This is a genomic window from Roseomonas elaeocarpi, from assembly GCF_042433915.1.
GTDB classification, from domain to species: Bacteria; Pseudomonadota; Alphaproteobacteria; order Acetobacterales; family Acetobacteraceae; genus Roseomonas; species Roseomonas elaeocarpi.
Window position 1 is genome coordinate 113,961 of sequence record NZ_JBHLUN010000013.1, and the last position, 53,313, is coordinate 167,273.

General features: G+C 71.7%; 53 protein-coding genes and 1 pseudogene (1 of these 54 cut by a window edge). 31 read left to right on the forward strand and 23 right to left on the reverse strand.

The window, feature by feature from the left end; all coding sequences use genetic code 11:
- The 6 genes in view from ACFFGY_RS18060 to ACFFGY_RS18085 are tightly spaced (at most 14 nt apart) and all read left to right on the forward strand, a layout consistent with a single transcriptional unit that may run on beyond the window.
- Window positions 1–880, forward strand: the 3' portion of a protein-coding gene (locus tag ACFFGY_RS18060; RefSeq protein WP_377045917.1) for an ABC transporter permease. The gene continues 74 nt to the left of window position 1, outside the view; 880 of the gene's 954 nt are visible here — the last part of the coding sequence; its start codon lies off the left edge, out of view; the stop codon is at window positions 878–880.
- Window positions 881–893: 13 nt separating this feature from the next.
- Window positions 894–1,808, forward strand: coding sequence for an ABC transporter permease (locus ACFFGY_RS18065; protein ID WP_377045918.1), 915 nt, complete (start codon window positions 894–896; stop codon window positions 1,806–1,808).
- A gap of 5 nt (window positions 1,809–1,813) precedes the next feature.
- Window positions 1,814–2,914 (forward strand): ABC transporter ATP-binding protein, encoded by a 1,101-nt coding sequence (locus ACFFGY_RS18070; RefSeq protein WP_377045919.1) that lies wholly within the window; start codon window positions 1,814–1,816, stop codon window positions 2,912–2,914.
- Window positions 2,915–2,928: 14 nt separating this feature from the next.
- Entirely contained in the window at window positions 2,929–3,960 is a 1,032-nt protein-coding gene (locus ACFFGY_RS18075) for an ABC transporter ATP-binding protein (RefSeq protein ID WP_377045920.1), read from the forward strand.
- Window positions 3,960–4,709 carry an isochorismatase family protein gene (locus ACFFGY_RS18080; RefSeq protein WP_377045921.1) on the forward strand — a complete coding sequence of 250 codons (750 nt, stop codon included), beginning with the start codon at window positions 3,960–3,962 and terminating at the stop codon, window positions 4,707–4,709. Before ACFFGY_RS18075 ends, ACFFGY_RS18080 begins: the two co-directional genes overlap by 1 nt.
- The gene (locus tag ACFFGY_RS18085; protein ID WP_377045922.1) at window positions 4,706–5,704 is read left to right on the forward strand and encodes an asparaginase; all 999 of its coding nucleotides are present in this window, start codon (window positions 4,706–4,708) and stop codon (window positions 5,702–5,704) included. Before ACFFGY_RS18080 ends, ACFFGY_RS18085 begins: the two co-directional genes overlap by 4 nt.
- Before the next feature lie 146 nt (window positions 5,705–5,850).
- On the opposite strand, the gene ACFFGY_RS18090 is transcribed toward ACFFGY_RS18085, so the two are convergent.
- Both ACFFGY_RS18090 and ACFFGY_RS18095 read right to left on the reverse strand, forming a co-directional pair.
- Window positions 5,851–6,396 carry a DUF1003 domain-containing protein gene (locus tag ACFFGY_RS18090; protein WP_377045923.1) on the reverse strand — a complete coding sequence of 182 codons (546 nt, stop codon included), beginning with the start codon at window positions 6,394–6,396 and terminating at the stop codon, window positions 5,851–5,853.
- Between the two features lie 99 nt (window positions 6,397–6,495).
- Entirely contained in the window at window positions 6,496–6,975 is a 480-nt protein-coding gene (locus tag ACFFGY_RS18095; RefSeq protein WP_377045924.1) for a YbaK/EbsC family protein, read from the reverse strand.
- A gap of 366 nt (window positions 6,976–7,341) precedes the next feature.
- Between ACFFGY_RS18095 and ACFFGY_RS18100 the strand changes: the two genes are divergently transcribed.
- Window positions 7,342–8,766 carry an MFS transporter gene (locus tag ACFFGY_RS18100; protein ID WP_377045925.1) on the forward strand — a complete coding sequence of 475 codons (1,425 nt, stop codon included), beginning with the start codon at window positions 7,342–7,344 and terminating at the stop codon, window positions 8,764–8,766.
- Window positions 8,767–9,384: 618 nt separating this feature from the next.
- Here ACFFGY_RS18100 and ACFFGY_RS18105 read toward each other — a convergent pair.
- A complete protein-coding gene (locus tag ACFFGY_RS18105) occupies window positions 9,385–10,701 on the reverse strand; it encodes an MFS transporter (RefSeq protein ID WP_377045926.1) in 1,317 nt (438 codons plus the stop codon).
- Between the two features lie 443 nt (window positions 10,702–11,144).
- Complete coding sequence (gene thrC / locus ACFFGY_RS18110; RefSeq protein ID WP_377045927.1) at window positions 11,145–12,551, reverse strand: threonine synthase; 1,407 nt, start codon at window positions 12,549–12,551, stop codon at window positions 11,145–11,147.
- A 420-nt stretch (window positions 12,552–12,971) separates the two neighbouring features.
- On the opposite strand from thrC, the gene ACFFGY_RS18115 reads away from it, so the two are divergent.
- The 6 genes from ACFFGY_RS18115 (at window position 12,972) to ACFFGY_RS18140 (ending at window position 20,401) form a co-directional block, all read left to right on the forward strand.
- Window positions 12,972–13,241, forward strand: coding sequence for a hypothetical protein (locus ACFFGY_RS18115; RefSeq protein ID WP_377045928.1), 270 nt, complete (start codon window positions 12,972–12,974; stop codon window positions 13,239–13,241).
- Between the two features lie 264 nt (window positions 13,242–13,505).
- On the forward strand, window positions 13,506–14,573 hold the full coding sequence (locus tag ACFFGY_RS18120) for an ABC transporter substrate-binding protein (protein ID WP_377045929.1): 1,068 nt from the start codon (window positions 13,506–13,508) through the stop codon (window positions 14,571–14,573).
- Window positions 14,574–14,913: 340 nt separating this feature from the next.
- Window positions 14,914–16,149 carry a D-amino acid dehydrogenase gene (locus ACFFGY_RS18125; protein ID WP_377045930.1) on the forward strand — a complete coding sequence of 412 codons (1,236 nt, stop codon included), beginning with the start codon at window positions 14,914–14,916 and terminating at the stop codon, window positions 16,147–16,149.
- Window positions 16,150–16,246: 97 nt separating this feature from the next.
- Complete coding sequence (locus ACFFGY_RS18130; protein WP_377045931.1) at window positions 16,247–16,855, forward strand: glutathione S-transferase; 609 nt, start codon at window positions 16,247–16,249, stop codon at window positions 16,853–16,855.
- Window positions 16,856–17,033: 178 nt separating this feature from the next.
- Window positions 17,034–19,403, forward strand: coding sequence for a penicillin acylase family protein (locus tag ACFFGY_RS18135; protein WP_377045932.1), 2,370 nt, complete (start codon window positions 17,034–17,036; stop codon window positions 19,401–19,403).
- A 47-nt stretch (window positions 19,404–19,450) separates the two neighbouring features.
- Complete coding sequence (locus tag ACFFGY_RS18140; RefSeq protein ID WP_377045933.1) at window positions 19,451–20,401, forward strand: NAD-dependent protein deacetylase; 951 nt, start codon at window positions 19,451–19,453, stop codon at window positions 20,399–20,401.
- A 126-nt stretch (window positions 20,402–20,527) separates the two neighbouring features.
- On the opposite strand, the gene ACFFGY_RS18145 is transcribed toward ACFFGY_RS18140, so the two are convergent.
- Complete coding sequence (locus ACFFGY_RS18145; RefSeq protein ID WP_377045934.1) at window positions 20,528–21,106, reverse strand: PEP-CTERM sorting domain-containing protein; 579 nt, start codon at window positions 21,104–21,106, stop codon at window positions 20,528–20,530.
- Between the two features lie 631 nt (window positions 21,107–21,737).
- Here ACFFGY_RS18145 and ACFFGY_RS18150 point away from each other — a divergent pair.
- Together ACFFGY_RS18150 and ACFFGY_RS18155 are read left to right on the forward strand one after the other, a co-directional pair.
- Window positions 21,738–22,760: a Bug family tripartite tricarboxylate transporter substrate binding protein gene (locus ACFFGY_RS18150; protein ID WP_377045935.1), complete on the forward strand. Its 1,023-nt coding sequence runs from the start codon at window positions 21,738–21,740 to the stop codon at window positions 22,758–22,760.
- Window positions 22,761–23,209: 449 nt separating this feature from the next.
- Window positions 23,210–24,034, forward strand: coding sequence for an alpha/beta fold hydrolase (locus ACFFGY_RS18155; RefSeq protein WP_377045967.1), 825 nt, complete (start codon window positions 23,210–23,212; stop codon window positions 24,032–24,034).
- A gap of 310 nt (window positions 24,035–24,344) precedes the next feature.
- On the opposite strand, the gene ACFFGY_RS18160 is transcribed toward ACFFGY_RS18155, so the two are convergent.
- Window positions 24,345–25,247 carry a LysR family transcriptional regulator gene (locus tag ACFFGY_RS18160; RefSeq protein WP_377045936.1) on the reverse strand — a complete coding sequence of 301 codons (903 nt, stop codon included), beginning with the start codon at window positions 25,245–25,247 and terminating at the stop codon, window positions 24,345–24,347.
- A 94-nt stretch (window positions 25,248–25,341) separates the two neighbouring features.
- Here ACFFGY_RS18160 and ACFFGY_RS18165 point away from each other — a divergent pair, with 94 nt between their 5' ends.
- Window positions 25,342–26,256 (forward strand): aldo/keto reductase family oxidoreductase, encoded by a 915-nt coding sequence (locus ACFFGY_RS18165; RefSeq protein ID WP_377045937.1) that lies wholly within the window; start codon window positions 25,342–25,344, stop codon window positions 26,254–26,256.
- Between the two features lie 144 nt (window positions 26,257–26,400).
- On the opposite strand, the gene ACFFGY_RS18170 is transcribed toward ACFFGY_RS18165, so the two are convergent.
- From ACFFGY_RS18170 to ACFFGY_RS18180, 3 genes are all read right to left on the reverse strand, one after another.
- Window positions 26,401–27,837: an MFS transporter gene (locus ACFFGY_RS18170; protein WP_377045938.1), complete on the reverse strand. Its 1,437-nt coding sequence runs from the start codon at window positions 27,835–27,837 to the stop codon at window positions 26,401–26,403.
- A gap of 90 nt (window positions 27,838–27,927) precedes the next feature.
- Entirely contained in the window at window positions 27,928–28,881 is a 954-nt protein-coding gene (locus tag ACFFGY_RS18175; RefSeq protein ID WP_377045939.1) for an amidohydrolase family protein, read from the reverse strand.
- A 187-nt stretch (window positions 28,882–29,068) separates the two neighbouring features.
- The gene (locus ACFFGY_RS18180; protein WP_377045940.1) at window positions 29,069–29,494 is read right to left on the reverse strand and encodes a PACE efflux transporter; all 426 of its coding nucleotides are present in this window, start codon (window positions 29,492–29,494) and stop codon (window positions 29,069–29,071) included.
- Window positions 29,495–29,603: 109 nt separating this feature from the next.
- Between ACFFGY_RS18180 and ACFFGY_RS22740 the strand changes: the two genes are divergently transcribed.
- Both ACFFGY_RS22740 and ACFFGY_RS22745 read left to right on the forward strand, forming a co-directional pair.
- Window positions 29,604–30,191: a LysR family transcriptional regulator gene (locus tag ACFFGY_RS22740; protein WP_408905990.1), complete on the forward strand. Its 588-nt coding sequence runs from the start codon at window positions 29,604–29,606 to the stop codon at window positions 30,189–30,191.
- Window positions 30,173–30,532: a LysR substrate-binding domain-containing protein gene (locus tag ACFFGY_RS22745; RefSeq protein WP_408905991.1), complete on the forward strand. Its 360-nt coding sequence runs from the start codon at window positions 30,173–30,175 to the stop codon at window positions 30,530–30,532. The genes ACFFGY_RS22740 and ACFFGY_RS22745 overlap by 19 nt, the downstream gene beginning before the upstream one ends.
- Window positions 30,533–30,749: 217 nt before the next feature.
- Here ACFFGY_RS22745 and ACFFGY_RS18190 read toward each other — a convergent pair whose 3' ends face one another.
- On the reverse strand, window positions 30,750–31,142 hold the full coding sequence (locus ACFFGY_RS18190) for a winged helix-turn-helix transcriptional regulator (protein WP_377045941.1): 393 nt from the start codon (window positions 31,140–31,142) through the stop codon (window positions 30,750–30,752).
- Between the two features lie 83 nt (window positions 31,143–31,225).
- Here ACFFGY_RS18190 and ACFFGY_RS18195 point away from each other — a divergent pair, with 83 nt between their 5' ends.
- On the forward strand, window positions 31,226–31,957 hold the full coding sequence (locus ACFFGY_RS18195) for an SDR family NAD(P)-dependent oxidoreductase (RefSeq protein WP_377045942.1): 732 nt from the start codon (window positions 31,226–31,228) through the stop codon (window positions 31,955–31,957).
- A gap of 345 nt (window positions 31,958–32,302) precedes the next feature.
- Here ACFFGY_RS18195 and ACFFGY_RS18200 read toward each other — a convergent pair whose 3' ends face one another.
- Window positions 32,303–32,749 (reverse strand): hypothetical protein, encoded by a 447-nt coding sequence (locus ACFFGY_RS18200; protein ID WP_377045943.1) that lies wholly within the window; start codon window positions 32,747–32,749, stop codon window positions 32,303–32,305.
- Between the two features lie 15 nt (window positions 32,750–32,764).
- Window positions 32,765–33,463, reverse strand: a complete 699-nt coding sequence (locus tag ACFFGY_RS18205) for a hypothetical protein (RefSeq protein WP_377045944.1) — start codon at window positions 33,461–33,463, stop codon at window positions 32,765–32,767.
- 444 nt (window positions 33,464–33,907) lie between these two features.
- Between ACFFGY_RS18205 and fbaA the strand changes: the two genes are divergently transcribed.
- From fbaA to ACFFGY_RS18225, 4 genes are all read left to right on the forward strand, one after another.
- Entirely contained in the window at window positions 33,908–35,011 is a 1,104-nt protein-coding gene (fbaA, locus tag ACFFGY_RS18210; protein WP_377045945.1) for a class II fructose-bisphosphate aldolase, read from the forward strand.
- Between the two features lie 191 nt (window positions 35,012–35,202).
- A complete protein-coding gene (locus tag ACFFGY_RS18215) occupies window positions 35,203–35,454 on the forward strand; it encodes a hypothetical protein (RefSeq protein ID WP_377045946.1) in 252 nt (83 codons plus the stop codon).
- A gap of 80 nt (window positions 35,455–35,534) precedes the next feature.
- Window positions 35,535–35,732 carry a hypothetical protein gene (locus ACFFGY_RS18220; RefSeq protein ID WP_377045947.1) on the forward strand — a complete coding sequence of 66 codons (198 nt, stop codon included), beginning with the start codon at window positions 35,535–35,537 and terminating at the stop codon, window positions 35,730–35,732.
- 41 nt (window positions 35,733–35,773) lie between these two features.
- A complete protein-coding gene (locus ACFFGY_RS18225) occupies window positions 35,774–35,962 on the forward strand; it encodes a hypothetical protein (protein ID WP_377045948.1) in 189 nt (62 codons plus the stop codon).
- A 104-nt stretch (window positions 35,963–36,066) separates the two neighbouring features.
- Here the strand turns inward: ACFFGY_RS18225 and ACFFGY_RS18230 are convergent, their stop codons facing one another.
- Together ACFFGY_RS18230 and ACFFGY_RS18235 are read right to left on the reverse strand one after the other, a co-directional pair.
- Window positions 36,067–36,678 carry a cytochrome b gene (locus ACFFGY_RS18230; protein ID WP_377045949.1) on the reverse strand — a complete coding sequence of 204 codons (612 nt, stop codon included), beginning with the start codon at window positions 36,676–36,678 and terminating at the stop codon, window positions 36,067–36,069.
- The gene (locus ACFFGY_RS18235) at window positions 36,675–37,736 is read right to left on the reverse strand and encodes a catalase family peroxidase (RefSeq protein ID WP_377045950.1); all 1,062 of its coding nucleotides are present in this window, start codon (window positions 37,734–37,736) and stop codon (window positions 36,675–36,677) included. The genes ACFFGY_RS18230 and ACFFGY_RS18235 overlap by 4 nt, the downstream gene beginning before the upstream one ends.
- Before the next feature lie 479 nt (window positions 37,737–38,215).
- Here ACFFGY_RS18235 and ACFFGY_RS18240 point away from each other — a divergent pair, with 479 nt between their 5' ends.
- Window positions 38,216–38,716 carry a cupin domain-containing protein gene (locus ACFFGY_RS18240; protein ID WP_377045951.1) on the forward strand — a complete coding sequence of 167 codons (501 nt, stop codon included), beginning with the start codon at window positions 38,216–38,218 and terminating at the stop codon, window positions 38,714–38,716.
- Between the two features lie 172 nt (window positions 38,717–38,888).
- Here ACFFGY_RS18240 and ACFFGY_RS18245 read toward each other — a convergent pair whose 3' ends face one another.
- Window positions 38,889–39,890, reverse strand: a complete 1,002-nt coding sequence (locus tag ACFFGY_RS18245) for an EthD domain-containing protein (RefSeq protein WP_377045952.1) — start codon at window positions 39,888–39,890, stop codon at window positions 38,889–38,891.
- Between the two features lie 213 nt (window positions 39,891–40,103).
- A complete protein-coding gene (locus tag ACFFGY_RS18250) occupies window positions 40,104–41,165 on the reverse strand; it encodes an SDR family oxidoreductase (protein ID WP_377045953.1) in 1,062 nt (353 codons plus the stop codon).
- A gap of 103 nt (window positions 41,166–41,268) precedes the next feature.
- Between ACFFGY_RS18250 and ACFFGY_RS18255 the strand changes: the two genes are divergently transcribed.
- Window positions 41,269–41,646 carry a winged helix-turn-helix transcriptional regulator gene (locus tag ACFFGY_RS18255; protein ID WP_377045954.1) on the forward strand — a complete coding sequence of 126 codons (378 nt, stop codon included), beginning with the start codon at window positions 41,269–41,271 and terminating at the stop codon, window positions 41,644–41,646.
- 89 nt (window positions 41,647–41,735) lie between these two features.
- Here ACFFGY_RS18255 and ACFFGY_RS18260 read toward each other — a convergent pair whose 3' ends face one another.
- The gene (locus ACFFGY_RS18260; RefSeq protein ID WP_377045955.1) at window positions 41,736–42,122 is read right to left on the reverse strand and encodes a nuclear transport factor 2 family protein; all 387 of its coding nucleotides are present in this window, start codon (window positions 42,120–42,122) and stop codon (window positions 41,736–41,738) included.
- 198 nt (window positions 42,123–42,320) lie between these two features.
- On the opposite strand from ACFFGY_RS18260, the gene ACFFGY_RS18265 reads away from it, so the two are divergent.
- Together ACFFGY_RS18265 and ACFFGY_RS18270 are read left to right on the forward strand one after the other, a co-directional pair.
- Complete coding sequence (locus tag ACFFGY_RS18265; protein WP_377045956.1) at window positions 42,321–42,893, forward strand: TetR/AcrR family transcriptional regulator; 573 nt, start codon at window positions 42,321–42,323, stop codon at window positions 42,891–42,893.
- An 80-nt stretch (window positions 42,894–42,973) separates the two neighbouring features.
- Window positions 42,974–43,183 carry a hypothetical protein gene (locus ACFFGY_RS18270; protein ID WP_377045957.1) on the forward strand — a complete coding sequence of 70 codons (210 nt, stop codon included), beginning with the start codon at window positions 42,974–42,976 and terminating at the stop codon, window positions 43,181–43,183.
- Between the two features lie 205 nt (window positions 43,184–43,388).
- Here the strand turns inward: ACFFGY_RS18270 and ACFFGY_RS18275 are convergent, their stop codons facing one another.
- Window positions 43,389–44,300 (reverse strand): LysR family transcriptional regulator, encoded by a 912-nt coding sequence (locus tag ACFFGY_RS18275; protein ID WP_377045958.1) that lies wholly within the window; start codon window positions 44,298–44,300, stop codon window positions 43,389–43,391.
- 116 nt (window positions 44,301–44,416) lie between these two features.
- Here ACFFGY_RS18275 and ACFFGY_RS18280 point away from each other — a divergent pair, with 116 nt between their 5' ends.
- The 3 genes from ACFFGY_RS18280 (at window position 44,417) to ACFFGY_RS18290 (ending at window position 49,803) form a co-directional block, all read left to right on the forward strand.
- Entirely contained in the window at window positions 44,417–45,217 is an 801-nt protein-coding gene (locus tag ACFFGY_RS18280; RefSeq protein ID WP_377045959.1) for a type 1 glutamine amidotransferase domain-containing protein, read from the forward strand.
- Between the two features lie 295 nt (window positions 45,218–45,512).
- Window positions 45,513–46,844 carry an aspartate aminotransferase family protein gene (locus ACFFGY_RS18285; protein WP_377045960.1) on the forward strand — a complete coding sequence of 444 codons (1,332 nt, stop codon included), beginning with the start codon at window positions 45,513–45,515 and terminating at the stop codon, window positions 46,842–46,844.
- Window positions 46,845–47,265: 421 nt separating this feature from the next.
- Window positions 47,266–49,803, forward strand: a complete 2,538-nt coding sequence (locus ACFFGY_RS18290; protein WP_377045961.1) for a bifunctional diguanylate cyclase/phosphodiesterase — start codon at window positions 47,266–47,268, stop codon at window positions 49,801–49,803.
- Between the two features lie 55 nt (window positions 49,804–49,858).
- Here ACFFGY_RS18290 and ACFFGY_RS18295 read toward each other — a convergent pair.
- Window positions 49,859–50,041, reverse strand: a pseudogene (locus ACFFGY_RS18295) (plasmid stabilization protein); the annotation flags it as partial.
- Window positions 50,042–50,202: 161 nt separating this feature from the next.
- Here ACFFGY_RS18295 and ACFFGY_RS18300 point away from each other — a divergent pair.
- Window positions 50,203–51,468 (forward strand): tyrosine-type recombinase/integrase, encoded by a 1,266-nt coding sequence (locus ACFFGY_RS18300; RefSeq protein ID WP_377045962.1) that lies wholly within the window; start codon window positions 50,203–50,205, stop codon window positions 51,466–51,468.
- A gap of 547 nt (window positions 51,469–52,015) precedes the next feature.
- Here the strand turns inward: ACFFGY_RS18300 and ACFFGY_RS18305 are convergent.
- The 4 genes from ACFFGY_RS18305 to ACFFGY_RS18320 are packed head-to-tail and all read right to left on the reverse strand — an operon-like array spanning window position 52,016 to window position 53,208.
- Window positions 52,016–52,309, reverse strand: a complete 294-nt coding sequence (locus ACFFGY_RS18305) for a helix-turn-helix transcriptional regulator (RefSeq protein ID WP_377045963.1) — start codon at window positions 52,307–52,309, stop codon at window positions 52,016–52,018.
- Window positions 52,309–52,659: a hypothetical protein gene (locus tag ACFFGY_RS18310; RefSeq protein ID WP_377045964.1), complete on the reverse strand. Its 351-nt coding sequence runs from the start codon at window positions 52,657–52,659 to the stop codon at window positions 52,309–52,311. Before ACFFGY_RS18310 ends, ACFFGY_RS18305 begins: the two co-directional genes overlap by 1 nt.
- Entirely contained in the window at window positions 52,656–52,931 is a 276-nt protein-coding gene (locus tag ACFFGY_RS18315; RefSeq protein ID WP_377045965.1) for a hypothetical protein, read from the reverse strand. Before ACFFGY_RS18315 ends, ACFFGY_RS18310 begins: the two co-directional genes overlap by 4 nt.
- Window positions 52,924–53,208, reverse strand: coding sequence for a hypothetical protein (locus ACFFGY_RS18320; RefSeq protein ID WP_377045966.1), 285 nt, complete (start codon window positions 53,206–53,208; stop codon window positions 52,924–52,926). The genes ACFFGY_RS18315 and ACFFGY_RS18320 overlap by 8 nt, the downstream gene beginning before the upstream one ends.
- Window positions 53,209–53,313: the final 105 nt, after the last annotated feature.

Genomic DNA, 53,313 nt, shown 5'->3' on the forward strand with positions numbered 1-53,313 from the left:
CCTGGTCTACCTGGCCCCGGGCGACCCGATCCAGTCCATCCTGCCGCCTGACGCCGATGCGGAAACGGTGGACCGGCTGAAGCACCTCTACGGCCTGGATCAGCCGCTGCCCTTCCAGTACCTGAACTGGCTCGGGCGCGTGCTGGTCGGCAACTTCGGCAACTCCATCGCCACCGGCCGTCCCGTCCTGGATGAGATCGGGCGCTCGCTCGGCAACACCGTGCTGCTGTCGCTGCTCTCGATCCTCACCGCCTTTCCGCTGGCGATCCTGCTGGGCACGATCGCCGGCTACCGCGCCGGCGGCTGGCTCGACCGCGTGGTGACCGGCACTGCCATCCTGGGCGTGTCGGTGCCGAACTACTGGCTCGGCATCGTGCTGGTGATCATCTTCGCGGTGGAATACCAGCTGCTGCCGGCCTCCGGGATGGGGCCGGGCACGGGGCCGTTTAACCCGCTCGACTGGAACCAGCTCCGCTTCGTGATCCTGCCGGTGATCACGCTGTCGATGATCCCGGTGGGCATCATCGCCCGCACCGCCCGCGCCTCGATCGCCGAGGTCATGGCGCAGGACTTCGTGGTCACGCTGCGCGCCAACGGCTTGCCCGAGCGCATGGCGATCCGACACGTGCTGAAGAACGCGCTGCCCTCGGTTCTCGCGGTGATGGGGCTGCAGTTCGGCACGCTGATGGGCGGCTCGATCCTGGTGGAAACCGTGTTCGCCTGGCCCGGCACCGGCTTCCTGCTCAGCAAGGCCATCCTGGCCCGCGACATCCCGGTTCTCCAGGGCACGATCCTGGTGCTGGCCATGATCTTCGTGGTGACCAACCTCCTGGTCGACCTCGTGCAGACCTCGATCGACCCGCGGATCAAGCGCGTTTGAAGGAGCTCCCGCCATGAGCACCCCCGCCCTGAGCACGCCCGTCAGCCACCATGCCACCTCAACCGCCGCGGCACCCGCCCCGCACAAGGTGCGCGGCTACTGGGGCACGGTCGGCTACCGGCTGCGCCACGACTACGTCACGCTGTTCTTCGGCCTCGTGCTGCTGATCATCGTCCTGTGCGCCATCCTCTCGCCCTGGCTCGCACCCTTCGATCCCTACAAGGAAAGCATCGTCCGCCGGCTCAAGATGCCGGGATACATGGGCCACACGCTGGGCACCGACGAGCTCGGGCGCGACATGCTGTCCCGCCTGCTCTACGGCGGCCGGCTGACGCTGCTGATGGGCTTCGTGCCGGTGGCCGTCGCCACCGTGGTGGGCGGCGGGCTGGGCGTGATCGCCGGGCTGCTGGGCGGCTGGGTCAACACGCTGATCATGCGCGTGATGGACGTGTTCTACGCCTTTCCGTCCGTGCTGCTGGCCGTCGCCATATCGGGCGCCATGGGCGGCGGCGTGGGCAACGCCTTCATCGCCCTGTCGCTGGTGTTCATCCCGCCGCTCTGCCGCGTGGCCGAGACCGCCACGACCCAGGTCCGCGCGCTCGACTTCGTGGACGCGGCCAAGGCCACCGGCGCGCCGGTGCTGACGGTGCTGTGGCACCACGTGCTGGGCAACGTGCTGGGCCCGATCCTGGTCTACGCCTCGGGCATGATCAGCGTCGGCATCCTGCTGGGCTCGGGCCTCAGCTTCCTCGGCATGGGCGTGAAGCCGCCCGAGCCCGACTGGGGCCTGATGCTGAACACGCTGCGCCAGGCGATCTACGTCAACCCGCTGGTGGCCGCCATGCCGGGCATCGCGATCTTCGTCACCTCGGTAAGCATCAACATGGTGAGCGACGGCCTGCGCTCGGCCATGGATGTGCGGATCTGACGCGTATGAGCACCAGCCTCCAAGCCCCCGCCCAGCCGGCGCGCTGGCACGAACCCGACCCGCGCGACGTCGGCGGCCCGGCGCAGCCGCTGCTCGACGTCCGCGACCTGCGCAAGCACTTTCCCTTGCGCGGCGGCGCGCTGCAGCGCGTCACCGGCCATGTCCGCGCCGTGGACGGCGTCAGCTTCCAGGTGATGAAGGGCGAAACGCTGGGCGTCGTGGGCGAGAGCGGCTGCGGCAAGTCCACGCTGGCGCGCCTGCTGATCCGCCTCATCAACCCCGACGCCGGCGAGCAGATCTTCGACGGCGAGGAAGTCGCCGCCCCGCGCGGCATCACCGTCGCCGCGATGCGCCGGCAGGTGCAGATGGTGTTTCAGGACAGCGCTTCCTCGCTCAACCCGCGCATGCCGGTGCAGGGCTCCGTCGCCTTCGGCCCCATCGCGCACGGCGTGGCACGCCCCGACGCCCTGGCGCTGGCGCGGGAACTTCTGCTCAAGGTCGGCCTCAATCCCGCGCTGTTCGGCCCCCGCTACCCGCACGAGCTTTCGGGCGGGCAGAAGCAGCGCGTGAACATCGCCCGCGCGCTGGCGCTGCGCCCGCGCATGGTCATTCTTGATGAGGCCGTCTCGGCCCTCGACAAGAGCGTGGAGGCGCAGGTGCTCAACCTCCTTCGCGCCCTCAAGCAGGAGCTGAACCTCACCTACATCTTCATCTCCCACGACCTCAGCGTGGTGCGCTGGATCAGCGACCGGGTGATGGTGATGTACCTGGGCGAGGTGGTGGAGATCGGCCCCTCGGAAGCGCTCTACAACGCCCCGCGCCATCCCTATACCCAGGCGCTGCTGCGCTCCCACCCCTCGATGGACCCGGATCACCGGATGGAGGAGCCGCCGATCACCGGCGACCCGCCCAACCCGGTGAACCCGCCGTCGGGCTGCCGCTTCCGCACCCGCTGCCCTTATGCGGAGGCCGTCTGCGCCGCGGTGGCACCGCGCCTGGGCGACAGCAGCACCCCGGGCGCCCATTGCGCCGCCTGCCACATCCAGGACCCGGCCTCCGGCCACAGCCTGGCGGGCCGCGCCGACGTGCCGGCCGCCTTCCATTGACGGGGAACAGCACGATGGAAGGTCTCGCGGCGAACCCGCTTCCCACGTCCCCGGCGGCACCGCCCCTGGTGGAGGTCGAGGACCTCAACGTCCGCTTCGTCACGCGCGAAAGCACGGTGCGCGCGGTGAACGGCGTCAGCTTCACCATGGCCCCCGGCGAGGTGCTCTGCATGCTGGGCGAGAGCGGCTCGGGCAAGAGCGTCACCATGCGCGCGCTGATGCGCCTGCTGCCGCCGAAGCGCGCCCGCATCGACGGCCGCGTGCGCGTGGCGGGCCAGGACGTGCTGGCGATGGATGACGGGGCGCTGCGCCGCTTCCGTGGCGGCACCGTGTCGATGATCTTTCAGGAACCGATGACCGCCTTCGACCCCGTGGCGCGGGTGGGCGACCAGATCGCCGAGGTCGTGGCGCTGCACCGTGGCACCAGCCGCAAGGCCGGCCGCGCGCGGGCGCTGGAACTCTTCGACCTGGTGAAGATCCCCTCCGCCCAGCGCCGCCTCGACGCCTACCCGCACGAGCTCTCGGGGGGCCTGCGCCAGCGCGCGATGATCGCGATGGCGCTGAGCTGCGAACCGAAGCTGTTGCTGGCGGATGAGCCCACCACCGCGCTCGACGCCACGGTGCAGATCCAGGTGCTGATCCTGCTGCGCCGCCTCCAGCGCGAGATGGGCATGTCGGTGATCTTCGTGACCCACGACCTCGGCGTCGCGGCCGAGATCGCGGACCGCGTGGCGGTGATGTATGCCGGGCGCGTGGTGGAAAGCGGCACGGTGCGGCAGGTGCTGCGCGACCCGCTGCACCCCTATACCGGCGGGCTGCTCGCTTCCACCGTGCATGACCAGCCGCGCGACCGCGACCTGGAAACCATCGCCGGCGCGCCGCCCGATCTTCGCAACCTGCCGCCCGGCTGCAAGTTCGCGCCGCGCTGCCCGCAGGTGGGCGGCGAATGCCTCGGCGCCGAGCCCGACGCCCGCCACCCCGTCGCCGGCCGCATGGCCCGCTGCGTCCGCGTTCCCCACCACCAGCACGAAAGGGAGTTCGCCTGATGTCCGCCCAACCCGCCGTCGAGCCGATCACCGAGACCACCGGCCCGCACCGCACCCACATCCCGGCCGAGATCGTGGCCCGCGTGCTTGCCCGCCGCGGCACGATCCACCCCTTCGCCGACCTCGACCCCGCGCGCACCGCGCTGGTGGTGGTGGACCTGCAGAACGGCTTCATGCGCCCCGACCTGGGCTTCGCCGCCGTGGCCACGGCGCCCGCCATCGTGCCGGCGGTGAACCGCTTGGCCCGCGCGCTGCGCACCGCCGGCGGCAAGGTGTTCTGGATCAAGAACACCTCCGACGAGCGCTCCCGCCGCGAATGGTCGATCATGGAAACCTTCAACCTTCCCGAGCGCGTGGCGGCGCGCAACCGCACCATGTCGGAAGGTTCGGAGGGCCATGACCTGTGGCCGACGCTGGAAGTCCTGCCCGAGGACGCGGTGGTGCTGAAGTACCGCTACAGCGCCTTCCTCCAGGGCGCCTCGGACCTGCCGGAGATGCTGCGCGCCGAAGGCTTCGACACGGTGCTGATCACCGGCACCGTCACCAGCGTGTGCTGCGAAAGCTCGGCACGCGACGCCGCGATGCTGAACTTCCGCACCGTCATGGTGTCGGACGGCAATGCCGGCTTCACCGACGCCGAGCACAACGCCGCGCTGACCGCCTTCTACAGCACCTTCGGTGACGTGCTCAGCGTGGCGGAGATCGAGGCGATCCTGAGCGACGCCACCGCGACCCGGGCCGCGGCGTGACCCGTCCGCGCGTCGCCTTTATCGGCACCGGCGGCACCATCGCGTCGATCGGCAAGGGGCCGCTCGACACGGTGGACTACGGCTCCACCGGCAACGTCATGGTGGCCGGCGCCATCCTGGACCGCTTTCCCGAGGTCCAGGCGGTGGCCGAGGTCTTCGCCGTTCCCTTCAGCAACATTCCCAGCCCCAATATCCACTTCCCGCAGTGGAAGGCGCTGGTGGAGTGCTGCGACCGCCTCGTGCGGGAGGAACCCGACCTCGCCGGCATCGTGGTCGGCCACGGCACCGCCTCGCTGGAAGAAACCGCCTACGCCCTGCACCTTTGCGCCAAGGTCGCCGTGCCGATCGTGGTCACCGGCTCGCAGCGCCCTTCCTCGGCCCTGTCCACCGACGCGGGGCTGAACCTGGTGAACGCCGTGCGCGTCGCGGCCGACCCGCGCTCGCGCGGCCTGGGCGTGCTGGTGCTCCTGAACGACGAGATCCAGTCGGCGCGCGAGGTCACCAAGACCTCAACCGGCCGGATGCAGACCTTCCGCTCGCCCGATTTCGGCGTGCTGGGGCAGGCCGACGGCGACAGCGTGAACTACTACCGCCGCCCCGTCCGCGCAGGTGCCCCGGACACTGTGTTCGACATCCGCGCGCTCGACGCCCTGCCGCGCGTGGACATCTCCTACAGCTACGCGGGTTCGGACGGCACGGCGGTGCGCGCCTTCCTGGCCGCCGGGGCACGCGGCATCGTGTCGGCGGGTTTCGCCCCCGGCTTCTGCGGCCCGGGCGACCTGGAGCCGCTGCGCCAGGCCGTGCGCGACGGGGTGATCGTGGTGCAGTCCACCCGCGCGGGCTCCGGCCGGGTGTTCCCTTCCACCAAGCTGCGGGAATACGGCTTCCTCACGGCCGACAACCTGTCGCCGCAGAAGGCCCGCATCCTCCTGTCGCTGGCGCTCACCCGCACCACCGACCCGGCCGAGGTGGCGCGGCTCTTCGCCACCTACTGAGCCGCGCCGGGGCGAGGCGCGGAACGCCGGTCCGGGGGGAACGGCGTTCCGAGCACCGTTCCGCGAAGCCGGCGAAGCGAGCCGGTGGAGCGGGCCAGTGGAACGGGCCGCCTGGGACGATGCGCCCCGGGCCGCCCGTGCCGGGCTCAGCGATATTCCCCCTGCCGCGCGCTGATCTCGTCGAGCACCACTTCCGGCGCGATGTCGCGCTCCACCTCTCGCAGCTCGGGGTCCTTCTGCGCTTCCACGCCCAGGCGATCGGCCATGGCCACCACCAGCTGCGTCAGCTTGGTCAGCTCGTGCTCCGTCAGCAGGCTGATCTGCAGGTCGAGGTCGGCGCGCTTGTCCGAGGCCGCGCCCATGCGGTTCTGGCTGATCAGCACGAAGGTGGACAGGAAGATCGCCTCCACCGAGGCCACCATCGCCAGCACCACGAAAGAGGGGTCGAAGCGCGGCACGCGCGGGATCAGGCCCAGATTCACCACGATCCAGCCGCCGTAGAGCGCGAGGTGCAGGTACACGAAGCGCATGGAGCCGGTGAAGCGGGTGATCGCCTCCGCCACCCGCTCCTGCCGCGTCATGGCCTGCGCTTCCGCGCGCCGGCGCTCCTCCAGGGCCTCGATGTTGCGGCGCAGCGACCTGTTGAGGTTTTCGGGCGAAGGCGGAGGCACGGTGGGGGAGGTCGGCGCCATCCTGTGGAAACTCCTGATCGGCGAGGTCGCCCGCTTCGGCTCTCGGGCATAAGCTGCCGGCCCCGCCCGCGGTTGCCGCGCGGCGATGCCGGTCGCCCCTCAGGCGCCGCCCTCGCTGGAGTCGCGGCACACCTCCACCCATTCCGCCCCCGCGAGCGCCGCCAGGCGCTCCGGCGCGATCCGCAGGGCGCTGTTGCGCGACCCCGCCGCCGGCAGCACCTCGGCGAAGCGGCGCAGCGAGACGTCGCAGTACACGGGCAGGGGCGTGCGCAGCCCGAAAGGGCAGACCCCGCCCACCGGATGCCCCGTCAGCGCCGCGACCTCGTCGGCCGGCAGCATCCGCACCTTGCCGCCGAAACGCGCGCGCGCCAGGCGGTTGTCCAGCCGCGCCTCGCCGCCCGCCACCACCAGCATCGCCTGGCCGTTCACGCTGATCGCCAGGGTCTTGGCGATCTGCGCCGGCGCGACGCCGTGCCCGGCCGCCGCCTCGGCCACGGTGGCCGTGCTGTCCGCCAGTTCCAGCACGGTGATGTCGGGCGCGTGCTGCCGCAGGAAGTCCCGCACCGAATCCAGGCTCATCCACCACGCTCCGTTCCCTGACGGCGGGCGTTAAACCGCGCCGCCGGCCCCCTGTCAGCCCGTGGCCCGGCTTGGCGCCCAGCCTGGCTCCGGCCCATCGCCAGGCCTGATGCCGGGCTTGGCGCTCACCCCGGCCGGCCGACACCCGTGCGGGCCGCGTCTCCGCCCGCCGGCGCCGCCTCCCCCGGTCAGGGCCGGCAGCGTCGTCCCATCCCCCCCGCGCGCCGGCCTGGAACAAGGTCCGGAAACGGAACGAACATCGCCACGCCGCAACCATTCCCCGCCCCGGCGCCTGAGGCAGACGAGGGGTGCCGCGCCAGGCCGACCCGCACGGGCAGGAAAGGGGGGCACCGGCCGATGGCGGGCATGCCGCAGCAGATCGAGACCGACATCCCGGCCCGCATGGACCGGCTGCCCTTCAGCCGCTTCCACATGCTGGTGATCGCGGCGTTGGGCATCACCTGGGTGCTGGACGGGCTGGAGGTCACGGTGGTGGGCTCGCTGGGTCCCACGCTCCGCCACCCCGACACGCTGGCGCTGAGCGAGGCCGAGGTCGGCATCGTCGCCTCCGCCTACCTCGCCGGCGCGGTGTTCGGCTCGATCTTCTTCGGCTGGCTGACCGACCGCTTCGGCAGGCGCGCGATCTTCAACGTCACGCTGGGCATCTACATCGCGGGCGTGATCCTGACCGCCTTTTCCTGGAACGTCTGGAGCCTGGCCTTCTTCCGCGCCATGACCGGCGTGGGCATCGGCGGCGAATACGCCTCGATCAACTCCGCCATCGACGAGCTGATGCCCGCCCGCCTGCGCGGCCGCATCGACATGGTGGTCAACGGCTCCTTCTGGGGCGGCGCCGCGGTGGGGGCGGCGGGCTCGCTGCTGCTGCTCAGCGGCACGCTGGTCAGCCTCGACCTCGGCTGGCGCCTGGGCTTCGGCATCGGCGGCGTGCTGGGCATCTTCATCCTGCTGTTGCGCCGCTTCGTGCCGGAAAGCCCGCGCTGGCTCATCACCCACGGACGCCAGGAGGAAGCGGAGCGGGTCCTGCGCGAGATCGAGGGCCGGGTGCGGGAGCACGAGGCGGGCGACCTTCCGCCGCCCGAAGGCAAGAAGCTCACCATCCACCCGAAGCCGCATTTCGGCATGCTGCCGATCCTGCGCGCCATGCTGGGCAAGTTCCGCGCCCGCTCCGCCCTGGCGCTGACCCTGATGATCGCCCAGGCCTTCCTGTTCAACGCGGTGTTCTTCACCTACGGGCTGGTGCTCGCCAGCTACTACAACATCCCCGAGGCGCGCACCGGCCTCTACATCCTGCCGCTGGCGGCCGGAAACCTGCTGGGACCGATCCTGCTGGGCTCGCTCTTCGACACGGTGGGGCGGCGGCGCATGATCACGCTGACCTACGGTCTGTCGGGCCTGCTGCTGCTGGCGGTGGCGGTGCTGTTCGGCATGGGCGTGTTCACCGCCTGGACGCAGACGATTGCCTGGATGGTGGTGTTCTTCGTGGCCTCGGCCGCCGCGAGCTCGGCCTACATGACGGCCAGCGAGATCTTTCCGCTGGAATCCCGCTCGCTTGCCATCGCGCTGTTCTACGCCATCGGCACCGGCGTCGGCGGCACCTTCGCGCCCTGGATCTTCGGCGCGCTGATCGCGACCAAGCAGCCCTGGATGCTGGCCGCCGGCTACATGGCCTCGGCGGCGCTGATGCTGGCGGCGGCGGCCACGGAATGGGCGCTGGGCGTGGACGCGGAAGGGCAGTCGCTCGAAAGCGTGGCCGACCCGCTCTCGAGCTGAGTGGGTGGCGGAAGCCGGCCGGGCAGGGCGTGACACCCGCCCGCCGCGCCGCCGTCCCGATGCGTCGCGCGGCGATCCCCGCCGCGGCACGGCGCCACGGACACGGCGTGGACCGCCGGCGGCGTGCCTGACGCGCGGGCGGCCATCGCGAGGGGGCGCTTCCTGTCACGGGCCGGGGAAAACCCGGGGCGGCAGCGGCGTTTAGGATACGGACGCCTGCACCGAGGACCCCTGGCTATGCGCCTTCCGCTTTCGGGTAGCGGCACGCCTCAGCCGCCTTCACCCAGTCCCACACCTCCCGTGCCGGGACCGGATTTCCCCCCGATCCCGCCCGGCCCCGACATCCCGTCGGAGCCCGGACCCCCGTCGCCCGACCCCCTGCCGGAGCCCGGCCCCCTCATCCTCTGAGGCCGGACATCCTGCGGGATCGGGCAGCCCCTCTGACCCGGGTAGTCCCCCGGCCCGGGTCGCCACTGAACCGGGCAGTCCCTGAAACGGGTAATCCCTGAAGCCGGACATCCCGTGAGGCCGGGCATCCTCCGGAGCCGGTCTGTCCGGCTCCGGCCGCGGCACCACGGTACCGCCGTCCGGAGGAACGACCCTCGGGCACCGCCCCGCTCAGGCGGCGCCGACGCCTTCGCGCAAGCCCGCCGCCTGACGCTCCCGCGGCAGCAGCAGGTGCACGCCCAGCGTCGCCACCACGTAGGCGCCGGCGCCCACGAAGAAGATCAGCGTGTAGTTGTTGCCGGTGGCGTCCAGCAGCCGCCCCACCACGGCGGCCGAGAAACCGCTGAGGATCGAGCTGATGCAGCCGCCCAGCCCCACCGCGCCGGCCACGGCACCCTTCGGCATGGTGTCGGACACCAGCGTGAACAGGTTGGCCGAGAAGCCCTGGTGCGCCGCCATGGCCAGGCCGATCAGCCCCACCGCCGCCCAGATGTTGCTCATCTGCGGCGCCAGGAACACCGGCACGGTGCACAGCGCGCAGGCCAGCAGCGCCAGCTTGCGCGCGGTGAAGACGCCGAAGCCAGCACGCATCAGCCGCCCTGACAGCCAGCCACCGCCGATCGAGCCCACGTCCGTCATCAGGTAGATCACCACCAGCGGCAGGCCGAGCGCCAGCAGGTTCACGTTGAACTTCGAGTTGAGGAAGCTCGGCACCCAGTTGTTGTAGAACCACCAGACCGGGTTGGTGAGCACGCCGCCCACGATATAGGTCCAGGTGCCGCCGTAGCGCAGCAGCTGCGACCAGGGCACGCGCGCCTCGGCCACCTCCGGGTCGCTGTGGATGTAGGCGAGCTCGGCGGCGTTGACGCCGCGGTGTTCTTCCGGCGTGCGGTACAGGGCGAGCCAGACCACCGTCCACAGGACGCCCACCACGCCGGTGACGTAGAAGGCGGTCTGCCAGCCCCAGCGCGCGGTGATGAAGGCCGCGATCAGCGGCGCGGCGAGGCCGCCCACGTTGCTGCCCGAATTGAAGATGCCGGTTGCCAGCGCGCGGTCGCGCACCGGGAACCAGGTCGCCACCGACTTGATGCAGGACGGGAAATTGCCGCCCTCGCCCAGGCCCAGCAGCACGCGCGCCGCCATGAAGCCCGCCACCGAGCCCACCAGCCCGTGCGCGGCCGAGGCCACCGACCAGATCATCGCCGCGACCGCCAGGCCCATGCGCACGCCGATGCGGTCCGTGATCGCGCCCATGCTGGCGTAGCCCGCGGCGTAGGCCATGCTGAAGGCGAAGACGATGTTGCCGAAATCGGTTTCGCTGAAGTGCAGCTCGCCCTGGATCGTGGGCTTGAGCAGGCCCAGCAGGTTGCGGTCCATGTAGTTGATCGTGGTGATCGCGAAGAGCAGCGCCACCACCACCCAGCGGGTGCGGCTGCGCGCCCCGTCGCCCGGCAGGGCGCCGGGCGGTGTAAACTCGGCCTTGGTCATACCATCCCTCGGAGGACGCGGGCCGGTTGCTCCGGCGGCAGTGCCTGGACGGCCCGCATTGGCCCGGATGCTCGTTCGCACCCGCAACAGCGTCAATCCTTCTGACCTGTTCCGGAGCCGGCGGTTTTCCTGCAATTTCAGTTAGATGTAAAAATATTCATCTGACGGAAAGGCTACCGAAGCTGTTGGGAGGCACCAGCCGGCGTCCGGAAGCTGGAGCGCCGTGCCGCGCCCGCAGGGGTACGCAGGCCTTGCTCGTGATGGCAGGAGGCGAAGAAGCCCGCCGCGCGAGGCAGGCCCAGGCAGGAAGCCCGCTCGGGGAAGGCTCTCGCAGGGAACCTCCCGTGAGGCGCGCCGCGCCTCGTGCCCTACGGTCCCCGGCAGCGGACGGCCGGCGCCGGACGACCCCGCGTCGGATGGTCCCACGTGGGACCATCCGGGCTTCAGTTCGCGTTGCGCCGGGCGTGGCGGCGCACCGCCGCTTCCACCGCCTCGAGGTCGTTGGGCATGACCTCCAGCCGCTCCTCGCGCCGCATCAGGTCCGCCAGGTGCGGCGGCAGGGCGGGGCGGAAGCCCACCGCGCGCTCGGCCGCGTCGGGGAACTTGGCCGGGTGCGCCGTGGCCGCCACGATCACCGGGATCGCCGGGTCCTCGGGCGCCAGGTGGGCCGCGGCATAGGTCGCGGTGGCGGTATGCGGGTCGGGCAGCCAGCTGGTGGCGGCATGGACGCGCCGCATCTCGCGCAGCGTGCCCTCGTCGTCCAGCGCCACGCCGCGGAACAGCCCGGCCGCTTCCCGCCAGGCCGCGTCAGGCACCGGCATCCGGCCGGTGTCGCGGAAGGCGCGCATGGTGCGCGCGGTGGCCCCCGCATCACGGCCGAGCAGCTCGAACAGCAGGCGCTCGAAGTTTGAGGACACCTGGATGTCCATCGACGGCGAGAGCGACGGCTCCACCGCGCGCGCCGTCATGTCGTTGGCGGTGAAGAAGCGCGGCAGGATGTCGTTGCGGTTGGCCGAGATGATCAGCCGCTCGATCGGCAGACCCATGCGCCGCGCCGCCCAGGCCGCCAGCACGTTGCCGAAATTGCCGGTGGGCACCGACACCGCCACGGGCCGGTCCGGCGCGCCCAGCGCCAGTGCTGCGGCCACGTAATAGGGGATCTGCGCCGCGACCCGGGCCCAGTTGATCGAATTGACCGCCGACAGCTTCATCTCGCTGCGGAACGCGGTGTCGGCGAACATCGCCTTGACCATGTCCTGGCAGGTGTCGAAGTCGCCCTCCACCGCGATGTTGTGGACGTTGGCCGACAGCACCGTGGTCATCTGCCGGCGCTGCACCTCCGAGGTGCGGCCCAGCGGATGCAGGATCGCGATGTCGATGTTGCGCCGGTCGCGGCAGGCCTCGATCGCGGCCGATCCGGTGTCGCCCGAGGTCGCGCCCACGATGGTCACGCGCTCGCCCCGCCGCTCCAGCGCATGGTCGAAGAGCTGCCCCAGCAGCTGCATCGCCAGGTCCTTGAAGGCCAGCGTCGGGCCGTGAAACAGCTCCAGCGCGTGGGTGCGGGCGTCGAGCTGCACCAGCGGCACCACGGCGGCGTGGCTGAAGCCGCCGTAGGCCGCGGCCGTCATCCCGCGCAGCTCCGCGAGCGTCAGGCAGCCTTCGGCGAAGGGCGCCACCACCCGGGCCGCGATCTCGGCGTAGGGCAGGCCGCGCAGGGCGCGCCATTCCGCCGCCGGGAACTCAGGCCAGCTCTCGGGCATGAACAGGCCGCCATCCTCCGCCAGGCCGGCGAGCAGGACGCCCTCGAAATCGCGGGCCGGAGCCTCGCCACGGGTGGAGACGTATCGCATGCGCCCGAGGATACCGCCTCGGGCCCGCGCGCGCCATGCGCCAGACGGGAACGCCGCCCTGCCGGTGGCGCGGGAAACGCCATACCCCCCACCACGGTGCGGGGAAGGACGGCGCGGCTCCACCACCCCGGGTTGCTTGTGCGGCGAAAGGGCCCGGCCGATGTTCGGCGCCGGGATCGGTGCGCCGGGACGGGCCTGGCGCGTCCGAAGACCTTTGGCCCGGGAAAACCCCGTCGCCTCGGGAACCTCCCCCCGGGTGTCTCGCGAGAAGCCCGGCGTTCTGGAAAACTCCCGGTGTTCTGGAAGATCCTGCTGTTCTGGAAAAACCTCGGTGGTTGGGGAAGGCTCCGGTGTTGCGGGACATCCCGGCCTCCTTCCCCATGCCCGCCGCCCTCGCCCAACCCCATGGAAATCGCCCAGGTGCCCGAACCGAGGGATACGCCGCCCGATGGCATCACGCTGGAACGTTTGGAACGGTCCCTGCAGGAATTGATCGCCCGGCGCTGGGACCGCTACGCCCATGCGCTGCAACGGGCGGCGGCGGCCAGCTCCAGCGGCGCGGCGAGCCGCTTCCACGACCAGGCCGACGCGGCGCTGCTCGACATCGACAGCATGATGCTGCACCACCGCCGTCTGACGCAGCACCTGCGCCTGGACCAGCGCACCGGGCAGCGGCCGCGCTGGCGCTGAGCCGTTCGCCCGGGATGCCCTGATCCCGCGCTGCGCTGGCCCGGCGCCGGCACGCTTCGCGGCGTGACGGCATCGCCGACGCTGCGCTAGACCGACTTCCGCATGCCCAGCCTCCGCCGCCGCCAAGCCCTCCTGCTGCCGCTCCCCGGCCTGCTTCCAGTTCTCGGCCGGCCCGCCGCCGCGCAGTCGGCACCGCCCGCCGTGTCCCCTCCGGCGGCGCCGTCGGCAGCATTACCCGCCTCAGCGCCCTCCTGGCCGCGCACCGTGCGCGACGTGCTCGGCCGCAGCGTCACCATTGCCCGCCCGCCGCGCGCCGTGCTGCTGGCCGAGGGCTTTCAGCTCCTCGCCCTGGCGGTGGCGCATCCCGACCCGGTGCCGCTGCTGGTGGGCCGCGGCGGCGACCTCCGGCGCCTCGACGCCGCGCTCGACAACGGCTTCCGCCAGCGCTTCCCGGCGCTGGCCAAGGTGCCCGAGATCACTTCGGCGGTGGGGCAGGGCTTCTCGCTGGAACGCGCACTGTCGCTGCTGCCGGACCTCGTGATCCTCAGCGCCTGGCAGATGAACGCCGCCGAGATGCGCGGCAATGTCGAGCAGCTGGACAAGGCCGGAATCCGCGTGGTGGTGGCCGACACCTTTCTGCGCCCGCTGGATGAACTCGTGCCCTCCGTCCGCCTGCTGGGGCAGGTTTTCGGGCAGGAAGCACGTGCCGAGGCCTTCGCCGGCTTCCACGAGGCCCGGCGGCAGGCGGTTCTCGACCGGCTGCGCGCCGCGCCCGCGGCCGAAGCGCCGGCGGCGCTGCTCACCGCCTTTCCCGGGCGCTGGAACTGCTGCTGGGTCGCCGGCCGCGACGGCGCGGGCGAAGCGTTGACCCTGCTCGGCGCCCGCAACGTCGGGCTGCCCTTCCTGCCCGGGCCGAGCGGCGCGCAGCTCAGCCTGGAACAGGTCCTGACCGCGGCGCCGGACATCTTTATCGGCACCGGCGCGCGCCTCGACGACCAGGGTGGGAGCGGGGGCGGCGACAGTGGCGGCGGGGAGGGGCTGCAACTCGGCACCGGCGTTGGGGCCGCCGAGGCGCGCGACAGCCTGCGGCACCTGTTGGAACAGCCCGGCTACCGCAGCCTGCCCGAGGCGGCGCGGCGCCGGGCCTGCGGCTTGTGGAACCCGGTCTTCGGCAGCCCGGTCGCGATCGCGGCCATCGAGGCCATGGCCCGCTGGCTGCACCCGACGCTGTTTGCCGACCTCGACCCCGCAGCGACCCTGGCCGAGATCAACCGCCGCTTCACCCCCGTGCCCTTTGACGGCACCTACTGGACGGAACTGCCGGCGGGCTGAGACCGCGCGGCGCCCGACGCCGGAACCAGCCCGGCGGACCAACCGGGCGGGACAAGCTGGGGAACCGATCCCGGGAACCGACCGGAGGCGACCCGGAGAACTACCGGGGCTTGCGGCCCGGGAACCGACCTGGCGGACCGGCCGAGGAGCCGCCGAGGAGCCACAGGGGGGGGGGCACCCGGGTGGCCAGCCCAGGGGACCGACCGGGGATCAACGGGGATCAACCCGGGAACCAACCCGCCGCGGCACTGGACAGCCGGGCCCGCCCGGCGGATGACGAACGCAGCAACACGAGGCATCGCCGTGCCGGGCGGCCGGCACCGGGCGGGAGAACAACGCCATGCGGATCACCATCCTCGGCGCCGGGGTCATCGGCGTGGCCACCGCCTATTGGCTGCAGCGCGACGGCCACGAGGTCACGGTGATCGAGCGGCGCGAGGGCGCCGGGCTGGAGACCAGCTGGGGCAACGGCGCCATCATCCACGTCTCCTCGGTGCAGCCCTGGGCCGCGCCGGGCGTGCCGTTCAAGGTCCTGCGCTGGATCGGCCAGGAAGAAGCGCCGATGCTGCTGCGCCTGCGCGCCGTGCCGACCATGTGGCGCTGGGGCCTGGGCTTCCTGCGCGCGTCCCGCGCGGCGCACCACCAGGCGGGCGCGCTGAACAACCTCGAGCTCGCCCTGCTCAGCGCCCGCTCCATGGCCGAGATCCGCGAGGAAACCGGCGTCACCTACGACTACGCCGGCCAATGCGTGATCAAGACCTTCGCCGACGAGCCCACCTTCCTCGCCTCCGCCGCGGCGCACGAGGCACTGGCCCCACACGGCTTGGTCACCGAGCGCCTGACCCGCGACGAGGTGATCCGGCGCGAACCCTCGCTGGCCCCGGTGGCCTCGCAGGTCGCGGGCGGGCTGTTCTTTCCGCAGGACGAGGTCGGCGACTGCAACAAGTTCTCCCAGGGCCTCGCCGCCTGGTGCGCCGCGCGGGGCGTGCGCTTCCACTACGGGACCACGGTGGAGGACTTGGTGATCCGGGGCGGCCGGGTCGCGGCGGTCCGCACCTCGGCCGGTGAGATCGCCTCGGACGCGGTGGTGGTGGCGCTGGGCAGCCACGGCCCGAAGCTGCTGCGCCCGCACGGCATCGACGTGCCGATCCACCCGGTGAAGGGCCTCTCGATCACCATCCCCCGCGCGCACTGGCCCGAGGGCCCGCGCAACGCGATCCTGGACGACGCGCGCAAGTTCGCGCTCACCCCGCTGGGCGACCGCTACCGCATCGTGGGCTCGGCCGAGATCACCGACTTCGACACCACGCCCTCGCCCCGCCGGATCGGCGCCATCATGCGCGAGGTCGCGACCCTGTTCCCGCCGCTCGCCGGCGCCCAGGACGCGCCCGGCGCGATCCAGTGGGCGGGCCTGCGCCCGATGGTGCCCGACGGCCGCCCCTGGATCGGCCCGACGCGCATCCCCGGCCTGTTCCTCAACACCGGGCACGGCCACACCGGCTGGACCATGGCGGCCGGTTCGGGGCGCAGGCTGGCCGGGATGATCGGCGCGGCGGCGGGCCGGGCGGCTGCCTGAGCGGGGAAGGGGTACGGACCCCGACGGGACCGCCCCTGCCTTGCGCCCGCCGGACCACGGCCGCAGAAACCCAACCCCCACCAGCAAGGCCACCGCCATGAAGCTGCTCTATTCCCCCGCCTCGCCCTACGCGCGGAAGGTCGTGATCGTCGCCCGCGAAACCGGCCTCGACCGTGAGATGGAGATCGTTGCCGCCGGCGCGCACCCGGTGGATCGCAACGCCGCCGTGGGCGCGGTGAACCCGCTGGGCAAGATCCCGGCGCTGACGCTCGCGGACGGCACCGTGCTCTACGACAGCCGCGTGATCTGCGAGGCGCTGAACAACATGGCCGGCGCCGACCTCTTCCCCTCGGTCGGGCCGGACCGTTGGCGCGCGCTGGTGGAACAGGCGCTGGGCGACGGGCTGCTCGATGCGGCGCTGCTGCTGCGCTACGAGACCGTGGTGCGTGAGGAAGCGCAGCGCCACGCCGGCTGGGTCGCGGGCCAGACCGCCAAGATCACCGAGGCCCTGCACGACATGGAGCGCCGCGCCGCGGGCTTCGGCACCCGCTGGGACATCGGCACGATCACGATCGCCTGCGCGCTGGGCTACCTCGACCTGCGCTTCGCCGAGATGCGCTGGCGCGACAACCACCCGGTGCTGGCGGCCTGGTTCGAGGCGCTCTCGGCCCGCCCGTCCTTCGCCGCCACCGCGCCCAAGGGCTGAAGGTTTCCGGGGGCGTTCCGGGAACCACCGGGGAAACGCCCGGCGGCGTTACCCCGGGGGAATGCCCCTGGGGCGATCCCCTGGGACATTCCCCTGGGACAATCCTCCCGGGACACTCCTCCGGGCAGCGCCCAGAGCGCCGGCGCGGGGGTTGCTTCCCGGCCGCCGGGTGGCGAGCATGGCGCCCGTTTCCCGCCGCCCGGCGGGTGCCGTGTCCATGGCGCCCGCCCCGCCGCGCCACCCGACGGAGCCGCCGATGACCTCGCCCCCCACCCAGACCCTCACCATCCCCGGGCTGGAAGGGGAGGCCGAGATCCTCGTGGATCGCTGGGGCATCCCGCACATCTATGCCACGACCCAGCACGACGCCTTCCTGGTGCAGGGCTTCAACGCCGCGCGCGACCGGCTCTGGCAGATCGACCTGTGGCGCAAGCGCGGGCTGGGGCTGCTGGCCGCCGATCTCGGCCCCGCCTATGTCGAGCGTGACCGCGCCGCCCGCCTGCTGCTCTACCGCGGCGACATGGCCGCCGAATGGGCGAGCTACGGCCCCGACGCCCAGGCGCGCACCGAGGCCTTCGTCGCCGGCATCAACGCCTTTGTCGCGCTGGTGGAGCGCGAGCCCGAGCGCCTGCCCACCGAGTTCCGCGCGCTCAACACCCGCCCGGCCCGCTGGAGCGCCGAGGACGTGGTGCGTCAACGCGCCCATGCCCGCGTCCGCAACCTCGACGGCGAGGTCGCGCGCAGCAACATCATCGCCGAGTTCGGGATCGAGGCCGACCGTCTCCACCGCAAGCTGCAGCCCGAATGGACGGTGCAGGTTCCCGAAGGTCTCGCCCCGCACGCGATCCCGCCCGAGGTGATGCGCACCTACCTCCTGGGCTGCGAGCCCAACGCGATCGGCACCGCGACCCCGGCGGAGGCGCTGGAAAACACCGGCAGCAACAACTGGGCGCTCGCCCCCTCGCGCACCACGACCGGCCGCCCGATCCTGGCCAGCGACCCGCACCGCGTGCATGAGCAGCCCTCGCTGCGCTACGTGGCGCACCTCGTGGCACCGGGCCTCGACGTGATCGGCGCCGGCGAGCCCGCGATCCCGGGCGTCAGCCTCGGCCATAACGACCGGATCGCCTTCTCGCTCACGATCCATCCCGCCGACCAGGAAGACCTCTACGTCTACGAGCTGAACCCCGCCGACCCGGAGATGTACCGCTACGGCGAGGGCTGGGAGCGGATGCGCATCCTGCGCGAGGACGTCCCCGTGCGCGGCGGCACGACGGAAACGGTGGAGCTGCGCTTCACCCGTCACGGCCCGGTGCTGCACGTCGATGCTGCGAACCACCGCGCCTACGCCCTGCGCTCCGTGTGGTGGGAGCCCGGCACCGCCGCCTACATGGCGAGCCTGGGCTACCTCGCCGCGGGCAGCTTCGAGGATTACCGCGCGGCGCTGAACGGCTGGGGCGCGCCTTCCACCAACCACGTCGTCGCCGAGGTGGGCGGCCGCATCGGCTGGGCCGTGGCCGCCAAGATCCCCGTCCGCCCGAGCTGGGACGGGCTGCTGCCGGTGGCGGGCGACGGGCGGCACGAATGGGCCGGCACAATTAACGCCGCGACGCTGCCGCACGCGGTGGACCCGGCCAGCGGCTGGCTCGGCTCCGCCAACCAGATGAACCTGCCGCCCGGTTTCGACCACGCGCAACACAAGACCGGCTTCGAATGGTCCGACGGCGCCCGCTACGCCCGGCTGAGCGAGGCGCTCGACGCCGACCGCCAATGGTCGGTGGAGGACACGCTGCAGCTGCAGACCGACGTGCTGTCCGTCACCGCCCGCCGCCTCTGCGCCGTGCTGGCGGCGGCGGGGGGCAGCGGCGCCGAACCCGCCCGCGCGCTGCTCGGCCCCTGGAACCACCGCCTCGGCGCGGAGAGCGGCCCGGCGGCGCTGTTCGAGATCTGGTTCACCAAGCACCTCGTGCCCGCGCTGTTCCGCGCGCTGGGGCCCGAGGGCCTCGCCCGCCACCTCACCGCGCCCGACACCGCGCTGGCGCTCGACCTTCTCGAGCGCGGCGACGATCCGGGCTTCGGCGCAAACCCGGCCGCGGCGCGTGACGCGCTGCTGCTGCGAACCCTGGAGGCCGCCTGGGCGGAGGCGGCCGAGCGCATGGGCCCCGATCCCGCCAGCTGGGCCTGGGGCCAGCTGCACCAGGGCTACTTCGCGCACCCGCTGTCGCGCCTGGGCGGCCCGGATCTCGCCCGCAGGCTCGATGCGGGCCCGGTGCCCAAGGGCGGCTCCAACCTCACGCTCAACAACAACGGCTATCGCGGCAGCGACTTTCGCGTGATGTCGGGCGTGTCGTGGCGCATGGTCTGCGACGTCGGCAACTGGGATGCGAGCTGGACCGTCAACGCCCCCGGCCAGTCCGGCGATCCCGACAGCCCGCACTACCGCGACCTGTTCCCCTTCTGGGCGGAGGAACGCTACGTGCCGCTGCTCTACAGCCGCGCGGCGGTGGAAGCCGCGACGGAACAGCGCTTCCGGCTGCTGCCGGGCTAACGGGCAACAGCCCGGCGGGCGCCAGCCTGACCGATGCCAAACTGGCGGTGCCTGGCTGGCGAACGCCTCTCGCGCGCGGGGCGGCTCCCGATCCGCTCCGTCCGGCCGCCCCGCGTCGGCGTCATCCCGCGCGCCATGGCACGGCGCCCGCGGCATCCCAGATATCCACGATCATGAACAACACCGCCGCCCTCGAGGACTTCATCCGCCGCGCCCCGCGCCTCTTCGTGCTGACCGGCGCCGGGTGCAGCACGCCCTCGGGCATCCCCGACTACCGCGACGCCGACGGCCAGTGGAAGCGTGCGCAGCCGGTCACGCTTCAGTCCTTTCTCGGCAGCGAGGCGACGCGGCGCCGCTACTGGGCGCGCTCGCTGGTGGGCTGGCGCTTCATCCGCGCCACGCAACCCAACCGCACGCACGCGGCGCTGGCCCGGCTTGAAGCGGCGGGGCGAAGCGAGCTGCTGCTCACCCAGAACGTCGACCGGCTGCACCAGAAGGCCGGCAGCCGGCGGGTGATCGACCTTCACGGCCGCCTCGACGTGGTGCGCTGCCTCGGCTGCGGCGCGGAAATGCCGCGCGAGGCGATGCAGGCGGAACTGACCCGCCGCAATCCCGGCTGGTCCACGCTCGACGCCGGCAGCGCCCCGGACGGCGACGCCGACCTCGACGGGCTGGATTTCGCCGGCTTCGCCGTGCCCGACTGCCGGCACTGCGGCGGCCTGCTCAAGCCTGACGTGGTGTTCTTCGGCGAGAACGTGCCGCGCGAGCGCGTGGCAGAAAGCTTCGCGGCGCTGGATCGCGCCGACGCCGTGCTGGTCGTGGGCTCCTCGCTGATGGTGTATTCGGGCTTCCGCTTCGTGCAGGCGGCGGCGAAGGCGGGAAAGCCGGTCGCCGCGGTGAACATCGGCCGCACCCGCGCCGACGATCTCCTGACCCTGAAGGTTGAGCAGCCCTGCGAGGATGCGCTGGGCTTCCTGCTGGCCGATACGGCCGGCTGAGGCCGGGGGCCGGCCGCGTTCACAGGGGCCGCTGCCCGGCAAGGCGCGCCGGGCAGCGGCCGTCGCAGTCACGCCGGCGCGTCAGGCACTGACAGGTCAGGCGCGGGCGCGTCGGGTACGGGCGCGTCAGGCGCCGCGCGCGCGGCGGCGCGCCACGGCGAGGCCGAGCAGGCCGACGCCGAACAGCGCGATGCTCGCCGGCTCGGGCACGGCTACGCTGGAGGCCGAGAAGGTGCCGGTGGTGTCACCGAACTGGTTCTGGGTGAAGGTGTAGAAGCCGGGCGTGGGATCGTAGCCGGTCAGGAAGGCGGTGCCGGAGTTCACGATCGTCAGGTTGGCGCCCGACCCGTCGATCGGGGTGTAGGTCGCGCTGATCTGGCCGGTCACCTGGAAGCTCGCCTGGTTGCCGGACGTGTTCGACACGCTGAACGCGGTATAGACCGTGCCCGGGGTGAAGGGGCTGTAGGTGAAGTTGTTGATCGTCGCGCCGCTGCCGCTGGTGAAGCCGGCCGCGGTGTAGCTGCCGCTGACGGAGCCGATGATGGCGTTGCCGTTCAGCGTCGGCGCGAAGTCGATAAAGGTGCAGGCCGTGGTCGTGCAGCTGCCGGCGCCGGCGATGTTGAAGGTGCCGGTGATGGGGGCCGCCATGGCCGGGGTCATGGCAAGGCCGATCAGCGCTGAAGCGGCCAGGAGAGCTTTGCGCATTTCGATTCCTTTCGAGCGAAGGGGCGTCGGCCTCCCAAGATGCCGACTGCACCTTGTTCTAGCGAGCGCCGTGCCAGCTTTTAGAATCAATAGTTTGGCCCGAAAAAACGCGGTTCCGGCGCGCGAAGTGTAAAGCTTTTCGGGAAGCGCCCGCCGCGGTGGCGCGGCGCCACCCGGAACGCCCCCTGCGCCGGCGCGGTCAGGCGCGAAATCCTGCCATCCCCGATGCCGGGAACGCGGCGTCCGCCTCGCTCCGGCCGCCGTCGAACCCGCCTGCGTCCGCCATCCGCAGGTCGGCCGGCGCCACGACGCGGCCGTGCGCCCCATTGTAAGGTTTTCCAGACAAGCGCCTCCGGACGACGCCGCGTGCCAGGTGATATCCCCTTGGCCCAGGCGCGCCCTCAGCTTGGCCGGACCGGCGGCGGAGGCACCGCCTCCGGCGGCCGGATGCTCCGCGGCTGGCCCCATGATTGCGGGCGGATGGACCCCGCATGACCGCCGATTAGTTCTTCATCCGTGCCGATTGATTCCGCCGGCACCGGCCATCGACCCGCCGCGGCCACCGCTAGGATCACGTCCGGAAGGCAGCCACGAGACTGCTGTTGAACGAAATACCGTGCGGGGAGAAGCAATGAACAAGGGCGATACTGCGCCGACATGGCCGGCGGGCACACGGCGGCAGTTCCTGGGGCGCTCGATGGCGGGTGGCGCGGCCCTGCTGGCACCGGGCTTCCCCCGCATCGCACGCGCGCAGGACGGCTATCCGAACCGCGCCATCCGCATCGTGGTCAACAACGCACCCGGTGGCGTGGGCGACCTGACGGTGCGCCTCGTGGGCCAGCACATGTCGGAAATGTTCGGCCAGCCCGTGGTGATCGACAACCGCGGCGGCGCGGGCGGCATCCTCGCCGCCAACCAGCTCCTGGGCGCGCCCGCCGACGGCTACACGCTGATGACGGCGGGCAACGCCACCGCGGTCCGCCCGGCGCTGTTCAGGTCGCTGCCCTACGACGTGCAGCGCGACTTCGCGAGCGTATCCACCATGGCCTTCTTCCCGATCGGCATCGTGGTGTCGCCGGACTCGCCGCTGCGCACGGCGCAGGACTTCATCCGCAAGGCGAAGGAGGACGGCCGCGACCTGAACATCGGCACCATCGCCATCGGCAGCACGCAGCACCTGGTGGCGGAAATGTTCAAGGCCACCGTCGGCTCCCAGGCCACCACGGTGCCGTTCAGCTCCACGCCGCAGCTGCTCAACGCGCTGCTGCGCAAGGACGTGGATGTGGGCTTCGAGATCCTGGCCCCGGTCTGGTCGCAGATGGAGGACAGGACGCTGCGGGTCCTGGCGGTGACGCAGGCGACGCGGGTGCCGAACCTGCCGGACCTTCCCACCCTGGCGGAGTCCGGCCTTCCCGGCTTCGACGCCGCGTCCTGGAACTCGATCGTGGCGCGCAGCGGCACCGCGCCCGAGATCGTGGCGAAGCTGAGCACCACCATCAACACGATCCTGAACCGCCCCGACGTGCGGAAAACCTTGCTGGACGTGGGCGTGGAGCCGCGCGGGTCGACGCCGCAGGACCTCGACGCCCTCACCGCCAAGGAGATGGTCCGCTGGCGCGAGGTCATCGAAACGGCCGGCATCCCCAAGCAGTAGGGCCCGGACGGCAGGTCCGGGTGCAGGGTGTGGAGCCGCGGGGCGCTGGCGGCAGGGCCCGGAGGATGGGACGCGGACGACGAGCCCCGGACGACGAGCCCCGGACGACGAGGTCCGGACGGTGGGGCGCGGGCGACGGGGCACGGGCGGCAGGCCAGAGGACGCGGCCCAGCCAATGGAACCCAGACCACAAGACCCAGGCGACAGAACCCGGGGCAGGACCCAGACGGCAGGGTTCAAATGCCGGGCTCGCCTTTGCCTGCCGGCGGTCCCACCCACCAGCACCCGCCTGCCCGCTTCCCGCTGCCGGCATCGGATGGCCCGTCCTGCCCGTTCTCCGTGGGGCGTGACGCTGCCGGGCGGCCGTGGGGCGGCGCCGGGGTAGCGCGCCGCCCCGAACCGGTGCATTCAGGCAATGTTCCGTGGGAACGAACAAGCGCGAGGCGCCCATGCCTTTTATCGAGACCCGCGACGGGACGCCGCTGTTCCACCGGGACTGGGGCTCCGGCAGGCCGGTGGTGCTGATCCACGGCTGGCCGCTGAACGCCGACATGTGGGAATACCAGGCGCCCGTGCTGGCCGGGGAGGGGCTGCGCGTCGTCACCTACGACCGCCGCGGCTTCGGCCGCTCCGGCCAGCCCTGGGAGGGCTACGACTACGACACCCTGGCCGACGACCTCGCTGCGATCCTGGAGGCGCTCGACCTGCGCGAGGTGACGCTGGTGGGCTTCTCGATGGGCGGCGGCGAGGTCGCGCGCTACCTCAGCCGCCACGGCGCCTCGGGCCGCGTCAGCCGGGCGGTGTTCGTGTCCGCCGTCACGCCCTTTCTCCTCCGCGCCGAGGACAATCCCGGCGGCGTCGACCGCTCCGTCTTCGACAGCATGGTGGAGCAGCTGGAGGCCGACCGCCCCGCCTTTCTCGCGCAGTTCGGGCGGCAGTTCTTCGGCGCCGGGCTGCTGAGCCCCGGCGTCAGCCACGAGATCCTGCAATGGGCCGCGAACCTGGCGCTGGCGGCCTCGCCCAAGGCGACGCTGGACTGCGTCCGCGCCTTCTCGGAAACCGACTTCCGCACCGACCTCGCGCGCATCACCGTGCCGACGCTGGTGATCCACGGCGATGCCGACAGCACGGTGCCGATCGACAGCGCCGGCCGCCGCACCGCCGCGATGGTCCCCGGCGCCCGGCTGCTGGAATACCCCGGCGCGCCGCACGGGCTGTTCTTCACCGAGAAGGACCGGTTGAACCGGGATCTGCTGGCGTTCATCCGGGGCTGAGAGCGGCGCCCGGTTCCGCCGTGGCCAGGGAAGGGGAGAAAGAATTCTCCCCCTCCCCGGACCCCTCTCCCTCATCTTTTCCCGGGACGCTGCCGCAGGAACGTGGGGGATGCTGTGCGCTCCGGCTCACCGAGCCGGAGCGAGGGACGCGTCCGCCAGAGCTGACAGAAAGTCTTATTCGTTTCAGCAGCGCCGACGGCGACCGTACCGCGACGGACCTTCACCGTTCCCGCGGCAGCGTCTCAAAGAAAGATGAGAGGGGGTCCGGGGGAGAGAATTCCTTCTCTCCCCCGGCCACGGCAACGCCCCTTCACCGCACCTGCCCGCGCACGAAATCCACGAAGGCGCGCAGCGGGGCGGGCAGCAGGCGCCGGCCGGGGAAGTACAGGAAGGGGCCGGAGAAGGGCTGCCACCAGGGTTCCAGCACCGGCTCCAGCGCCCCGCGGGTGAGCCAGGGCTGCAGCCAGTCCTCGAACAGGTGGATGATGCCCACCCCGGCTGCGGCGGCCTCGACGGCCAGGTCGGTCGCGGCGCCGAGGCTCACGCTCAGCGGCCCGGCGGGATCGACCCGCACCACCTCGCCGTCGCGCTCGAACTCCCAGGCCGGCTTCGCGCGGCCGGGAAAGCGCCCGTGCAGGCAGCTGTGGCGCAGCAGGTCGCGCGGATGTTCCGGGCGGCCGTGCCGCGCGAGGTAGTTGGGCGAGGCGGCGGTGGCGAAGCGCTGCACGCGCGGCCCGATCGGCACCGCGATCATGTCGCCTTCCAGCCTCTCGTCGTAGCGGATGCCGGCGTCGCAGCCCGCCGCCAGCAGGTCCACGAAATTGTCCTCGGCCACCACCTCCCGCCGGATCTCGGGGTAGAGCGCCAGGAAGCGCGGCACGAGGGCCGGCAGCACCAGCCGCGCCGCGCTGACCGGCACGTTCAGGCGCAGCGTTCCCGCCGGCCGGTCGCGGAACCCGTTCACCACGTCGATCGCGGCCGAAACCTCCGCCAGGGCGGGGCCCAGCCGCTCGATCAGCCGCGCGCCCGCCTCGGTCGGCGCGGTGGAGCGCGTGGTGCGATGGAGCAGCCGCACGCCGAGCTGCGCTTCCAGCCGCCGCACCGCCTCGCTCAGGCCCGAGGCGCTGGCCCCCGTGGCGCGCGCCGCTTCGCGGAAGCCGCCGGCGCGCGCCACCGACAGCAGGGCCTGAAGGTCACCGAGGTCGGGCTGCATCGTTCGCCGTTTCGCACAGGTCGTGCCGATTGTGCCGCGTTCCCGCGCAGCGCGGCAATGGCTAGCCTTCGCGCCACACCCGAGGAGCACCGCCATGACCGACCAGAACCGGACCACCGCCACCCCCGACGACCGGGCGACGGACCCCGCCGCCGCCGGCCGCTTCACGCTCGGCGAGCGCAGCGTGAAGCGGCTCGGCTACGGCGCCATGCAGCTGGCCGGGCGCGGCGTGTTCGGCCCGCCGAAGGACCACGGGGCGGCGCTGGCGGTGCTGCGCGCCGCGGTGGAGGCCGGGGTCGACCACATCGACACCAGCGACTTCTACGGACCGCACGTCACCAACCGGCTGATCCGCGAGGCGCTGCACCCCTACGACCGAGACCTGACGATCGTCACCAAGCTCGGCGCCCGGCGCGGCGCCGACGCCTCCTGGCTGCCGGCCTTCGCGCCGGAGGAGCTGCGCGCCGCGGTGCACAGCAACCTCCGCAACCTCGGGCTCGACGTGCTGGACGTGGTGAACCTGCGCTTCATGTTCGACGTGCACGGCCCGGCCGAGGGGCCGATCGAGGCGCCGCTCACCGTGCTGGCGGAGATGCAGCGCGAGGGGCTGATCCGCCACATCGGCCTGAGCAACGCCACGGCGAAGCAGGTTGCCGAGGCACGGCGCATCTGCCCGATCGTGTGCGTGCAGAACCAGTACAACCTGGCGCACCGCGACGACGACGCGCTGATCGACGCGCTGGCGGCGGACGGCATCGCCTACGTGCCGTTCTTCCCGCTGGGCGGCTTCTCGCCGCTGCAGTCCGACACGCTCTCGGCGGTGGCCGCGCGCCTCGGCGCCACGCCGATGCAGGTGGCGCTGGCCTGGCTGCTGCGCCGCGCGCCCAACATCCTGCTGATCCCGGGCACCTCGTCCGTGGCGCACCTGCGGGAAAACCTCGCCGCCGCGACGCTGGCGCTGCCGGACGAGGTGATGGCGGAGCTGGACGGCATCGCCCCGCGCGGCTGAGGCCGAGGAACGCTCCCTCGCCAGCCCGCGCAGGCGAGGGAGCGGCCGGGTGCCTGATGCGCCGCACCGTCCTGCGCGGCGGCTGAACCCCAGGCGTGACGGCGGGGGCTGTTCAGCGCCGCCGCGCGCCCGGGCTCGCCGCCTTCACCTGCCGCTCCGTGCTTCCACCAGCCGGCGCGGGATCAGCAGGATCAGCGCCGCGCCCACCACCAGGGTGACGCCCAGGAACAGGATCGCCGGTCCCGTGCCGCCGGTGACGTCGCTGACGCGCCCGACGATCCAGGGACCCAGGAAGCCCGAAAGATTGGCCAGCGAGTTGATCAGCGCCAGCCCCGCCGCCGCCGCCACGCCGCCCAGCATCGCGGTGGGAAGGTTCCAGAACAGCGCCGGGATCGAGATCAGCCCCGCGGTGGCGAGGCACAGCGCGAAAAGCCCCGGCAGCGGTGCGTCCGACCACAGCACCGACAGCCCCAGACCCACGGCGCCCAGCAGGAACAGCCCCGCGACGTGCCAGCGACGCTCCCCGGTGCGATCGGAGGAGCGGCTGACCAGCACCATGGTGACGATGCCGCACAGGCTCGGCAGCGCCGACATCAGCCCGATCAGGAGCGGGTCCGCCACGCCGAGCCGGCCGATCAGCGTCGGCAGCCAGAAGCCCAGCCCGTAGAGGCAAAGGTTGGCGATAAAGAAGGCGCCCGTCATCAGCAGGATCGCGCCGTTGCCCAGCAGCGAGCGCACGGCAATCGGCGTCTTGGCGCCCTGCTCGGCCGCGATGTCGGCCGCGATCGCCGCCTTCTCGCGCGCATCGAGCCAGTGCGCGTCCGCGACATGGTTGTCGAGCCACAGGTACAGCGCCACGCCGACCGCGAAGGACGGCACGGCCTCCACGATGAACAGCCACTGCCAGCCGTCCAGACCGCCCCAGCCCGACATGGCGTGCAGGATCAGCCCCGACAGCGGGCCGCCGATGAAGCCCGCCACGCCCAGGCCGATGAAGTAAACGCCGATCACCCGCCCGCGCCGGTCCGACGGGAACCAGGCGCTCAGGTAGTAGATCACGCCCGGCATGAACCCGGCCTCGGCCAGGCCCAGCAGGAAGCGCATCCCGTAGAACTGCCAGGGCTCGCGCACCAGGAAGGTGAGGCCCGAGATGATCGCCCAGGTCACCATGATGCGCGCGAGCCAGGTTCGTGCGCCGACACGGTGAAGGATCAGGTTGCTCGGCACCTCGAACAGGAAGTAGCCCAGGAAGAAGATGCCCGCGCCGATGCCGTAAACGCTGTCGCTGAAGCCCAGATCCGCCGACATCTGCAGCTTGGCGAAGCCGACATTCACCCGGTCGAGATAGGCCGCCAGGAAGGCCAGGATCAGCACCGGCACGATGCGCCGCGCGACCTTGGCATAGAGCACGTCGCGACTTACCGCTTCCGTTCCGGCCGGTGGCGACAAGGGCAGGGTCGCCCCGGCGTGCGGCGGGGCGAGGCGATCCGCCGCCACGACGCCGCCATCCCAGGCCGGCGTGGCCGTGCCACTGCCCGATGCGCCGTCCGGAGCGTCCCGCAGGACTCCGTCCGGCCTCATGCCTCGCGGCGCCCCGCCCATCTCATGGACCATATCCTCGCCTTTCCTCCGGAATCGCGCTCCTCGAACGGGAGCGTCTCGTTTCGCCGTTCAGCCCGCCGGAGGTTCTTCCAGCCGGTAGATGCGCCGCGCGTTGCCGGCGAAGACCGCGTCCACCACCCGCTGCTCGCGCGCGTCGAGGCCGCGCAGAACCGCGTCCATGATCGTTCCGAAGGGCGCGCTCAGCCCCGAAACGGGCAGGTTACTGGCGAAGATCGCCCGCTCGTGGCCGAAGATCGCCACGGTGTCGCGCACCACGCCGATGTTGCCCTCATGGTCCCAGACACCGCCGCGCAGCCCCATTTCCGACAGCTTCACCGAAACGTCCGCGCAGTCGGCCAGCGCCGCCATGCCGCGCCGCCATGCCGCCAGCCCTTCCGCGGAGCGGTCGAGCGGCAGGCCGCAATGGTTCAGCACCACCCGCAGCCCCGGCACCTGCCGCACCACCGCCGCGGCCTCGGCCAGGTGCCACCAGGGCACGCGCAGGTCCCAGCTGAGGCCCAGCGCCGGCAGCCGCGCCAGCCCCTCCAGCCAGCGCGGATCGTCCATCGTGCCGGGCTGCCCGCGCACGCTCCCATCCGGCGTCGCGGCGGTGACGGGCTTGGAGCGGATGCCGCGCATCAGCGGCGAGCGTGCCTGGGCTTCCAGCACCTGTTGCGCATCGGGCTGATGAAAGAAGACGTGGCCCACCAGCGCGCTGGGCAGGCCGGTGCGCCCGTGCAGCGCTTCCAGCCAGCGCGTTTCGCCCAGCTGGTCGCCCCGGTCGTGCTCGGCCTCGACATGCACCGTCTGCACGACGTTCCAGGGCGCCGCGTCGTGCCGGAGGTCGTCGGGCAGGTAGTCGCGCAGGATCTGGCGGTATTCGCCCAGGAAGAAGCGCTCGCCTTCGTAGTCTTCCTGCAGCCAGGGATAATGCCCCTGCCTCAGGTCCCAGAAGTGGTGGTGCGCGTCCACGATCTCCCGTGGCACCGGACCCTGGTAGGGAGAGGCCGCAGCGGTTGCCAAAACGGCCTATCCCCGTGCCGGTCGGGTGGTGCGGCCGCGGGCAACGGGAATGCCGGCTGGGCGGAACAGCGACATGGCGACGGCTCCTCAGGGCTCTTTCTTGGAGGAAGCTAATGCCGCAGAGATGCTGCATGCAATCATTCTGTATGCAGATGAATGAATCGACGCGGCCGCCGTGGCACCCCGCTCAGGCGTGCCGCAGCCCCGGCACCGGGAAGACCCGGTCGTAGGCCCAGTTGAAGCAGAAGCCGTAGGCCACGTAGAAGCCGGCGATCGCCAGATCCATCACCAGCGCATCCCACAGCGTCATCCCCAGGTACCAGGCGATCGGCGGCAGCAGCAGCACCAGCAGCCCCGCCTCGAACAGCACCGCGTGCGCCACCCGCACGGGCAGGGTTTTGCGCACCGATCCGGTCAGGCGCAGCATCGCCCGGTCGAAGCCCCAGTTGTAGACGTAGTTCCACAGCGTCGCGACCACGGCGCTGCCGACGCCCACCACGCCCATCGCCTCGTGCGACAGGTTGAACAGCAGGTGCCCCAGCGGGATGATCAGCGCGAGGCCGATCACCTCGAAGCTCAGCGTGTGGCGGATACGGTCGGGAACGGTGCGCATCGCAGCGGTACTCTCGCGGTCAGTTCGGAGGGCGCCTTCCTATCGCCTGGACCCGCGTTCTCAAGTCAGGTTCCATCTGTCAAACAGATAGGCCGGGGAAGGGCGCCGCGTGGTCTCGCTGGAACAGTTGCAAAGCTTCGTGGCCGCGGCCGAGACCGGGTCCTTCTCCGCCGCCGCGCGCCGGCTGCGAAAGGCGCAGTCCGCCGTCAGCACCCAGGTCGCCAACCTGGAGACCGACCTCAACCTCGCGCTGTTCCGCCGCGACGGCCGCATGCCCACCCTCACCCCGGCCGGCGAGCGCCTGCTGGCCGAGGCGCGCGTGGTGCTCGACCGGCGGGAGCACCTGATCGGCGTCGCCCGCTCGCTCGAGGAGCACGTCGAGAACCGCCTCGTCCTCGCCATCGACGAGCTGTATCCGGAGCACGCCCTGGGTGCCCTCTTCGCGGAATTCGCCGCCCGCTTCCCGACCGTGGAGCTGGAGATCCTGTTTCCGCTGATGGAGGATGTCAGCCGCCTGGTGCTCGACGGCGGCGCCGATCTCGGCGTGATGTGGCGGCAGGAGGTGCTGCCCACCGAGCTCGGCTTCCACACGCTGGGCTGGGTGCCGCTCAAGCTCGTCTGCGGCCGCGGCCACCCCCTGGCGCGGGGCAGCACGGTGCCGGCGGAAACCGCCCCCGCGTGGCCTGGGAGGAGCTGAAGCGTCACCGCCAGATCATGGTCGCCGCCCGCACCGACGGGCCCGAGAAGCGCCGGTTGCGCGTCGCCGCCGAGGTCTGGTGGGTCGAGAGCCACTGGGTGATCCTGGAAATGGCCAAGCACAATATCGGCTGGGCCTTCGTGTCGGACCACGTGATCGCCGCCTCGCCCACCCGCGACGACCTCGTGCTGCCGGAGCTGGAGTTCGACGGCGGCGACTGGCCCGTGGCGCTGGAGATGGTGTGGCACAAGCAGCGCCCATGCGGCCCCGCCGCCCGCTGGCTGCGCGAGCGCCTGGCCGCCGACCGCGTGGGCGCCCTGCGGCGGGAGGCCGTGCCCTAGGGCGTGGTGCGGGGCGGCCGACGGTTGCGGGAAGGGCGCAGCGGCCCGCTTCCCGCCGCCTCCGGTCCGAAGCGGGCGCCCGTGATGGCGATCCGAACAGCCGGATCGGGCCGAGAACGGAATGCCCGCTTCCATGTGCGGTGTCCGGGCAGGCAGCCACCATGCGGCAGTGGTCGGCCTCCGCACTGGTCGAGGCCTGGAACATGTCCCGCAGGGCCTACTCGGCCTTTCTGGCGCGGTCGTATGCGGCGCCGGCTTCATTGATCGCATCGCCGTGCGCGAGCGCCCAACCGCAGAGCGCCTCGAAGGGCTGACGCAGCGAATGGCCCAACGGCGTGATGGCGTATTCCACGCCGATCGGCGCCGTCGGCAGCACGGTCCGCGTCACCAGCCCGTTCCGCTCCAGGCGCTTCAGCGCGTCCGCCAGGGCCTTGTGGGTGATGCCGTCGAGGCGTCGCTTGATCTCGTTGAAGCGGGAAGGCTTCGGGCAGAGCACCGTGAGGATCAGGATGGTCCACTTGTCCGCGATCTTGTCCAGCACGGGGCGCACGCGCGCCATGTTGGACAGTGCGCAGGCGGAGAGAGCTTCCAGGTCGGTATCGTCGGCCATATCTAGGCTATCCGAAGTGCGTTCTTGCTACCAGATACACCATGTATATCTAAGCCGCCATCGTTGATGAGCAGGAGACGACGATGGCGCGGATGTTGAACAAGGTTGCCCTGGTGGTGGGTGGCGCGAGCGGCATCGGCCTTGCCACCGCCCGGCGGCTGGCAGCCGAAGGTGCAACGGTGTTTCTCACCGGGCGCCGTGCCGAGACGGTGGAGACGGCCTCCGCCACGATCGGCCGGGGAGCACGCGGTCTCGTCGCGGATGCCAGCGTGGCAACGGACATGGCAGCGGCCGTCGCCGCGGTGCGGGACACGCATGGCCGTATCGACGCGCTGGTGCTCAATGCCGGGATCTCCGAACCGGCCCTGCTGACGGAGGAAACGCCCGAGCATGTCGACCGGCACTTCCTGGTCAACGTGCGCGGCCCCGTTCTCGCCTTCCATGCGGCGATCGGTGCCATGGGCGAGGGCGGCTCGGTCGTGCTGATCGGCTCGATCGCGGACACGGTGGGGATTCCCCACTACGGCACCTACGCCGCCACCAAGGCGGCGCTGCGGTCCTACGCGCGCACCTGGACCGCGGAACTGGCGCCGCGCGGCATCCGCGTGAACGTCGTCAGCCCCGGACCCACGGACACGGCGATGATGGCGGCCACGACGGACGAGGTGCGTGCGGCGCTGGTCGGACAGATCCCGCTCGGCCGCATGGCGCGCCCGGAGGAGGTTGCGGCGGCAGCGCTGTTTCTTCTCAGCGACGAGGCGAGCTTCATCGCGGGTGCGGAGCTTTGCGTCGACGGTGGAATGCGGCAGGTCTGACACCGTTACGGCTCAACGAGGGACACGCGTTCTCGCGGCCGCCGGTCGCGCGCCGACCGCTGGCCCCTACCTTGCGAGAACATCCAGACGCAGCGTGGCCAGACGCAGCGTGACCAGAGGCGGTGTGGCCAGACGTGGTGTGGTATGCCCACGTTCGAGCTGCCGGTGACAGCATGCGGAGGGCCGAACGGGCGCGAAGCCGCCGCTGACCGGCTGGTTTATGTCGGCTCCCACCTGGCCCATTCCTCCGGCGGCCACTGGCACGACCGTCGGCACGAACTGTGACGCGCCCCGGGCCGGGACAGGCGACGTCGCCCTCCCGGCCGCAGCACCACCATCCGAACCTCAGCCCTCCCCCGGCACCGCCGACCCCCGAACGCGCCGGGTGGTCACCACCGCCGGGCAGCGCCGGCAGGCGTCGCGCCCCCGCTGCCGCCACCACAGGCATTCGGCCCGGATGGCGCAGGGCGGCAGCCGCTCCACCGCCGGCGCCAGGCGTTCCACGATGCCGTCCGCCAGCCGGCAGCGCGTCCCCTCATGATGGAGGCAGGCGCCGCCCGCGCAGGGTGCCGCGACGCGCAGCACCTCGCCCATCCGCAGCGGTGCCAGCACGGCCGGCAGCGCGGGCGGAACCGGGCGTGGCGTGCCCAGGTGCCGCACCCGCGGCGCCTCGGCCGGGCCTTCCACGACGCCGATGATCCGGGCGCCCGGCAGCGTCGCCGGGGCGCTGGGGCAGAGCGGGGGCGGGACCATCCCCGCCTCCGTCACCAGGGTTTCCGGCCGGCCGGGCATGGTGCCGCGCCGTCCTCAGGACACCGCGTAGGACAGCGCCGCGCCGCCGCCCAGCCCGCCCACCGCCGCCCCGACCGTGCCGCCGAGCCCGCCGCCGATGATGGAGCCGGCCAGCGCCCCGGCCGCGTCGGCGGCGATGACCCCGGGCGCGCGGGAACGCTCCAGGCTGCGGGCCCGGTCGGCGCTGTTGGCGGCGACGTTCATAAACAGCAGCAGCACCGGGCCGCAGCCCGCCTGCTCGGCCTCGTCGCGCAGGGCGCTGATCCGCTGGTGTCCCCGCTCGGCGGTGAAGCCGTCCTCGCCCAGCATCCGCATCACCGCGGTGATCGTGCCGGCCTCCGCCTCGCTCACCAGCTTCTGTTCCCGCGCGGTGCGGACCAGCTCCTCGTGCCAGGCCGTCTTCTGCGCCTCGGTCATCCGGGCGTAGGGCGGCAGCCGATCCAGCAGCTGATCGTGCAGCGCCCCGGCCATGCGGGCGATCTGCATCGCCAGCCCCGCCTCCTCGCGCCCGTCGGCCAGCGCGGCCTGTGGCAGCGCGCTGCCCAGCTGCGACAGCGGGCCCGTGGCGACGAGGCCCAGCGTGATCACCGGCGCTTCCGCCATCGCGGCCAGCTTGCCGGAACCGGCAGCCTGGCTGGCCTGGGCGCGCAGCACCGCGGCCGAGATGGTTTCCACGAAGCTGTCGAGGGAAATGTCCTTGGTGACGCGAGCCATGTTTGGCCTCCTGCCGGGTTGCAACAGGGTGGAGCGTGACGCGGGTTTCTCTGTCCGAACAAACGAAAACAGTGCGTTAGAGGAAAACTTCGGATTTCGTGGAGTTGTGGGCCGCTCCCGCAGCCCCACCCGGGCGGGCGGCCCTGCCATCCCACCTCCATCCCCGAGCGACGGCGCTTCGGGCAATCGCTGCTGGGCGGGCGCCATGGCCGTTGCGGTGCTGACGCAGCGGTGACCGCGCGCCGTCTTTCCGGGCGCGGCGGGCTGCCGCAAAAGCCACTGCGCCGCGCCGCCGGCGTCCCCGAGGTTTCACGCAAGCCGCGCTTGCGGTGGATGGGCCGGGGGCGCCAAAATCGCCACGATTTCCGACGATGGGCTGCCCCGTCGCGCAAGCCCCGGGGCCCGTCCCGGGCCCGACACCGAGTTTCAGCCGGAGGACCCGAGATGAACGACCTGTCCAACCCCGCCAGCAAGACCACCGGTCGCCTCAAGCCCGGCGTCGTCACCGGCCAGGACTACCTGACGCTGCTGGAAGCCTGCCGCGACGGCGGCTACGCCCTGCCGGCGGTGAACGTGGTCGGCACCAACAGCATCAACGCGGTGCTCGAGGCCGCGGCCAAGAACAAGTCCGACGTGATCATCCAGCTTTCCAACGGCGGCGCGAAGTTCTTCGCCGGCGAAGGCTGCCCCGACGGCAACGCCGCCCGCGTGCTCGGCGCCGTTTCGGCAGCGCAGCACGTCCACACGGTGGCCGCCGCCTACGGCATCTGCGTGGTGCTGCACACCGACCACGCCGACCGCTCGCTGCTGCCCTGGGTCAACAGCATGATCGACCACGGCGAGGAGTTCATGAAGCGGACCGGCAAGCCGCTCTTCTCGTCGCACATGATCGACCTGTCGGCCGAGCCGCTCGACACCAACATCGCCGAGTGCGCCACGGTGCTCAAGCGCATGGCGCCGCTGGGCATGAGCCTGGAGATCGAGCTCGGCGTCACCGGCGGCGAGGAGGACGGCATCGGCCACGACGTGGAGGAGAGCGCCGACAACGCCCACCTCTACACCCAGCCCGAGGACGTTCTGAAGGCCTGGGAAGCGCTGACCCCGCTGGGCCACGTCACCATGGCGGCCTCCTTCGGCAACGTCCACGGCGTCTACGCGCCGGGCAACGTCAAGCTGCGCCCCGAGATCCTCAAGGCCTCGCAGGACGCGGTGGCGGCGAAGTTCGGCGGCGGCGATAAGCCGATGGCGCTGGTGTTCCACGGCGGCTCGGGCTCCGAGAAGAGCAAGATCACCGAGGCGGTGGGCTACGGCGTGTTCAAGATGAACATCGACACCGACACGCAGTTCGCCTTTGCGGAGCCGGTGGGCGCCTACGTCGACGCCAACCCCGTCGCCTTCAAGCACCAGATCGACCCGGCCACCGGCAAGCCGCAGAAGAAGCTCTACGACCCGCGCAAGTGGCTGCGCGCGGGTGAGAAGGGCATCGTGAAGCGCCTCGACGAGGCCTTCGCCGACCTGGGCTCCGCCGGCCGCACGCTGGCGGGCTGAACCGGACCTGATCCTCGCCGCGGCGGCCGTGACACACGGTTCGCCGCGCGCCCTCTGTCCCCGGAACGGCCGGCGCTCCCCGCGCCACCGGTTCCGGGCTTTGCCCCGCGGCCCCTGGCGGCCGCGGCGGAACCTGCCCGGTTGTGCGGCGTTGAATACGCAATCCGCATACTCCTGGGAGGTTCTGGAACATGACCAGCAGCAAGCACCTCAAGGGCGGCCCCGAGCCCAGGCCCAACGAGGAAGGGCTGATGAGCGACACGCCCCGCCCGCCCGATGATCTCGATCGCGATCCGGGCATCAACTCCTCCAAGGGCGTGTTCGGCCGCGGCACCGATCCGGCGGCCATCCGGGCCGACAACACCGTCGAGGGCGACACGCTGAACGACACCGACGCCCAGGGCGGCGTCGATCCGGATCAGCGCGGCCGCACCAACAAGTAGCGGGGGCAAGTCGCCGCGGCGCCGCCCGCTCCGGCCCGCCATCGCGCGGCCGGGACGGGGGCGTCGGAAGGGAGATTCCCATGGAAGAACCCAGGCTCGTGACGATTGAGCTTCAGGGGCGGACCTTTACCGGCAGCTATCGCGTGGAGGGCGACCTCGTGCGCGTGACGGCCGATCCCTACGGCAGCGAGGAGGATGCCCGCCTCGACGGCGCCGACCCGCACGACGTGGCGCAGGGCCTCCTGCTGGAGATGATCCGCCGCAAGGAAGACCTGTAGCGCCGCACGCGCGCGACACCAGGGCGAAGGAGGAGGCCAGGATGGCCCAGAGCAAGCATGACCCGGGCGATGCCGTACCGCCCGGCGTGGCGGTGGAGGAACCCGCCCCGCTGAGCGCGGAGGACCTCGCGGTGAAGCGACGCCTCGAGAAGCTGGGCAGCGAGGCCAACAGCTCCGAAGCCCGCGGGCCCCAGGCCGAGCCGAACCGGGAAGGCGGCCGCCGGGCCTGAAAGGGCGGCCGCCGGACACCCGGAGGCCGGTGCTCCCTCATCCTCGCGCGCCGTCGCCTGGGGCGGCATGGCGCGCGGCCCGGGCAGGCTGCCCGGCGCCGGCCCTACTCCGCCGGCACGCCGCCGCGCCCCGAAGGCACCGGCGCCATCGCCTCGAACACGCCGTCGCGCCGCACCAGCGCGTGAAACAGCGCCGCCGCCAGGTGCACCAGGATCAGCGCGAAGAAGGCGAAGGCCAGGGTGAAATGCGCGTTCCACAGGATCGCGTGGGTCGCCTCGCTGGGCGGCAGGATCGGCGGCAGCGTGAAGCCGCCCCACATCACCACCGGGTAGTTCGCGGCCGACAGCATCGCCCAGCCGATGACCGGCATCGCGATCATCAGCCCGTAGAAGACCCAGTGCGACAGCTTGGCCGCGAGCTTCATCGGCTCGGGCATGTCGGGCGGCAGCGGCGGCGCCCCGAAGCGCAGCCGCACCGCCAGGCGGAGGATCGCCAGAACCAGGATCGCGATCCCCAGCGGCCGGTGGATCGATACCAGCGTCACGTATTTCGTGGTGATCGTGGACACCATGCCGACGCCGATAAACAGCATCGCCAGGATGCAGGCCGCCATCGTCCAGTGCAGCAGGCGCTGGGTCGCGGTGAAGCGGCCCAGCGGCGCGAACGCCGTCGCGGCGGTGGGGGCGGGCGTGACGGTGGGCACGGTGGCGCTCATGGCCGGGCTCCGACGGCGGCGGTGCGGGGATAATGGCCGCTCTCGGCCGTGCGCCGGTCGAAGGACTTGGCGTAGGCGGCCGAGCGCGCGGCGGGGAAGGGGTCGTCCGAGGTCCGCATCCCGTCCGGCAGCACCGTCGGGTCGTAGTTGATCTCGCGGCACGGCCCGTCGGCCTCCGCCTGCACCGCGCTCAGCACCAGCGTGCCCGCCTCCACCGTGCGCCGGTCCTCGGGCCACGCCTTGCTCGGGTCGGCCGTGGGATCGCCCGGATTCGCCACGGTCACCGTCATGCGCCAGCGCACGGGACCGGAGGCGAGCCGCTGCCGGATCTCACCCTCCAGGAAGGAGGCGTCGCGCCGCTCCAGCTCCTCGTGCGGAATTGGCATGGGCGTCGCCTCGGGCTGCATCGACCAGCGCACCGTGCTGTTGCGCCCGGAGGCATCGGTGAACACGAAGGAGTTGATGCTGTTGTAGCGCTCCTCGGCGAAAGAGCCGGTCCAGGGCGCCGTCTTGGCCCAGGCACCGAAATTTCCCAGCTCCGGATGCGCCGCGGCGAAGGCGGGCATGGCGCCCGGGTCCTTGCTCGCGCTCGCCTGCATCAGCCCGTAGAAGGCCTGCGGCGTCGACACCGGAAAGAAGGGCAGGTCGATCATGGCGGAGCGCCATTCCCCGCCATCCGGGGTCCGCACCTGCAGGCTCATGCCCCGCACCCGCGCGCTCGCATCCGTCGCCACGGGATCGGTGACACCCAGGTTCAGGCGGCCCACCACCGGGTAGCTGCCCTGCGCCATCATCTGCGCCCGCGACAGCGCCGCGCCGGCGCCGCTGGCCTCGAAGGAGCCGGTGAAGCACAGCCCCTTGGCGTGGTTGCGCCGGTGCCCCAGCCGCGCGTCGGTGTCGGGGCCGAAGGCGTCCACCATCCTGTTCGGGGTGATCCGGTCGGGCGAGAACCAGCCGGCGGTGTAGCCGAAGGCGGCGGCGGTGCCGCCCACCACCGCGGCGATGACGACCAGCGACCCGATCACGGATCGTGGCGGGGAAGGGCGGGGCTGCGGCATGGCCTCGGGTTCCGTGGCTGTGACGGGGCAGGGCACCGGGGCGGACCGGGGGCCTCACGGCCGTCCGGAACGATCGGTTCGGTCGGCAGGGTGCGGTGTTCCGCCGCCGCGTGGAAGACCGAAGGGCGGCGAAACCGGCAAAAACCCGCGAGGCGCGCGAAAACGAGGACTACCTGCACCCCAAAACCCTGGATGGCCTGCCAGCGCGAACGGTCGTGTCCCGGCGCCGACCGGGCGACCTCCGGCACCGGCAAAAGCCGCGCGACCCCCATGACACTGCCGCGCGCACCGGGGGCAAAGCCCCGTCGGCAAGGAAAGGCTTGCATGTCTGAGGCACCTGTTATAAGAATATAAACCTATAAAGGCGGCCGTTCGTCCGCATCGCAGGGAACCCGGCACGGGCCCGCATCCCCGGCAGAACGGAACCGGCCCCCGGCGGCGGCGTTGGGAAACACGACCCGAGAACCGGAACCGCCCCCTTGTCCGACCATCCCACCCCGCCCACGGCGGTGCCGCTCAGCAACGACGGCCGGCGGAATGACGATCCGCCGCGCCTGCCCTTCCTCCATATGTGGACCGGCCCGGACGGGCTCAGCCGCATCAACGAATCCCTGATGGGCGGCTTCGGGCTGAAGAGCGTCGGCGGCGGCGCCGCGCCGCAGTGGATGCGCCCCTTCCCGGGCGAGGTCGAGGCCGTCGCCTTCAACGTCCTGCCCGTGGGCTGGCTCGGGGAATGGCACGAGAGCCCCAAGCCGCAATGGGTGATCCCGCTGCGCGGCCGCTGGTTCATCGAGACGCAGGATGGCACGCGGGTCGAGATGGGGCCGGGTGACATCCATTTCGGCCAGGACCAGGACACCGCGGACCAGGACGGCCGCAAGGGCCACCGCTCCGGCACGGTGGGCGAGGAGCCCTGCTTCCAGATGATGGTGCAGTTCCGCCGCTCGCCCGGCGCCGCGACGCCCCATCCCTTCGGCTGAGGAACCGGGCGGCGGCACCCGCCCGGACCGGCACCCCGGTTTCCGGCGCCGCACCGGTGGCGACGGCACGATCGCGCCCCCAGTCCCGCGCCGACACCTCGTGGCCACCACGACGCGGCACGATGCCGCACCGCCAACCCCCACCGCCCGGATCGGGCGGCGGGGCCAACCGTCACGGCCGCTCGGTGGCGAGCTCGGGCAGCAGGCGGTTGATCACGCTGTAGTTCAGCGCCGTCCAGAACTCCGAGCCTTCGCCGGCCAGCGCGTTCTCGGAGGCCTCGATCGCCGCGTGATCCGGGCTGACGAGGTAGTCCTCCACGTCGTTGAGCGACGCGAAGGCCAGGATCGACACCGCGTCGATCAGGCTCCCCTCCGGGTCCTCCTGGGTGGAGCCGATGTTGTGCAGCTGGGCGTAGCGGCGAACGAACTCGTGCGTCGCGGGCTGCTGCATCACCAGCGCCGCGTGCTCGCCCAGCAGCCGTGCCTGGAACGCTTCGCGCGACAGTTCCGGCCGGCGGCGATGGATCTTCACCAGGCTCACCGGGTCGCGGTGCCGCGCGCTGGGGATCAGGATGTGCTCGCGCGCGATCTCGCGCGTCACCATGCGGAAGGCCACCTGCTCGTCGGCGATGATGCGCCTGGCGAACTTCTCCTGCCCCAGCGTCCGCTCGATATCGGCTTCCTCGGCGTAGACGATATAGGCGAGGCCGTCCCAGCGCGGCCGGCGGAAGACCGGCACGTGCCGCTCCGGCTCGGCCACCAGCCGGTCGCCCGCCTCCACCATGGCGCGATACGGCGGGCGGAAGAAGGAGGAAGGGCCCGAGGCCACGCGGTGCAACTGGTCGTAGCGCAGCACCAGCTCCGACGAGGAACCCGGCTCGTCATAAGCGAATTTCGGCCCGTGGACCTTTCGCCAGTATTCGTCCCAGTGCTCGAAAGCGAGGTTGGGATCGGGCTCGATCGCCAGCTGCTCCGGATGGCGGTCGGGGCGCTGTACCTCCTCCCCGTCGCGCCCCTTGCTCGACCCCTCGTCGCGCGGCCTCGCGCCGGGGGGCGTGTCGTCGACGCGGCTCACGAAGGTGGGCGTCACGATCAGCGGCTTCGTGGTGGCCGTGAAGGCTCGGCGCCCGGGCGCCCGATGGAGGTTGTCGGAGCGCGAAAACTCGGTGCTCATGGCGGATCTCCCGAAAAGCCGATGGGAAGGAAGCGTTCCCACCCACCGCCCGTGGCGGGTGGGGCGAAGCGCGCGCCGGCGGGATGGTTGCTGGTGGAACGGTCGGCGCACCGGCGGGATGCCGGCGGGCGGAAAGCACCGGCGCCGCGGGTCGCGAAGGCCGGCATCCCGCCCGCCGCCGCGACCTGGATCACCCAAGCCCCGCCCGGCGGCTCAGGGGATCAGCCGGTCCGCGCGCAGCTGCCCGAACAGCGCGAAGAAGGCGTCGTCGGTCGGCTGGTAGGCGGTGAAGCCCAGCCGCCGGCTCTTGCTCATGTCGGTCACCACCTCGATCGGGCGGCCGAGATCGGCGTCGGTGTGCCAGGGCGAAGCGAGGCGTGCGAGGTCGGGCTCCGCCAGCCCCTCGCGCTCGGCGATGCGGCGCCAGACCGGGGCGTCATTCGCCATTTGCGCTTCCAGCGGCTGCACCGTGCCGTCGAAAGGCGCGGGCTCCAGCCCGAACCAGTTCGCGATCCGGCCCCACATCCAGCTCCAGCGGAACACGTCGCCGTTGACCACGTTGAAGGCCTCGTTGCGCGCCGCCGGGGTGGTCGCGGCCCAGAGCAGCTGCTTGGCCAGCAGCCGCGCGTCGGTCATGTCGGTCAGGCCGTTCCACTGCGCCGGCGATCCGGGGAAGCGAAAGGGCCGGCCGAGCTCGCGGCACAGCGTGGCATAGACCGCCAGCGTGGTGCCCATGTTCATGGCATTGCCCACGGCCTTGCCGATCACGGTGTGCGGGCGATGCACGCTCCAGCCGAAACCGTCGCGCGCGGCGGCGGCGAAGACCTCGTCCTCCTGCGCGTAGTAGAAGTTCTCGACGTCGAGCCGACCCTGCTCCTCGCGGAACGGTGTTTGCGGCAGCACGCCCTTGCCGTAGGCCTCGAACGGGCCGAGGTAGTGCTTGAGCCCCGTCACCAGCGCCACGTGCCGCACGCTCGCGCCCGGACGTAGCCCGTCGAGGAGGTTGCGCACCATGGCGGCGTTGACGCGGATGTTCTCCGCTTCCGTGGGCTGCCGCAGCCAGGTGGTGATGAACACCGCCTCCGGCCGCAGGTCCCGCAGCGCCGCCGCGGTGCCAGCAGCATCCAGCAGGTCGGCCGCCACCGGATGCACGCCTTCCTGCGCGCCCGGCCGCCGCGCCAGCCCGTGAACCGTCCAGCCGCCCTCGCGCAGCACCGCCGCCGTGGCGCTGCCCACGATGCCGCTCGCCCCTACCACCAGTGCCGTACCGGCCATCACATGCTCTCCCGTGCTTGATCCGCGCGGGCAGGTAGGCAGGCCACGGAGGCTGGTCCAGACGGCACCGAAATGGGACATAGGCACCGGGAGGTAACCACCCATGCAACCCGGAACGCCCGACGAGGACTGGCGCGAGGACTGCGCGCCGCGCCGCGTGCTGGAAATCTTCGCCACCAAGTGGACCAGCATGATCCTGCACGCGCTGGACGCGCGACACGGCGGGGCGGCGCGCACCGGCGTGCTGCAGCGCTCGCTGCCCGGCATCTCCAAGAAGATGCTCACCCAGACGCTGCGCGAGATGGAGAACAGCGGCCTGATCACCCGCCATGTCGAGGGCACCGTGCCGCCCGCGGTGGAATACCGGCTCACCGCGCTGGGGCGGCGCTTCATCGAGCCGGTGGAGCTGCTCTACCGCTGGGGGCGCGACAACGCCGACGCGCTGGACCAGCTCGGCAGCCGGGCGACCGGGCGGCGGTAGGGGCGGCGGGAAAGCCGGGCGGGCGATGGCCGCCGGCGCCCGCCGGTCACGCCCCGGTCAGCCGCACCCTGTCTTTCGCGAAGCGCGGCTCACGCTGCAACGACCGTCGGCTGGTGGGCCACCATCCGCCATTGCCCCTGCTCCAGCGCCCAGACGGTCAGGGCGGCGACGTTGAGTTGCCGCGAACCGCTTGCCAGCTCGGCCCGCATCGCCAGCCGGTAGTTCACGAGCGCGGCGTCGCCGAACACCCTGACCGCCTCGATCCGGTGATCGGCGTCGAAGTACCGGACGGCACCGGCCCTGAACTTCGCCAGGTAGGTGCCCTTGCTGTCGACATGGCCGTCGGTGTGGCCGAACAGGAGGTCCTCATGCAGCAGCCGGTCGAGCGCGTCGGTGTCGGCCGCGACCATGGCGGCGACCCGCGCCCGTTCAAGCGCTTCCACGGCTGCGGTCTGCGAAGCCCGGTCGGTCATCATGGTCTCCGGCGGCTGGCGGGTTGCATGGGCGCGGGATCAGCCCGACCCGACGAACGGCGTGGGACAGTCATGCCGTTTCGATGCAGTCTGTAGCGTAAATACGGAGGCTTCAAGATGGGGCGGGGATCAGGCACGGGTGGCCCGACGCCGGACGGGGTGCTGGTCGCGAAGGCTGCTGCCCCGAAGGTGTCCCGTGGGGTGGGGCGCCCACGCAGCGAGGAAGCCCGGCGCGCGGTGCTGGACGCGGCCTACGCGATCCTCGTCGAGACGGGTCTCGGCCGCTTCTCCACCGAGGCGGTCGCATCGCGCTCCGGCGTGGCGCGCACCACGATCTATCGCTGGTGGCCGACCCGGGGCCTGCTCGCGATCGAGAGCTTCCTGGACGCTTTCCGGGCGCAGCTCGTTTACGCCGAAACCGGCGACCCGCTCACGGACTTCCGGGCGCTGCTGGACTCGCTGGTGCGGGTGCTGAGCGGGCCGGCGGGCCTGGTCGCCGCCTCGGTCATGGCCGAGGCGCAGAGCGATCCGGAAACGCGCCGGGTCTTCCTGGAAGTCTTCTCGGTGCCGCTGCGCCGGGAAAGCGCCCGCCTCCTGGGCCGCGGCATCGAGGGTGGCGTGCTTCGCGCGGACCTTGATCTGGCGGTGGTCCTCGATGCGGCCGTGGGGGCGGTCTATATGCGCCTCCTGCTCGGCCAGCCGCTCGATGCCGACTGGTCGAACCGCCTGGCGGACACCGTTCTGCGGGGCTGCCTGCCCGGCCCGGATCGCTAGGCGACTGGAGGCCCGGACCGGCCCCTGGCGGCGGCCCGCGGCGATCCTTTCCCGCGCATCGCGGGCAGGAAGGGGATGCGATGAGCGAAGAACAGGTTCCGCGCACCAAGTACCTGTCGGAAGAGGTCTGGCGCCGCTCGCTCGCGATGCAGCTGGAGAACCTGCGCCGGGTTCCCGGTGCCTCCGTGCAGGAAGTCCAGCGGACGCGGCGCCGCATCGCCCGCATCAGGGCCGACGGCCTGCCCGAATGGCGGGAACGCTACGATGCGGAGCATGGGAAAGGCGGTTGAAGCCTGCCACTCGCCCCGGCGACGGCGCGGGCGTGCCGCCGCCGGAACAGGGCAGGCGGGTGGTCAGGCCACGGTCCGGCGCCATGCGACGGCCAGCAGGCCGCGGCCGATCAGCAGCCCGCCGCCCGTGCGATTCACCGCGCGCCGCACGGCGGGCCTGCGGAGAGGCCCCGCGCGCCGGGGGGCAGCGCGTCGGGCACCGCGTTCACCGCGCCTCCCCGGGCAGCGCCGCCGCGACCTCGCCGATCAGCGTCCTCAGCCAGCGGTGCGCCGCGTCGTGCCGGTAGCGCACGTGCCAGGCCATCTCCACCGGAAAGGTTCCGAGGTCGACCGGCGGGGGCAGAACCTTCAGCCGCGGGTCCCGTGCCAGCCGGCGGCAGATCAGCCCGGGCAGTGTCGCGCAGTAGTCGGTGACGGCGACCATCTCGGCGACGGCGAAGAAGTTGGTGACCGAGATGGCGACCTCGCGCCGCAGCTGCTGCTGCGCCAGCGCCTGGAACAGCCCTGCCCGCATGCGGCCGGGCGGCACCACGTTGACGTGCCGGAGCCGCTCGAACTGCTCGCGGGTCATGCTGTCGCCGATCTCGGGATGGTCCGCCCGCACCACGCAGGCGAGGCCTTCATCCATCAGGTGCTGGACCACGAGGTTGTCGGGCGGGTCGGCGATGCGGCCGAGCACCAGCGCGGTGGTGCCGGACACGACGCCGGTTTCCGCCAGGTCGTTGCTGTAGGGGGTGAGGCGAAGCCTGATGCCGGGGGCGTCCCGCCGCAGCCGCGCCACGAGGGCGGGCACCAAGGCGAACTCGACGTAGCCGTTGGGCGCGACGGTCAGCAGCCGCTCGGCGCTGGCCGGGTCGAATTCCTGCTGGCCGAGCACCGCCTCGTCGAGCCTTGCCACGGCCTCGGCGATGGCGGGTGCCAGCGCCAGGGCGACCGGGGTCGGCTGGATGCCGTAGCGCTCGCGGATGAAGAGCTGGTCCTGCAGCGTGGCCCGCAGTCGCGACAGCGCGTTCGACAGCGCCGGCTGCGTCATGCCCAGGCGCTCCGCGGCGCGCGTGACGCTGCGCTCCTCCATCAGGGCGATGAAGATCGGCATGAGGTTGAGGTCGTAGCGCACGGGTTATAATGCCGACAGGATATCTGAACTCAAAACAATAAATTTCTGGAATACCTCTGGCGAGGCGATGCTGCACCCGTCCGCAGCACAACACGGACGATGCAACGGAGGCTCAGATGACCAAGGGAACAGTGCTCGTGATCGGCTCCAACGCCACGCGGATCGAGCTCCAGGGCGGCGCCACGGCCGCGATCGGACAGTACCTCAACGAGACGGTCGTGCCGGCGATGGCGCTGATCGAGGCCGGCTACGACGTCGTCCTCGCCACGCCGGACGGCACCAGGCCGCATATCGACGAGGCCTCCGACACGGCGGGGCATTTCGGCGGCGACGAGGCCGCCTACGCGCGGGCCGGGCGCTTCTTCGCCGAGGATCGCGCCATGAACGAGGTCCGCACTCTGCGCTCGGTGATCGACGCCGGGCTGGACAACTACGCCGGCCTGTTCGTGCCCGGCGGCCATGCGCCCGTGGTCGACCTCATGCAGGATGCCGAGCTCGGCACGATCCTGCGCCACTTCCACGCGGCCGCGAAGCCGACCGCGCTGCTCTGCCACGGCCCGATCGCCATCGCCGCCGCCATGCCGCGTGCCCGCGAGTTCCGCGCCGCGCTGGTCGCCGGGGACCGGGCCGCGGCCGCCGGGTACGCGCAGGGCTGGCCCTACGCGGGCTACCGGATGACCGTCTTCTCGGCGAGCGAGGAGCGGGTGGCCGAGGAACACCTCCTGCACGGCAGGCTCTGCTTCGACATGCCCGAAGCGCTGGAGGCCGCGGGCGGCAGCGTGACCACCGGTTCGGTCGACTTCGCGCCGAACGTGGTGGTGGATCGTGAGCTCATCACCGGCCAGAACCCCGCCTCGGACCATCTGCTGGCGGCCAGGCTGATCGAGGCGCTCGACCGCGCGCCTGCGACCGCGTGAGAAACTGCTCTTTTGGCGCGGGGAGGACCGCTGCATGGGGCGGTCGTCCCGGCGGTCGGGTGATCCCGCCGGCGGAGCGCCGCGCCCACCCGCGGGCAGCCGGCGCGAAAGTAAGATAGTAAGATGGTAGGATAGTAAGGAAGCGAGGCATTGCGCCGCCCGCTTGGGCATCCGCCGCCCGCCCGCGACCGCGGCGGCCGGAATGCTGCCGCGGTGCCCCATTGCCGCGTTGCCCCGTCGGACGGCATCCTCCCGCCCCGCCAGCCTCGGCCCGCCCAGTACCGGAGCCCACCCGATGAACGAGATCCGCACTTCCCGCCCGAACGACCTCGACGCGTTCTGGATGCCCTTCACCGACAACCGATCCTTCAAGGCGAACCCGCGCCTGCTCGCCCGGGCCGAGGGCATGCACTACTACACGCCCGAGGGGCGCGAGATCCTGGACGGCACGGCGGGGCTGTGGTGCTGCAACGCCGGCCACGGCCGCACCCAGATTACCGAGGCGATCCAGCGCCAGGCGGCGATCATGGACTTCGCGCCCACCTTCCAGATGGGCCACCCGATCGCCTTCGAGGCCGCGGCGCGCGTCGCCGACATGCTGCCCGAGGGCCTCAGCCGCGTCTTCTTCACCAATTCCGGCAGCGAGAGCGCCGACACCGCGCTGAAGATCGCGCTGGCCTACCACAAGGCGCGCGGCCAGGCGCAGCGCGTGCGCCTCGTCGGGCGCGAGCGCGGCTATCACGGCGTCGGCTTCGGCGGCATGAGCGTGGGCGGCATCGGCGGCAACCGCAAGCAGTTCGGCGCCATGCTGCCCTACGTCGACCACCTGCCGCACACCCACCTGCCGGATCGCAACCGCTTCAGCCACGGCCAGCCCGAGCACGGCGCGGAACTGGCCGACACGCTGGAGAACCTCGTGGCGCTGCACGGCGCCGACACGATCGCGGCGGTGATGGTGGAGCCGGTGGCGGGCTCCACCGGCGTGCTGGTGCCGCCGGTGGGCTACCTCCAGCGCCTGCGCGAGATCTGCACGAAGCACGGCATCCTGCTGATCTTCGACGAGGTCATCACCGGCTTCGGGCGCCTGGGCACCAATTTCGGGGCCGAGCGCCTGGGCGTGACCCCCGACATCATGACCATGGCCAAGGGCCTGACCAACGCCGCGGTGCCGATGGGCGCCGTCGCCACGAGCGACGAGATCTTCCGCACCGTGGTCGAGGGCGCGCCCAACGGCATCGAGCTGTTCCACGGCTACACCTATTCCGGCCACCCGCTGGCCGCCGCCGCCGCGGTCGCCACGCTGGACCTCCACCGCGAGGAAGACCTGCCCGGCCGCGCCATGGCCATGCTGCCGCGCTGGGCCGAGGCGGTGCACGGGTTCGACCGCGCCGCCGGCGTGGTGGACGTGCGCGACTTCGGCCTGATCGCCGGCATCGAGCTGGAGCCCCGCCCGGGCGCGCCGGGTGCCCGCGCCATGGACGTGTTCCGCCGCTGCTTCGAGGACGGGCTGCTGGTGCGCGTGACCGGCGACATCGTGGCGCTGTCGCCGCCGCTGATCGTCGAGGACCGGCACGTGGAGCGCATCGTCGAGGTTCTGGACGGGGCGATCCGCGCCGTTCCGGCCTGAGCCGCGCGCGGCGTCCGGCAAGCTCCGGCCGCAGGGGAAGGCTGGCGCCGGACGGCGCCTGCCGGGCCGGGCTGGCCGGTGGGGCCTGCCGGACGGCGCTTGCCGGACAGCGCTTGTCGGACAGGGCCCGCCGTTAAGGAAGCCTTGAGGCGGGTGGCCGCAGGATGGCGGCCTGCCCCGTCAGGAACAGAGATGGCAGGCAAGGCCATGACCCGCTCCGAGCCTCCCCGCCCGCGTCGCGACCGGCACCGCGCGGCACGGGGCGCCGGCGCGCGGGCGTCGGGGCACCGTGGCTGAAGCGCCAGTCCCCCCATCGGTCCCGGGGCGTGACAGGCGGGGCGGCGCGGGTCCGGGCCGCTGGGCCGGCAGCCTGCGCGGGCTCCGGCAAGGGGCGACCGTCATTCCCGGCGAAAGCCTGCTGGTGCTGGTCACCCTGGGCTTCCTTTGGGCCGTCCTGATCCTGCACCTGCGCGACGAGCGCGCCGCGATGCTCGAGGACGCCCGTCGCAACACCGCCAACATCGCGGCCCTGGCCGGGCAGGCGATGGCGCGCACGGTAGAAGCGTTGGACGGGCGGCTGCTGCTGATCCGCGACCTTTACCGCCATGACCCGGCGCGGTTCAGCCTCGATTTCCTCAGCCGCGCCGGCGGCTTCCGCGACGACACCACGGTGGCGACCTGGATGATGGATCGCGACGGCATCCTGCGCCGCGGCAGCATGGGCCAGGTCCGGCCGGCCGACCTGTCCGACCGTGAGCATTTCCGCGCGCAGCTCGATCCCGACCGCGACGAGCTGTTCATCAGCAGACCCGTGCTGGGGCGCGAGTCCGGCCGCTGGTCGGTGCAGTTCACCCGCAAGCTGACCGACGCGCAGGGACGCTTCGACGGCGTGGTGGCGGTGTCGCTCGATCCCAGGTGGATCACCGAACTCTACGAGCACCTGGAGATGGGCCCGCAGGGCATGCTGGCGCTGGTGGGCGACGATGGCGTGGTGCGCGGCCGGGGCCCTGCCCAGGACCGCACGCTGGGCGCCGACCTCAGCGGCAGCGAGCTGATGCAGGGCATCGCGGCACGGCCGCAGGGCACGCTCATGGCCCGCAGCCCGCTCGATGGCGTCCGGCGGCTGGTGAGCTTCCATCACCTCCCCCATGCGCCGCTGGTGGTCATGGTCGGCCTCGACGAGGCCGCCATCCTGGCTCATTTCCGGGAATACCGGCGCAACTGGCTCCTGTGCGGGGCCGGGATCTCGGTGCTGGTGATCGGGCTGGGCGCGCTGCTGATCAGCAACCGCCGCCGGCGGCTGGCCTCGCAGAAGGCGCTGTGGGACGCGGTGGAGAACATCGACCAGGGGCTGCTGATGGTGGACGCGGCCGGGCGGGTCCCGGTGCTCAACCGCCGCGCGCGGGAAATCCTGGCGCTGCCGCCCGACACCCGGCGCCTGCCCAGCTTCGCCGACCCCCTGAGCGGCCCTGCGAGCCGCGGCGGCCCCGCCGCGCTGCGCTTCCTGAGCCACGCCCCGGCGGAGGGGCAGGGTTCGGCGCCCACGGAATACCCCCTGCCGGACGGGCGGACCCTGGAGGTCCGCGCCCGCGCCCTGCCGGACGGGGGAACGGTGCGGACCTTTACCGACATCACCGAGCGCAAGCGGGCCGAGGCGCGGATCAGCCACCTGGCCCATCACGACGGGCTGACCGGCCTGGCCAACCGGCGGCTGCTGGGCGCGCGCATCGACGACGCGATCGCCGGGTCGAGCCGCAACGGGCAGGGGCTCTCGGTGCTCTGCCTCGACCTCGACCGCTTCAAGGCGGTCAACGACGTGCTGGGCCACGCCGCCGGCGACCTGCTGCTGGTGCAGGTGGCCACGCGCCTGCGCACCGTGGTCGCGCCCCGCGACACGGTGGCGCGCACCGGCGGCGACGAGTTCGTGCTGCTGCGGCCCGGCACCACGGACCGGGCGGAGCTGTGCGACCTGGCGCGGCGGGTGATCGCGGCGCTGAGCGAGGCTTTCACGATCAACGGCCAGGAGGTGCTGGTGGGTGCCAGCGCCGGCATCGCCCTCTACCCCGAGGACGGCACCGAGAGCGCCGAGCTCCTGCGCAACGCCGACACCGCCCTGTACCATGCCAAGGCCGGCGGCCGCGGCAAGGCCCGCTTCTTCGAGCCGCAGATGGAACAGCAGCAGCGCGCCCGGCGGGTCATGGAGCAGGACCTCCGCGCCGCGCTGGCGGGGGACGGGTTCAGCCTGCACTTCCAGCCGATCCTCGACTGCGAAACGCTGGAGCTGCGTTCCTTCGAGGCGCTGCTGCGCTGGACGCACCCCGACGGCACCAACGTGTCGCCGGCCGAGTTCGTGCCGGTGGCGGAGGAGTGCGGCCTGATCGTGCCGCTCGGCCGCTGGGTGCTGGAAGAGGCCTGCGCCTGCGCCGCCGGCTGGCCCTCGCCCTGGCGCGTGGCGGTGAACCTGTCGCCGGCCCAGATCCGCGGCTGCGACCTGCCCGCCGTGGTGGCCGCGGCCCTGGCGCGCACCGGCCTCGCGCCGGACCGGTTGGTCCTCGAGGTCACGGAAGGCCTCCTGATCGACGACCCGGACGGGGCGCTGACGGCGCTGCGCCGGCTGAAGACGATGGGCGTGCGGATCGCGCTCGACGACTTCGGCACGGGCTACGCCTCGCTCGGCTACCTGCAGCGCTTCCCCTTCGACACGCTGAAGATCGACCGCTCCTTCGTGCAGGGTCTCGAACGCGACGAGGGGGCGCGCGCCATCGTGGAGGCGATCCTGGCGCTCAGCCGCTCGCTCAACCTCAAGGTCGTGGCGGAAGGGGTGGAAACCGCCGAACAGCTCCGCTTCCTGCGGCAGCACCGCTGCGACCAGGTGCAGGGCTTCCTGCTGGGTCGCCCGCAGCCGGCCGCGGCGATCGGCCAGCTGCCGCTGCCGGCGGAACATCTCGCAGCGGTCTGATCCGCGCGGGCGGTTCCGGTGCCGCCCGTCGCCCGTGCCGTCAGCCCTTCTTCGCCGCGTGGGCGCGGCCCGAGCCGCTCTTCTTGCCGCCGCCGTCCTGCTTGTTGACGGTGGCCCAGGCCCGCGCCTCGGCTTCCTTCTCGGGCACGCCGCGCGCCTCGTAGCCTTCCTCGATATGAGCGGCCTTGCGCTTCTGCTTGTCGGTGTAGGCGTCCTTGTTGCCCTGACCCTGTGCCATCTGATCCCGATCCTTCCCTTTGTCCTTGTGCTCATCTAGAAAATCGGTCATCCGGTCTTCCCAGATGTTCTCGTTATGCCCCGCTGTAGCCGGGGTCACACCGGGTACATCGCCGGGTACGTGAACCGTAAAAACCGGGTACGGTTGCGAGTGGTGGAGCGATGCTGACCGACAAGCAGATCAAGGCAGCGGCCCCGAAAGACAAGCCCTACCGTCTTGCCGACGGTCAGGGTCTGCACCTGCAGGTGATGCCCGCCCCGAAGAAGGGCGAGAACGGCAGGGAGGCGAAAGCCTCCAAGCTCTGGCGCTACCGGTACGAGTTCGGCGGTAAGGAGAAGATGCTGGCGCTGGGCAAGTACCCAGATGTCAGCCTTTCCCAGGCCCGCGCGGCGCGTGAGGCCGCCCGGGCGCTGCTGAGACAGGGCAGGGACCCCAGCGCCGAGCGGATGCTGCAGAAGGCGAGCGACGCGGTGGCGGCGGTCACCACCTTCGAGGCCGTAGCGCGCGACTGGTTCGCCGTGCGCTCTCCGACCTGGGTTCCGAAGCACGCTGTCATCTGCATGAACAGCCTGGAAGGCGACGTCTTCCCGGTGATCGGCCGCATCCCGGTGCGCGACATCACCGCGCCCATGGTGCTGGCGCTGCTGCGGAAGATCGAGGCACGCGGCGCGGCGGATGTCGCCAAGCGCGTGCGCCAGCGCATGTCCGCCATTTTCGTCCACGCCATCGCCTCGGGGCAGGGTGACACAGATCCGGCCGCCGTGGTGGCGCCAGCGCTCGTGACGCCCCAGAAGACACGCCGCCCGGCGGTGGCGACCATCGAGGAGGCGCGCCAGGTGCTGCGTGACGTGGAGGAGCGAAGCGCGAAACCCCTATCTCTCCTCGCCCACCGCTTGGTGGCCCTAACCGCCGTGCGCGTCGGCGAGGCCGGCCAAGCGGAATGGTCGGAGTTCGAGGGTCTTAACGGAGCGGAGCCGCGGTGGCGCATCCCGGCGGCCCGCATGAAGATGCGTCGCGACCATCTCGTGATGCTGGCGCCCCAGGCGGTGGAGCTGCTGCGCCTGGCGCATCCGTTGAGCGGCCGCTCACGCTTTGTCTTTCCGAATGCCCGCCGCCCCTCAGCAGGCTTCGCGAACACCCTGCTGGCCGACCTGCTACTGCGCGCGGGCTACGAAGGCCGGCATGTGCCGCATGGCTGGCGCGCGACCTTCTCGACGATCCTGAACGAGCGGTTCCCGCAGGACCGCGGCGTCATCGACCTCATGCTGGCGCACGAGGGCAAGGGAGCGATCGAGGCGGCCTACAACCGGGCCACCCACGATATGCGCAAGCGCGAACTCTGGGCGGCCTGGGCTAACATGCTGCTGGAAGGCGCCACGCCCGCGGAGGCCCTGCTGTCGCGGGTCGCGGTACAGCAGGCGGCCTGAGCTTCAGGCGTGCTTTGGTAGCGTTGATGAACGTTCCGAAAAGATCAGAGGTTCCACCAAGACATAGCCTACGATGACCAAGAAGTCTGGAATTTAGGCAGTCTTCTCCAACTGCAGCTAGCCAAGGTTCCCTGGTCAACGCCGAGGCGTTCTCCAAGGGTCTTCGTCAAGCTATCTCTGACTAGCCGCTGGCAGCACCTTGCCGCTCCGCTAGCCGGAGATTGTAACCAGCCATTCCCTGGCGCCATCACTCGCTCCATCGAGCGGCGCTTGCTCGGTGACACCGGGCGGCGTCTCATGGCGATCCACCTGTGGATGACCGCAATGGTGTCTGGGCCAGCTCTTCCCCCTCACGAGGTTCCCTACATCGCTATCCTGCTGGTGTTCGCACTCTGCGCTGCTGTCCTGAACTACTGGCAGGTGCGCCGGCAGCGTCGGGCTGAGCAGCGGAAGGTGCTGGAGATCCTGAGAACTCACCGATAGGTGCTTCTGACTAACCCGCCCGCCGAGGCCGGCGGGGTTCTTCGCGCCTAACGGACGGCAGCACTTACCTCGACGATGCCGTCCTCTGGTCTGCCCGGCGTCGCCGAACTGGTGGTGCCAAGCGGCCTGGCACTTCCGCTCCTGCTGCAGGATTAATCAGCACGCCGACCGGGTGCTCTTCCTTCCACGCCTTGATCGCGGAGAGCGGCCACCGCACCGATCCACCGCCCAGCTGCCGCGCAAGCGGGAAGGTGCCGTCACGCATGCGGCGGTAGATGGTGGACCGGCCGAGCCCAACCTCCCGCTCCACCTCGGCGAGGCGGAGATAGGGGTCGCTGTTCAAGATGTCTGACGGCATCAGCTCCTCCGCTCGATCAGTTCGCCTAGCAGACGGTCCATGGTCTGCCAGACCGGCTCGTCGCCTCGGCGTTCGCGATGCACCAGGTCGTGCGCCTCGCGGGTGACGTTGAGGGTGCCGCGCATCCGCTCCGGCCGGGGCGTCCGCATCGCCAGCATGGCGCGTTCGATCACCTCAACGGGCACCGCCAGCGTGATGGCGATGTCGGCCGGCTCCTGGCCCTGCTTCCGCATCCGGCGCACGGCCGCCACGAACTCGTCCGAGAGGCCGATGTCAGGGCGCAACGCGCGGGTGCGGCGCGAGGTGTCGCCCGCGTGGTAGCCGGGCGGTGTGCCCTGGAGGGCGCTCATGGCGTGTCCTCCAGTTCGGCGATGCGCCGTTCGATGCTGCGCTCTACCTGCTTCACGGCATCGGGGTGCTGGTGCGACACGCTGGCGAGGTTCGGGCCGTTCAGCGTGCGGAGGCGTCGCGCCGATGCGACATCTGGGCACTGCTCCAGCGCCTTCGTCCAGCCGGCGGCCCAGACCTGCACGTCGGTGGCGGAGCTGATCCGCGCGCGCATCTCGTGCAGGGTGCCGTCGAGGGTGATGAGGGGCAGGCCCTCGGTGGTGGCCTCAAGCATCGGCCTTCTCCTCGCGCGCACAGGCCAGCGCTGCGCGGCCGCGCTCCGTCAGCACGTAGGTGTTGAAGGCGACGCCCGGGGCGAGCAGGCCCTTGGCGATGCAGCGGTCCACCTGCAGCGGCCAGTCGAAGCCGGGCTCCTTCGCGGAGCGGTTCTGCGGCACGTCGCTGTAGGCGCCGGCGCGACGCACGCAGCCGGCGGTCTCCGCCTTGTCGAGGACCCGGAAGTGCGACTTGAACAGCTTCGGGATCTGGGTGGGCGCGGTGGCGGTCGCCATCGTCACACCCTCATCGGCATCAGGCAGGCCAGGCCGCCCGGGAACTCGATCCGCATCGGGGCATGACCGTCCTGCACCCGCATCGTGAAGCCCTTCGGAGCGGCT

Coding starts and splice junctions, on each gene's coding strand:
- ACFFGY_RS18310 (WP_377045964.1), bottom strand. CDS start 52,659: ATGAGCGCCCTCCAGGGCACACCGCCCGGCTACCACGCGGGCGACACC.
- ACFFGY_RS18170 (WP_377045938.1), bottom strand. CDS start 27,837: ATGAGGCCGGACGGAGTCCTGCGGGACGCTCCGGACGGCGCATCGGGC.
- ACFFGY_RS18130 (WP_377045931.1), top strand. CDS start 16,247: ATGAAGCTGCTCTATTCCCCCGCCTCGCCCTACGCGCGGAAGGTCGTG.
- ACFFGY_RS18095 (WP_377045924.1), bottom strand. CDS start 6,975: ATGAGCCTGGATTCGGTGCGGGACTTCCTGCGGCAGCACGCGCCCGAC.
- ACFFGY_RS18245 (WP_377045952.1), bottom strand. CDS start 39,890: ATGAGCACCGAGTTTTCGCGCTCCGACAACCTCCATCGGGCGCCCGGG.
- ACFFGY_RS18090 (WP_377045923.1), bottom strand. CDS start 6,396: ATGGCGCCGACCTCCCCCACCGTGCCTCCGCCTTCGCCCGAAAACCTC.
- ACFFGY_RS18220 (WP_377045947.1), top strand. CDS start 35,535: ATGGAAGAACCCAGGCTCGTGACGATTGAGCTTCAGGGGCGGACCTTT.
- ACFFGY_RS18080 (WP_377045921.1), top strand. CDS start 3,960: ATGTCCGCCCAACCCGCCGTCGAGCCGATCACCGAGACCACCGGCCCG.
- ACFFGY_RS18200 (WP_377045943.1), bottom strand. CDS start 32,749: ATGCCCGGCCGGCCGGAAACCCTGGTGACGGAGGCGGGGATGGTCCCG.
- ACFFGY_RS18180 (WP_377045940.1), bottom strand. CDS start 29,494: ATGCGCACCGTTCCCGACCGTATCCGCCACACGCTGAGCTTCGAGGTG.
- ACFFGY_RS18135 (WP_377045932.1), top strand. CDS start 17,034: ATGGCGCCCGTTTCCCGCCGCCCGGCGGGTGCCGTGTCCATGGCGCCC.
- ACFFGY_RS18195 (WP_377045942.1), top strand. CDS start 31,226: ATGGCGCGGATGTTGAACAAGGTTGCCCTGGTGGTGGGTGGCGCGAGC.
- ACFFGY_RS18225 (WP_377045948.1), top strand. CDS start 35,774: ATGGCCCAGAGCAAGCATGACCCGGGCGATGCCGTACCGCCCGGCGTG.
- fbaA (WP_377045945.1), top strand. CDS start 33,908: ATGAACGACCTGTCCAACCCCGCCAGCAAGACCACCGGTCGCCTCAAG.
- ACFFGY_RS18125 (WP_377045930.1), top strand. CDS start 14,914: ATGCGGATCACCATCCTCGGCGCCGGGGTCATCGGCGTGGCCACCGCC.
- ACFFGY_RS18270 (WP_377045957.1), top strand. CDS start 42,974: ATGAGCGAAGAACAGGTTCCGCGCACCAAGTACCTGTCGGAAGAGGTC.
- ACFFGY_RS18190 (WP_377045941.1), bottom strand. CDS start 31,142: ATGGCCGACGATACCGACCTGGAAGCTCTCTCCGCCTGCGCACTGTCC.
- ACFFGY_RS18285 (WP_377045960.1), top strand. CDS start 45,513: ATGAACGAGATCCGCACTTCCCGCCCGAACGACCTCGACGCGTTCTGG.
- ACFFGY_RS18070 (WP_377045919.1), top strand. CDS start 1,814: ATGAGCACCAGCCTCCAAGCCCCCGCCCAGCCGGCGCGCTGGCACGAA.
- ACFFGY_RS18235 (WP_377045950.1), bottom strand. CDS start 37,736: ATGCCGCAGCCCCGCCCTTCCCCGCCACGATCCGTGATCGGGTCGCTG.
- ACFFGY_RS18315 (WP_377045965.1), bottom strand. CDS start 52,931: ATGCTTGAGGCCACCACCGAGGGCCTGCCCCTCATCACCCTCGACGGC.
- ACFFGY_RS18280 (WP_377045959.1), top strand. CDS start 44,417: ATGACCAAGGGAACAGTGCTCGTGATCGGCTCCAACGCCACGCGGATC.
- ACFFGY_RS18065 (WP_377045918.1), top strand. CDS start 894: ATGAGCACCCCCGCCCTGAGCACGCCCGTCAGCCACCATGCCACCTCA.
- ACFFGY_RS18205 (WP_377045944.1), bottom strand. CDS start 33,463: ATGGCTCGCGTCACCAAGGACATTTCCCTCGACAGCTTCGTGGAAACC.
- ACFFGY_RS18230 (WP_377045949.1), bottom strand. CDS start 36,678: ATGAGCGCCACCGTGCCCACCGTCACGCCCGCCCCCACCGCCGCGACG.
- ACFFGY_RS18260 (WP_377045955.1), bottom strand. CDS start 42,122: ATGATGACCGACCGGGCTTCGCAGACCGCAGCCGTGGAAGCGCTTGAA.
- ACFFGY_RS18250 (WP_377045953.1), bottom strand. CDS start 41,165: ATGGCCGGTACGGCACTGGTGGTAGGGGCGAGCGGCATCGTGGGCAGC.
- ACFFGY_RS18155 (WP_377045967.1), top strand. CDS start 23,210: ATGCCTTTTATCGAGACCCGCGACGGGACGCCGCTGTTCCACCGGGAC.
- ACFFGY_RS18105 (WP_377045926.1), bottom strand. CDS start 10,701: ATGACCAAGGCCGAGTTTACACCGCCCGGCGCCCTGCCGGGCGACGGG.
- thrC (WP_377045927.1), bottom strand. CDS start 12,551: ATGCGATACGTCTCCACCCGTGGCGAGGCTCCGGCCCGCGATTTCGAG.
- ACFFGY_RS18165 (WP_377045937.1), top strand. CDS start 25,342: ATGACCGACCAGAACCGGACCACCGCCACCCCCGACGACCGGGCGACG.
- ACFFGY_RS18150 (WP_377045935.1), top strand. CDS start 21,738: ATGAACAAGGGCGATACTGCGCCGACATGGCCGGCGGGCACACGGCGG.
- ACFFGY_RS18160 (WP_377045936.1), bottom strand. CDS start 25,247: ATGCAGCCCGACCTCGGTGACCTTCAGGCCCTGCTGTCGGTGGCGCGC.
- ACFFGY_RS18305 (WP_377045963.1), bottom strand. CDS start 52,309: ATGCCGTCAGACATCTTGAACAGCGACCCCTATCTCCGCCTCGCCGAG.
- ACFFGY_RS18145 (WP_377045934.1), bottom strand. CDS start 21,106: ATGCGCAAAGCTCTCCTGGCCGCTTCAGCGCTGATCGGCCTTGCCATG.
- ACFFGY_RS18255 (WP_377045954.1), top strand. CDS start 41,269: ATGCAACCCGGAACGCCCGACGAGGACTGGCGCGAGGACTGCGCGCCG.
- ACFFGY_RS18100 (WP_377045925.1), top strand. CDS start 7,342: ATGCCGCAGCAGATCGAGACCGACATCCCGGCCCGCATGGACCGGCTG.
- ACFFGY_RS18320 (WP_377045966.1), bottom strand. CDS start 53,208: ATGGCGACCGCCACCGCGCCCACCCAGATCCCGAAGCTGTTCAAGTCG.
- ACFFGY_RS18300 (WP_377045962.1), top strand. CDS start 50,203: ATGCTGACCGACAAGCAGATCAAGGCAGCGGCCCCGAAAGACAAGCCC.
- ACFFGY_RS18215 (WP_377045946.1), top strand. CDS start 35,203: ATGACCAGCAGCAAGCACCTCAAGGGCGGCCCCGAGCCCAGGCCCAAC.
- ACFFGY_RS18075 (WP_377045920.1), top strand. CDS start 2,929: ATGGAAGGTCTCGCGGCGAACCCGCTTCCCACGTCCCCGGCGGCACCG.